Genomic DNA, 53,058 nt, shown 5'->3' with positions numbered 1-53,058 from the left:
GTGCTGTCGGCGATGAGGGTCTGGTCGATGGGGCCGGTGCCGGAGCCGGAGATGCTGCCGGTGAACAGGGTCTGCGCGGCGGACCAGCCGTTGGGGTTGGTCGGGTCGGTGGAGGTGCGGTAGGAGAACGCGGCGCCGCCCCACTGGTACGCAAGGACCCAGATGTTGCGAGGCGCGAAGTAGAACAGGGTCGGCGCGACGGTGCCGCTGTTCATGGTGTTCTGACTGGCCGAGGCCATGTCCGACCAGTTGGTGAACAACCCGAAGTTCATCGAGCCCCACGACGAGCCGAAGTCGTGGGTGGTCGCGTAGACCAACTGCCGCCCGTTGTACGGAGCGACGGTGAAGTCCTTGAGTGACACCCAGCCCGACTTGGGCTGCGCCAATGCGCCGGTCGACGACCACCGGTACGACGACGGCAGATCACACGTGCCGCCCGGCGGCGGCGTGGTGGGCGGCGGCGTGGTCGGGTTGCCCCCGCCGTCGACGCGCACGAGCTGCCACTGCTGGTTGGTGCCGTTCCAGTCGTCGTACTGCACGATGTTGCCACCATCGGCGGTCGACGCGCCCTGCACCTCCATCGCCTTGTTGCTGTTGCGGTTGATCAACCGCACATAACCGCTGTCCGAGTCGGCCAACCGGAACTGCTGGTTGGTGCCGTTGTTGTCGGACCACTGCACGATCGCCCCGCCGTTGGCCGTCGAACGACCGGACACATCCAGCACCTTGCCCGACAACCGCGACTTGACCCGGTAATAACCGCCCCCGGAGTCCACGAACTGCCACTGCTGCTGGTTGCCGTTGTTACGCGTCCACTGCGTGATCCGCGCACCGTCGTTCGTGGCCAGGTTGTACACGTCCACAGCCTTGCCGCTGTTGCGGTTCACCAACACGTACCACGCGCCGGTGTCCACAGTCGCCGCTGACGCGGGTGACGACACCGCCATCGCTGCGGCGCCGGCGACCACCACCGCTGCCGCGCCGGCGGCCACTGCCCGCACCAACCACCCTCGCCGCCGCGAGGGCGGTGCCGTCGACGGAGACCTACCAAAGGCAGACATGATCCTCCTCAATCACCAGGAGCCGAACGGTCACCCGAAGCTGGGCGCACCGCGACACGCGACCGGGTGCATGCGTCGGGAATGTTCGCGCTAACAAGATCCCCTGCATGCTGTGGACGCACGCCTGAACCAAGGTTGGCGGAGCAGGCCCGCCCCGTAAGCCGTAGCCGCCGCCGCCCTTGACCATCGACTGTGAGCGATAACATGCTGTTCGTCAAGTCGTAACATTGGCGCTTCGGTGAGCCGGCGATCCGCGCCCACGCACGGCGCAGCCCATCGACGCTGATCATGCGCGGCCACCACACCCGCCTGCGGTCCTCGAACGGGCAAGGCGCCTCGGAAGATCCGGGATGGTGGCGCTAACATCGACGTCGACTCATGACCTGGTCACGGCCGCCTCGGGCGTCGGCGCTCCGACAGGCGTGCCGCCGAAGCTCGTATCACCGGACGCACGGCCCGCCGCGCGAACGCTGCCCGCCGTGGCGGTGACCGCCGGGTCGAACCCCGACCCGGGGCCCGGAGCTGGTGGCTCCGGACCCCGGGCTCAGGTGGTCAGGGGCTCGTGCAGGTGACGTTGCTGGGCGCGGTGTCACCGTTGCCGGTGGCGGTGAACCCGAAGGTGGTCGAGGCGTTCGGCCCCAGGGCGCCGTTGTAGGCGGCGTTGCGGACAGTGACGTTGCCGGTGGTGCCCGTGTTGGTACCGTTCCAGAGGCTGCTGATGGCCTGGCCGCTGGCCAGAGTCAGGCGTACGGTCCAGCCGCTGATGGAGGTGGCGGTGTTGTTGGCGACGGTGACCTCACCCTGGAAGCCGCCCGGCCAGCTGTTGACGGCCCGGTAGGTGGCGGCGCAGCTGCCCGGCTCCCCGGTCGGCGGCGGCGTCGTCGGCGGCGGCGTGGTGGGAGGCGGCGTGGTCGGCGGGGGCGTGGTGGGCGGAGGCGTGGTGGGCGGGGGCGTGGTCGGCGGCGTGGTGGACTGGAACTGGCTGAAGAATCGCCAGATCTCCGCCGAGGTCCAGGTCCTGGAGTCGTTGGGGCTGGACGACCCGTCGACCGGGCTCGGGGTGTGGTCGCCGTCGAAGGCGGCCCACTGCACGGGGTAACCCGCGCGGCAGCCGGAGTAGGTGGTGGTGATGTGGGTGAGGCTGCCCTGGCTGGGCTCGCGCGGGCTCTGTGCGGTGCAGCCGTTGTTCCGGACGAACGTGTCGCGCAACGCCCGGCCCTGGGAGATGTTCAGCACGCTGTCGTGGATGCCGTGGATGCCGAAGTACGCGACGGGCTGGGTGCCGCCGTTACAGCCGCTGAGGTTGGCGCCGGAGAGCACGGTGACCGCGCGGATGACTGTGGGTCGGGCGCAGGCCACCGCGTAGCTCATGGCCCCGCCGTAACTCCAGCCGAGGGCGAAACGCTGGGTCGTGTCGACGCAGAGGTCGTTCTCGACCTGCCGGGAGATGTCGTCGAACAGGGTCAGGTCCCGACCGTTCGTGTTGGCCCAGCCGGCGTCGATGCCCTGGGGCGCGACGAAGATCGTGCTGTTGTTCGACAACGGCGCCAGCCCGTAGTAGCCGGCCGAGGCGACGTTGTTGGCCGAGCCGTTCAGCCAGTGGAAGCCGAAGATCAGTCGGTACGGACGGTTCCTGTCATAACCGCCCGGGATCTGGAGGATGTAGCTGCGATTCTGGCCGCTGCTGGAAATCGTGCGCGTCCCGCTGGTGAGAGTGGGCGCCTTGCCGCAGCCCGCAGTCGCCGCGAGCGTGCCGTTGGTGGCGGCCACCGCCTCGGTGCCGAATCCGCCGCGCAGCGCACCACCTGTCGCCGCGGCGAAAACCACCGCGGCCGCGACGAACGAGAAGAGTTGTCTCCGTTTGACCATTGCTCGACTCCTTGCCGTTGATCGTCCGTAGGACATGCACCTCGCCGTCGACGAGTCGGTTCGCACCGGTGTGCGGGCCGGCATGCTCCTGGGGCCGGATGGCGCACACGGGTCGCGTACGGGCCGTACCGTCGCTGCCGGGGTTGTCCGTGACGGGGCAAGGAAAGCGGGGAGTGCAGCCGGACCAGGGTCGTCCGACGACCGCCTGCGGTCGCCTGGCAGTGGCGGAGCGGCCCGGACTGGTCACCGACCGGCGAAGCGGCCCGAGGGAGAGCCCTCGGCGTGCCTCTGCCGATTGACTGAGGTGACTGGGAGCGTGCCCTTCGCTCCCGCGCCGAAAGATAGCATGTTATCGATAACATCCTCAACCGGCCGAGTGCCGCGGAACCGGCCACAGCGGACGGAGCGGCCCGGCCCCGGGTTTGCGGACGCCGCTGGCAGTGCCCTTCGATATCGCAGCGAGGTCATCTTTTCGAGTCCTAGACTGCGAACGTGCACGGCGGGGCCGCCCCTGCCAAACGGGGAGGTGCGGGTGCCATGAATTCGCGGCCGACGCAACAGCAGGAACAGGCTCACGGCGGCGCCAATCGCGACATGCCCCCGGAACTGGGCTCGGACTCCATCGGCATCTTTGAAGGCCGGACCTTCATGTTGTCCAATTCGACAGGTGACGTGCCGGGCGACTCCATCGCCGGTCTGGTGCACGACGACACCCGCTACCTCAGCCGTTGGCAGCTGACTCTCGACGGGCTCGCCCCACTCGTGCTCAGCGCCAGCGCTGTCGATGCCTATTCCGCGGCGTTCTTCCTCGCCAATCCGGAGTTGCCGGGTCTGCAGGCGAACAGGATCGGCGTGCGGCGGGAACGGTTCGTCGGAGACGGCATGCACGAGCGGATCGCGGTGCAGTATTTCGGCACGGAACCGGTCCGCGTACGCCTGCGGTTGGATGTTGGTGTGGACTTCGCCGACCTCTTCGAGATCAAGCGGGCGGGGCGGAGCAGACGGGCCGACATCCGGCGAACCCACCTGTCGGACGGCTCGGCCCTGCGCTTCTGCTACCAGAACTCGCACTGGTCGGCCGGCACGACAGTCGAGGCCGACCCACCTGCCGAACAGGTCGAAGGCGACGCGCTGGTCTGGGACGTGCACCTGGGGCGAGGGGACACCTGGAACTGCGAGCTTCGCGTGCTGCTGAACTGCCAGGGCGCGGACTACCGGCCGCGCGGCCGCACCTTCGGCGAGGCACACGACCCCGACGCCGACGACCTGGCATCGCGGTGGGTGGCCAACAAGCCGGACCTCAGCGCGGATTCGGAACTGTTGCGCAACGTCTATCACAAGTCCGCCGCCGACCTGCTGTCGATGCGCATCGTCAAGGAGATCAACGGCGAGAAGGTCGTCCTGCTGGCCGCCGGGATGCCCTGGTTCCTGACCGTGTTCGGGCGGGACACGCTGGTCACCGCCTACCAGAGCATCAGCTGTGGACCGGACGTCGCGCGCGGTGCGCTGGTGACGCTCGCCGCGCACCAGGGCAACACCGTCGACCACTTCAGCGACCAGGAGCCCGGGAAGATCCTGCACGAGTTCCGCTCCGGGGAGCTGACGCAGCTCGGCATCGCGCCGTACGGCCCCTGCTTCGGCTCGGCGGACACCACCCAACTGTGGCTCATCCTGCTCTCGGAGTACTGGCGGTGGACGGGCGACGACGCGTTGGTGCGGCAGTTGCGGCCCAACGCCGACGCCGCTCTGCGGTGGATCGACGAATTCGGAGACCGCGACGGCGACGGTTACGTCGAGTACGCCACGCGCTCCCCCGACGGGATGCGCAACCAGTGTTGGCGCGACTCACCGGACGGTGTGCAGTTCGCCGACAGCAGGCTCCCCGACCTGCCGGTCGCCACCTGCGAGATCCAGGGCTACACCTACGACGCCAAGCTCCGCGCCGCGGAACTCGCCGACGGGCCGTGGGCCGACGCCCCGTTGGCGCGACGCCTGCGGGGCGAGGCCGCCGATCTGCGCGAGCGGTTCAACCGTGACTACTGGCTGCCGACGCGCGGCGGCTACTACGCGATCGGCCTCGACGCCGACAAGCGGCCCATCGACTCGATGACCTCGAACATGGGCCACCTGTTGTGGAGCGGAATCGTCCCGCCCGATCGCGCCGCCGCGGTGGCTCGGCAGTTGATGTCCGACGCGATGTTCTCCGGCTGGGGTGTCCGGACCCTGTCCACCGAGGATGTGGGGTACAACCCCATCGGCTACCACCTCGGCACGGTGTGGCCGCACGACAACTCGATCATCGCGGCCGGGCTCGCCCGGTACGGCCACCGGGATGCGGCCAACCGGATCGCGATGGCGATGCTCGATGCGGCGGCACACTTCGACTACCGCCTGCCCGAGGCGTTCTCCGGGTACGACCGATCGCTCGGACGACGGCCCGTGCCCTACCCCACCGCCTGCAACCCCCAGGCCTGGGCCAGCGGCGCACCCCTGCTGCTCCTGCGGTCGATGCTCGGGCTCGACGTCCGCGACGGCCGTCTCGGCACCGATCCGCGCATCCCGGAGGCGTTGGGGAGCATCCGGCTGACCGGCGTCACCGTGCACGGGACGCGGCAGACCGTCGACGCCTCGGGCTCGCCCCTGCCCTCCTCCGCCTGAGCGGCGCCCGGGGCTGCGCAGATCGAAATCGCGGTACGCGCCGATCGCGTCGGTGAGCGGCTCGTGCTCGGTCACGACGTCCTTCGGGCCGGCCTGACCGGACGCGGCCATGTCCGCCAGCTTGGGGTGGTTGCCGTTGCTCTCGACCGCCCAGGTCTGTGCGTGGCTCGGCGCGTCATCCGGCTTCCATTGCCCGCTTTGGCCCTGGCTGTCGAGATTCGGGAAAAACCACTTCTCGTGGAGGTCGAGCTAGCGTTCCGGCATGCTCCTTTCGACCTCGAGACCCGTGCCGGCCGACGACACGGCGCAGCTGGTCCGGGGCGCCCAGCAGGGCGATCCCCGCAGCTTCGCGCTGCTGTTCGACTGTCACTACGCCGGCATGCTCGCCGTGGCCCACCGCATTCTGGGCGGCGGGCCCGACGCCGAGGACGCCTGCCAGGACGCGGCGATCGCGGCGTTCAGCCGGATCGGTGAGCTGCGCGACCCCGGCGCGGTGCGACAGTGGCTGCACGCCATCGTCCGCAACAACTGCCGGACGATGCTGCGCGCGCGCAGGCCCGTGCCGGTCGGAGTGGCAGGTGAGAACCTGCTCGCCTCGGAGCTCGACGACCCGGTCGCCCGCATCGAGCAGAGCGCCATGCGGGACTGGGTCTGGCACGGGCTGCAGCAGTTGTCGCCGGCCGCCCAGACGGTGGCGTTGCTGCGCTACTTCACCGAGAACAACTCGTACGAGCAGATCGCGGAGCTGTGCGGGACTCCGGTCGGCACCGTCCGCAGCCGCCTCAGCGAGGCACGTCGGCAGCTGGCCGAGGTCCTCCCCCGCGTCCGGGACGCGCGGCACGACGGGGCCGGGACGCTGCGCGCCGAGCGGCGCGAGGAGGCGGCGACGATCCTGTCGGCGGTGGCCGATGGCGCGTCCGTGACCAAGGTGGCCGCGCGTTGGGCCGAGGACATGGTTTTCTGCTGGCCGGACGGCACCCGGACGATCGGGAGGGAACCACTCTTCGCGGTCATTCGGCAGGACAACGACCTCGGTGTCAGCCACAAGATCACCGGAGTGCTGGCCGGCTCCGGCATCACGATCTGGGAGAACGCCTTCATCAACCCGCCGGAGGACCCGTTCCACTGCCCGCCCGGCGCGACCTGGCTGCTGCGGGAGAAAGGGGGCCTGGTACGCGAGGTGCGCCTCCTGCACACCCCGCGGCCGGCCCGGCCGGAGATTTCTTCCGCGGCGAATCGAACTTCTGCCAGCCCAGGGATGTCCTGAGGGTATGACCACGTACTCCATCCACGACCTGGAACCGCAGCTCGCCGCCAACCGCCGGTACTGGTGCGGCTGGGCGGGCACCGACCCCGACACCGACCTGCCCACCTATCGCACCGACATTGCGCACCCGCTGCTCAACGGGGTCCTTCGCGTCCGCGATCTGCCACTCGACGAGGCGATCACGGAGGCGAGGAAGCACCTGACCGGCTCGCACTGGGGCTGGTGGGTGGGGGCGGACAGCGACGAGGGCACCGCCGAGGGCCTGCTCGACCGCGGCGCGGAGCAGATCGCCGACATGCCCGTGATGGCGGTGGACGTGACCACCGTGGCCGAGGTCGATGCGCCGAGCGACCTGCGGATCCGGCACGTCGCCGACCCGTCCGAGATGCGGGAGTACGTCGGTGCGTACGCCGGGCCGCTCGGCCTCCCCGGGGATCCCGGCCTCGCCGTCGACCGGGAGCTGAACTTCGCCTACCCGGACGTGGTCCGCCTCGCGGGCACGATCGACGGCCGCACCGTCGGCACGTGCACCCTGTCGCTCGGCACCGACATCGGCGCTCTGTACTGCATCGCCACCGACCCCGATTTCCGTCGGCGGGGCATCGCCACGGCGCTCACCCGCGAGGCGCTGCGCCTCACCCGTGCGTCGGGACGGCAGATCGTCACGCTCCAGGCGAGCAGCGAGGGCGAGCCGGTGTACCGGCAGATCGGCTTCGAGACCGTCGCCCGCTACCGCCTCTACCAACTCCCGGAGTGACTCCCAGCGCTGCCGCCCGGTCCATGACTGTCGGGCGGCAGCACTGCCACCCGGGACCTCCCGCCCCGGCACGTACTTGCTCGTACGGAAAGTGAGTGTTAGCTTTCCGTACGAGCAAGTACTTGCCCCACCCCGAGGAGCTGCCTGATGAGCACCACTCCGACACCCGAAGAGGCACGACGGGCTCTGCAGGACGTCGACCGGCGGCGGGGTCAGACCGCAGCGGCCGCCAGCCGGTCACGGTGGATCTGGCTCGGGGCCGGTGTTTTCGTCGCGGCCTACGGAGTCCTCGCGGACCGGTATCCGGACTTCGTGCGCACGTACGGCACCACAATCGTCATCCTGCTGCTGCTGCTCTCCATGGCGGGCAACACCCGGTGGGGCGCAACCCTGCTGCGCCGGCCGGTGCGCCCGCGCATCGTCCCCAGCCCGGCCAGCCTGCTGTGGTCGGCACTGGTGCTGGCCCTGCTGATCGGCGGCACCGCGCTCGCCACCGCTCTGGACGTCCCGCACGTCTGGCTGTGGAGCGGCGTGCTCATCGGTGTCCTGCTGGCCGCCGCCGGCCCGTGGTGGCAGCACCGCGTGCTCACCCGCACGGCCTGACCGGTGGCCGACCCGAAGCTGGACCCGGCCCTGCTCGATCCCACCCGGCTGGCCATCCTGGCGCTGCTGGCGGGGACCGAGTGGGCCGAGTTCGCGTTCGTCCGCGACGCCGTGGAGCTCAGCGACTCCGCCCTGTCGAAGCGGATCTCGACGTTGAGCGACGGCGGGTACGTGGAGGTACGCAAGGGCTACGTGGGCAAGCGCCCACGGACCTGGATCAACCTCTCCACGGCCGGTCGGGCCGCCCTGAGCGCCCACATCGCCGCCCTGCGCGAGATCGTCGCCCGCGTGGACGGCGCCGACTGAGAGCCCTTTCGCGGTTGCCGGGGCGCGTACGGTCGGCGGACGTCGTTGTCGCGGCGCGCGGTCGGGCGGACCTGTTCGACGCCCCGGGTCAGGGTCAGCGGAGCGCCGTGATCACGAAGGCGGGGCGCCCTCCGGCCGCGCCTTCTGCGGATAGACGGTCTCGTGGCGGGCCAGCATGGCGACGAACTCGCCGATCTTCCGCTCGCGGGTCTCGGCCCGTTTGACGGCGTTGAGGCGGTAGATGAGCGCGAACCTGTTGGTCTTCGTGAGCACGTCGAACATCGCCTGGGCGGCGGGTTCGGCGGCGATGGCGGCGAGCAGGTCGGCCGGCGCCTCGGCCTCCGACGGCGGGGCGTACGCGGCGGCCCACCGGCCGTCGGCCTTCGCGGCCTCCACCACCGCGCGGCCCGCGGGCATCATCAGTCCCTGCGCCTCCAACCGGGCGACGTTTTCGACGTTGCGTCGGGACCAGACACTGCGGGCCCGGCGAGGGGTGAACCGGATCCAGGAGGACTGCTCGTCCCGCTTGCGGGCCTGCCCGTCGATCCAGCCGAAACACAGCGCCTCGTCGACCGCATGCTGCCAGGTCAGCGTGGTGACCGTGCCGCCCTTCTTGGTCAGGGCGAGCCAGACGCCGGGCGACGTGGCGTGGTTCTCCGACAACCATGCGCGCAGCGCGCCGGCGTCCGTGACGATCAACTCTTCCAGTTCGGCGCTCGCCATCGCAGCAGGCTATCGCCGCCCTGTGACAGCTACGGCTGTCGGTGGACATCCCGACCCGACCGCCGACCGGGGCAGTCGGAACGGCCAAGGGTGTGACACGTCGACCGGGCCACACCCTTGGCACATCCAGCTGTCTCCTGCCAGGTTCCGGAGGGTCAGCAGCCGATCCGGCTGGACCCGACCGCTACGTCGTCGTACCAGAGGGTGTCGGCCCCGTTGCCGTAGCTCTCCCAGCCGAGCTTCAGGTCGGTGAGCTGCGGACGCCAGGTGCGGTTGTACCACTGGCCGTCGATGTCGTGCGTCGGTACGCCGTCCGCGGTCAGCCCCGCGATCGCCGTGCCGTCCAGCCAGGTACGCAGCTGACCGGCCGAGCCGTCCACCATGAACTCCAGGCAGGTCCACCGGTTGGTGGGAAGCGGCACGCTCTGCGCCACCCCGGCCGGGCTCTGCTCGGGCAGGGTCGCGTCGTCGGAGGCGCGGTTCCATTGCAGGGCAGCGTTCTGGCCGCCCATCCGCAGGTCCCTGTTGCCGTCGGCGGCGTCGGCCATCGCCATCATGGTCGTGTGGTCGGTGGGCTGGGCGGTGGTGTGCCGCACCCAGATCCGGCCGTACCGCACACTGCCCACGCTGCTGAGGTTCTTGGTGGACCTGATGAAGACGTGGTTGCAGTAACCGGCCGCGCCGTTGATCCGGACCGCCCGGCTGCCGCTGTGCGCGGTGGTCGTGTCGATGGTGGCCGTGCCGGCGCCGGAACAGTCCGGGTTCACCACCGTCCAGTCACCCGACGGCGTCGAGCCCGTCTGGTTCTCGAAGCCGTCGCAGAGCACCGCACCGGCACATCCGACCGGCGGCGGGGTGGTGGGCGGTGGCGTCGTCGGCGGAGGCGTCGTCGGCGGAGGCGTCGTGGGCGGAGGCGTGGTCGGCGGCGGGGTGGTCGGCGGCGGCGTCGTGGGCGGAGGTGTCGTCGGTGGCGGCGTGGTGGGCACGCCGGTCGTCGGGGTCGGCCCGGTGCCGTTGCACGGCACGCCGTTCAGGCTGAACCCGCTCGGCGACCCGCCGCTGGTGCCGTACGTGCCCTGCACGCCGAACTCGGTGGCGCCGCCGGCCGGGATGCTGCCGTTGTACGACATGTTGCGGGCGGTCACCGTCGATCCGGACTGGCTGACCGTGGCGTTCCAGCCGTTCGTGACGCGCTCGTCCCCGGCGTACGTCCAGGTGACGGTCCAACTGGAGACGGCGCTGTCGCCGGGGGTGACCTTGACGTTGGCGGTGAAGCCGCCGGGCCACTGGTTGGGCGTGTAGTCGACCCGGCAGCCCTGTGCGGCCGCGGCGGGCACCACGAGCACTGCCGTTCCGGTCGCGGTCACGGCGGCGGCCAGCGCGGCGACGACCGCCAGGGTCGGGGCGGGGCGGGCGCGGAGAATCGTCATGAGAAGTCCTTCTGCCATCAAGCTGGGGAATCGGCGCGGCAGCGCGCGTCCGTGACGGACGCGGCGCGACAACGCGCCGGGTGCGGCGCGGCGATGCGCCACAGCGACTGGTCGATGCGTACGACCGACGTGCCCGGCTCGGGGTGGACCTGTCAGTCGCCGACGGCCCGGTTGCCCGGACCTCGGCGGCGCCCGCCCTCAATCTATTGACAGATTCCTATCGAATCAAGGGTGTCCGGCGGCCCGCCGCACCGGTCCCGCACCGAGGGCAACCCGTTCGACCGGCCGGAGTACCTGCGCTTCCTCGCCCAGCCCCGACACCGATCCTGAAACGTCGGGTCCTCGCCGTGCTCTGCCCGCCGCGATGCGGCACACGAGGTCGCGCCTAGCGGAGCAGCCCGCGGTCGGCCATGAACGCCCGCAGCGTCTCGGCATCCTCGGCGGACATCAACCACCGGGGGATCACGGTCGCCGGCATCCGCCCGACGTACACGATCCAGAAGTCCGGGGTGTCCTTCACCTGGGCGACGCCGTCCCACGCGATACCACCGGACTCCGAGCCGCTGCGCATCATGATGTTGTCGTCGGTGATGTCGTAGCCGCCCTCGACGGCGTAACGACCGGAGCGGCGACGTGCGCGCCACCGCACCCACGGCAGGTACAGCATCGACAGCACGCCACCCACGAGCAACGCCATCCACAGCGGTGTCGACCGCTCGCCGGACGCGAACCCGCGCGAGACGATCAGACCGATCACCCCCACCGCCGCCAGCACCGCGCCGACGTAGCTGTACCGGCGCAGCCGAACACCGCCGAGCGTGGCCGCCACGCGACCCGGGTAGTCGGGATCAGCGGGGACGTCGAAACGGATGTGCACCCCAGCACGATAGTTCCCCGACCGCCCCGGGCACCGCCGGACCCGTCGCCCGTGCGGGATACCCGTCCGGTCAGGAGGCGGGCGGCTCCCAGAGCAGGAGCTCACGGTCGTGGACGAACCCGTTGCGCAGGTAGAAGTCGACCGCGCGGCGGCTGGAGTGAACTGTGACGTGCAGCAGCCCCCGCGTCCGGGCCTCGGCCAGGATCGCGGCGATCAGCGCACCACCGACACCGCGACCGCGGTACTCCTCGCGGACCGCGACGGACTGCACGTCGCCGTACCACCGGCCCATCGATTCGTTGCTGGGCACCCGCTGGGCGACGAGGAGCCAGGCGGCTCCGACCACACGCCCGTCCAGTTCGGCGACGAACGGCAGGTGGGTCTCCGCGTGGGCGGCCACCCAGTCCGCGTACGCCCCGAGCTTGTGTCCGTCGACGCCGCGTAGTTCCGCGAGCGCCGCCGCGTCCGCCACGCCGCCCTTGCGCACGTCCACCCGTCGGAGTCTAGGCGAGCACGGCGCCGGCGGGCGCCCGAGCGGCCCGTCGTGCCGGGCAGGCCGGCGGAGTTTCGCCGGCGGGCGCTTGCGGGTAGCGGATGGCGCATGAACCGCGATCTCGTCAGGGCTCTCCAGGTCGCCTGGGAGCTGCCGGAGTTCCGCAGCGGGGTGCGACACCTCATCGACCTCGACGAGGTGTCCGTGCTGCTGGCCACGCTGTCCGTCCCGGATCACGACGGCGAGGTCGAGCGCAGCCTGCTGAGCCTGCTGCGCTCGGGCCTGGAAACGGTCGAGATCCGGGAGGCCGTACTGCTGCTGTTGGAGCAGGACGAGGTGCGCCGGCCGCTCGTCGCCGCGGCGGTGGAGCCGCTTGCGGCCCGTCCGGGCCTGGCCGCCGCCATCGCCGCGGCGGCCGAGGACCCTGCGGTACGTCGTGAGGTACGGGCGGCCCTGGACAGCGCCAAGGTGCGCGAGCTGATCTGGCAGGCGATGGAGAACCAGGTCAGCGACAACCGCTTCGGCCTGATCCGCAGGGCGGCGGCACTGTTCGTGCGGCACCCGAGCGTCCGACGCCTCGCGTGGGCCGTGCGCCGCCACGGCGTGCTGCGCGAACTCCGTCGCAAGCCGTAATCCACTAGCGTGGCGGGGTGGCAGCGTCCGGCACGGCACCGCCGCCCGAGATGGGTCGCTGGCTGACGTTCCTGCTCGCGTTGGCAGCCGGAGCGGCGATCGCCAACCTGTACTGGGCACAGCCGCTGCTCAACGTCATCGCTGGCGACCTGCGTGCCTCCACCGCGACGGCCGGCTGGCTCGTCACCGCGACGCAGACCGGGTACGCCGTCGGCGTACTGCTGCTCGTGCCGCTCGGCGACGCCCTGGACCGCCGCCGGTTCGTCCCGGTGCTGCTGGTGGCCTCGGCCGCCGCACTGCTGCTGTGCGCGCTGGCGCCGTCGTTCGATGTGCTCCTGCTCGCATTGACGGTCCTCGGCGTCACGACGGTCTCCGGGCAGGTCCTCACGCCGCTCGCCGGTGACCTGGCCGGCGACGCCCACCGGGGTCGGATCGTCGGGGTCGTCGGCTCCGGGACCCTCAGCGGCATCCTCGCCTCCCGCACGATCAGCGGGTTCGTCGCCGGTACCGCCGGGTGGCGTACGACCTTCGCCCTCGCCGCGGCCGTCGCCGTTCTGCTCGCGGTCCTGCTGTACCGGGCGATTCCACCGCTGGCACCGCGCACACGCATGCCATACCCGCAGCTCATCGCCTCGGTCGGCGCGGTTGTCCGGCGTGAGCGGGCGGCCCGCTGGACGCTGGCCCTGGCCGCCACCGGGTTCGCCGCGTTCTCGCTGTTCTGGACGGCGCTGACGTTCCTGCTCAGCGGCCCACCATTTCGATACCCGGTAGCGGTGATCGGAATGTTCGGACTGGCCGGCCTCGCCGGCGTCCTCTCCAGCCTGCGCGGCGGTCGTCTGCACGACAGTGGTTGGTCGCTTCCGGCCACCGGGATGGCGTGGACACTGGCCCTCGGCGCCTTCGTCGTCGCGGCTTTCGCCAGCCGGTCCGTCGCGCTGCTCATCGTCGCGATCGTCATGATCGATGTCGCTCTCCAGACGCAGGCCCTCCTCAACCGGGCGCGGCTGTTCGCCCTGTCCGACGAGGCCCGCAGCCGGCTGAACACGGCACTGGCGTCCGGCAACTTCGTCGGCGCTGCCATCGGCTCCGCCGCCGCGACCACGCTCTGGTCCGCGGGTGGCTGGACAGCCGTCATGATCGCGGGCATGGGTCTCTGCTGCTTCGCGCTCGCCGTGTGGGCACTGGGTCGGCGCGGTCCACTGGTGATCCGCCGCGCCGGGTGACACGGGCCGGTCCATCGCCCGTGCCTACGTGGATCGACATCTTCCGCCCTGGGGTGGAACCACCGGCGCTGTCGCGAGCGTGTCGGCGGGCACGGGTGAGCCACCTTGCTCAATCACAGCTACCTGACGACGGGGTCAGGCCAGCGTCGCCGGCAGGACGAGGAGGGCGAAACGGATCACCCGCCCCACGAGGCAGGCGACGGCGAACTCCCAGCGGCGCAGGCCCACGGTGCCGGCGGCGACGCTGACCACGGCCAGCGGTGGGACCCCGACCGCGGCGGAGACCAGAACTGTGGGAACGGCGGTGCGGCGGCGGGAGAGCCAGCGCCGGATCGGCCCGGTCCACCGGGCGGCTCGGGCCGCCGTACGACCTGACCCGCTCTGTCTCCCGAGCCTGCGGGCCAGCCGTCCCGTTCCACGGCGCGCGGATTCGAACAGGAGCAGCTTGCCGGTGGTCTGCCCGAGCGCCAGGGCGAGCACGGCGACGACAACGGGGCCGCCACGGTGGCCGGCGACCACGACGTACGCCTCGGCGTTGACGACCGGAACGAGGGCCGACGCGAGGCCGTAACCGAGCGCCACCACGGCCTCGGCGAGGCTGCTCACGCCCGGCCGTCCCGGTCGAGCAGCCGGGCCACCGCGGCGACCGACCACAGCTTGACCACGACGACGGCGACGGCCACGGCCAGCGCGAGCCGGTACTGGCCGAACGCGATGGTGCCGACGACTCCGGCGGTGTTGGCGGCCTTGGCCACGGGCGACCAGTTCCACGCCCACACCTGGCGGTCGACCAGGTGGAAGTAGTTGGGGCTGAGCACCGGCCAGCACAGGAAGGCCAGCGACAGCATGGTGTCCAGCACCAGGAACGACAGCAGGAACACCAGGGCCACGACCGCGACGTCGGGCACGAGGGAGATCAAGCCCACGCAGAGTACGGCGGTGCACGCGCGATCGCTCACGATGTCGAGGACGGCCCCGGCCCGGGTCTCCTGCCCGAGCCGCCGGGCGGCCCAGCCGTCGAGCATGTCGCCAATCCAGTAGATACCGTACGCTACCGCCAGAAATACCACCGATCCCGCGACGAGGGCGGCGACCCCGACGGTGACCGCGGCGACCGTGCGGACGGCGGTGATGTAGTTGGGAACCGTACGGAGAGGGCCGACACTGATGGCGGCGCGGGAGTCGACGAGAGTCACCCCAGAAGCGTCGTGCGGTACGCGTCTCGGCGGAACGTGCCGTGGTGCCGATCTGCTCGCCGGGGCAGCACCGGGGTGCCGCCCGATCTGGTACCCAGGTACTGGCCGGCCTCCGAGCTGGTCGCGGAGACTGTCCAGGTGATGACCGACATCCGGGAGTGGTTGCGGGACCCCGAGCGGGTGCGCCGGCTGGCGTACGGTGCGGCGGGGTTGATCATCGCTCTCGTGATCACGACCGCCGAGGGTGGCCTGTCCGTGCCGGCGGGCTGGGCGTGGCTGGTGGTGCCCGTAGGCCTCGGTGCGGCGGCGCTGCGGCAGCGCTACCGCGCCCTGGTCTTCGCGGCCTGCGCCGGGTTCGTGGCGATCGTGAGCACCGGCGAGTCGGTGCAGTTGGGCCTCGCAGCCGCCTGCCTGGTGTTCGTCTCGACGTGCGAAGACCCGGCCCGGCGTCCGTGGCTGGGGTGGCTGGCTGGCCTGCTCGGCGCGGCCGGCGCCCTCGCCACCGCGCTGCTCACTGGGCGCGGCATGTACGAGCAGCCGTTCGTCTTCGTGACGGTCGGCTATCTCCTGGCGATCCTGTTGCGGTCGTGGTCCCGCGGCCGCGCGCTCACCCGGGAGGCGGACGACCTGCGCGGCCAGGCGGCCTGGCTCGAACAGCGCACCAACCTGGCCCGCGAGTTGCATGACGTGGTCGGTCACCACGTCACCGCGATGGTGGTCCAGGCCGAGGCGGGCCAGCTCAGCGCCGACCCGGGGGCGGCGCTGCGGGCGATCGCGGGCAGCGGTCGCACCGCGCTGAGTGAACTCGACACGCTCGTCGTGCACCTGCGCGATCCGCAGGCGGCGATCGCGGTGAGCGCGCAGCCCCGCCTGTCCGACATCGACGAGCTGCTCGCGCAGCCGCTGCGCCAGCAGGGCGTGACGGTACGGGTAAGCGTGGACCCCGCGCCGGGTCTGGACGAGGTCGGCGTGTTGACCGCCTACCGCATCGCCCAGGAGGCCCTCACCAACATCGCCCGCCACGCGAAGGCCACGGCCGCCTGGGTCGAACTGGTCCGCGTCGGCGACCACGCCCGTCTGCGGGTCAGCGACGACGGCGTCGGGCCGCCCCGGACGCCCCGGCGTGGTTCGGGCCTGCTGGGCATCGAGGAGCGCGTACGGGCGCGCGGTGGGAGCTGGGAGCTGACGCAGCGCCCCGGCGGCGGCACGATGGTGCAGGTCAACCTGCCGGTGGCGAACCCGTGATCCGGGTAGCGATAGTCGACGACCAGCAGCTGATCCGCGACGGCTTCAGCCTGATCCTGCGGACCCAACCCGACATCCACGTCGCCGTCGAGGCTGCCGACGGCCGGCAGTTCCTCGACGCCGTGCGTCGTGACCCCCGCATCGACGTCGCCCTCGTGGACATCCGCATGCCGGTGCTCGACGGCCTGCAGGCCACCCGCGAGCTGGCCGCGATCCCGCACGCTCCGGCCGTGATCGTCGTGACCACCTTCGACGACGACGCCTACGTCCTGGACGCCATCGCCTCCGGCGCGCGCGGGTTCCTCCTCAAGCGGTGCGGCGCAGCCGACCTGATCGCCGCGGTACGCGCCGTCGCCGCCGGCGAGGCCATCCTCTCCGCCGAGGTCACCGGCGCCGTTCTCGACCGGCTCCGCGCCACCGGACCGGCCGCCCGCGTGGACCTGGCGGTCTACCAGCTGACGCCTCGGGAGACCGACGTGCTCGCCCTGGTCGGTGCCGGACTCAACAACAACGAGATCGCCGAGCGCCTCTACCTCTCGATGAGCACCGTCAAGACCCACGTCACCAACGTGCTGGCCAAGACCGGCAGCCGGGACCGAGTGGGCGCCGCCATCCTGGCGATCCGGGCCGGCCTCACACCGTGACCCGTCGATGGCCCCTCGATCCTCCACAAGGGGCCGTCCGCCGCCTAGGATTGCGCGACGCGAACCGCCGCACCCGAGGAGTCGGACCCGATGCGCTCGACGACCGGCCTGCTGGAGCGCCTGCTCCAACCCAGGATGCCCGACATCGTCGCTGTGGAACCGGTGACGGGCGGCCTCGCGGCGCTCGCGGGCATCGCCACCCGACGGGACGCGCCGCAGGTGTTCGTCAAGGCGTTCGCCGAAGCTCCGGCCGACGACGTCTTCGTCGCGGAGGCCGACGGACTGGCGGCCCTCCGCGAGCTCGGCGGTGTGGCGACACCGGAGGTGCTCCTGGCGGACCGGGAGCTGCTCGTGTTGTCGATGCTGGAGGCGAGGCCACGCAGCGAGGTCTTCTGGGAGCAGTTCGCGCACGTCCTCGCGCACCTGCACACGAGCACGACCCATCCCCGCTTCGGATGGCACCACGACAACTGGCTGGGCCGTCGCCGCCAGATCAACACGTGGAGCGACGACGGGTACGCCTTCTTCGCGCAGCACCGGCTGCTGCGGTGGCTCGGGCAGCCCCGCGTCGAGGCGGCGCTGGACGCCGGTGACCGGGCGGCGCTGGAGCGCTTGTGTCACCGCCTGCCCGACCTGCTGCCGGACCGGCCGGCCTGCCTCACGCACGGCGACCTGTGGGCACAGAACATCCTGGCCACTCCGGACGGGCAGCCCGCGCTGATCGACCCGGCCGTGTCGTACATGTGGGCCGAGGTCGACCTCGCCCACGTGTGGTCGACCTCGCCCCCGCCCGAGGCGCGACGGATGTTCGACGTGTACGCCGACCTGACCTCGCTCGACAGCGGCTGGCAGGCCCGAATGCCGATCGTCCAGCTGCGGCAACACCTCGCCGTGCTGGCCCAGTTCGATGACGACTGGGGCGCGGCCGACCAGATCCGGGCCGTCCTCGCCCCGTTCCGCAAGCGTCCGTGACGACGAAGCGGTGGCGACGATCGTCCCACCCCTGCCGATGCCGCGCCCGGGCAGGCGGGACGCTCGCGACATGAGGACGTCAGACGCCGTCGACCGACGTCGTCTCCCGGCCCGAGCGGTGACCGGTGATGAGGGCGGCAGCGGCGCCGAGCAGCTCCCGCTCACGGCCGGTGAGAGCCGGATCGTTGCGCCGGATCGCCAGGGCGCTGTCCAGCACGGTCAGCAGGCCGACCCCGACGCGGTCGAGGAACGCTGCCAACAGCGTTGCGGCCGGCGGCGCCAGGTGATGGTCCTCCTCGACCGCCACCTGGGCGAGGATGACCGCGGAGAGCGCGACATCGAGCTCCGCCGGCCCCTCGGTGGAGTTGCGCCAGTCGATGACGACAGGCCCTCGTGACGTCAGCATGACGTTGTCCGGGTGCAGGTCGAGGTGCAGGATCCGGGCGTCGTCGCGTTCGCCGAGCCGGGGCGGCAACGCGTGGAGCCGGTGTTGCAGATCCGCCAGACACGTGGCCGCCTCAACGGCATCCACCTCACCGGCCAGGAGCGCCGACAGCATGGTGCGCCCGTCCAGTCGTTCCATGACGAGATCGGCACCGCGCGCCTGATGGACGGTGGGTACCGGGAACCCGAGACCCGCCACGTACGCCATGACGGCGGCCTCGGCGGCCACGTCTCCGCCGTGGCGGTAGCGGCGAAGGACGCGCCGATCGTCGATGGCGAAGACGTCAGCGTCTCGGCCCGATGCCAGAGGGACCGCGTCCGTCACGCTGCGACAGTAACCGACGCAACCAGCCAGCAATGCCCTTGATCGTGGGGAGCGCCGCGTCAGCGGGGAGTCACGACCCGCCCAGGTCATGTCGGAAGGCGTAGGCGACGGCCTGCGCCCGGTCTCGGGCACCGATCTTCGCGAACAGGTGGTTGACGTGGCTTTTCACCGTCGCCTCACTCACCGTCAGGTGAGTGGCGATCTCCGCGTTGGACAGGCCCTGGGCCATCAGTGACAGCACTTCGGCCTCGCGCGGCGTCAGACCGTCGGGAAACCTCGGCGGTGACGTCGACTCGGCCGCGATGGCATCGACGACGTGCCGCTGAACGGCCGGGTCGATGACGGCGTGGTCGTCGACCACCTGCCGCAGCGCCTCGTGGATCTGCTCGCCGCTGGCGTCCTTGGTCAGGTAGCCCCGGGCGCCGGCCCGTAACGCGTCCAGCACCGACCGGTCGTCCGAGTAGGTGGTCAGCACCACCACCCTGACCTCGGGCGCCTCGACGCGTAGGCGGCGGGTGGCCTCGATCCCGTCGCACCGCGGCATCCGTAGGTCCATGAGCACAACATCCGGCCGCGCGGCCTGAACCAGCCTGACCGCCTCGGCGCCGTCGGCGGCCCCACCCACCACCTCGACATCCTTCATCAGAGAGAGCACCATGCCCAGCCCTTCGCGGACGACCCGCTGGTCGTCGGCGATGAGCACCCGGATCACGCCGGCACCGCCAACTCGACCCGGAACCCCTGGGCTGTCGCGCCCGCGCTGAGCGTCCCGCCGAGCAGCTCGGCCCGCTCACGCATCCCGGTCAACCCGTAACCGTCGGTCTCGTCGGGGACCACGGGCGGTCGAGCGGCGAAGTCCTCGACGATCAGGCGGGTGACCGTCGACTCGTAGGTGAGGTGCAGCGAAACCCGCGCCGGAGACGCGTGCCTGGTCACGTTGGTCATCGCCTCCTGCGCCACGCGATAGAGCGCCAGCCGCGCCTCCGACTGCAGCGGGCGCGGCTCCCCCGACACCACGAAGTCGCACGGTACGGCCTGGTCGCGAGTGAACTGCGCGGCCAGCGCGGCCAGCCGGTCCGGTCCGGGCAGGTCGTCGTCGCGCAGCATGCCGATGGCCCGGCGGGCCTCCTGCAGGCCGGTACGGGCGAGGTGGTGGGCACGGTCGACAACCGCCGGCAGGCGCGGGTCGGTCGGATCCTCGGCGATCAGCATGCGAGCGCCCTCCAGTTGCAGCGACAGCCCCGACAATGAGTGGGCGAGCACGTCGTGCATCTCGCGGGCCAGCCGCTGGCGCTCGGCCAGTCCGGCCGCCTCGGCCAGCGCCACCTGACCGGCCTCCAACTCGGCGAGCAGCCGCTTGGTCTCACGCTGCGCCTCGGCCAGGCGGAACGCCAGATACATCAGGCCGAACAGTACGGCGAACCCGGCGAGCACGGCCAGGAAGCCGAAGTCCTGCCCGGTGATCGAGGCCACCATCTCGAGCACCACGAAAGCCGCGATCAACACCGGGACGGCCACCCGGACGGGCATCAGTCCGGTCGCGGCGCACAGCACCGCCACCAGCACCGCGACCGAGGCGGGCCCGCCGGGCTGCACCGCCACCAGCGTCACCGAGCTGACCAGCATCGCCCCGACGAAGACCACGTACGCCGGTCGGATCGGCAGGTCGGCGACCGCGTTGCGGCCGAACACCCCGACCACGAACACGGCGGTGGCCAGCACGACGATCAATCGCCTGCCGGTCAGCCCGAATCCAGGCTCGGCGGTGGCGGCGGCCCACACGAACCACGACAGCATCAGCGGTGTCAGCAGTTGCATCCACCGCACGACCCGCAGGCGGGTCAGCGTCGGCTCCTCGGTCTGCACCGTTAAAACCTAGACCGATGTCGCCACGGCAGCATCGGCGCACGGTTGCAGACCCGTCTGCAACCGTGGGTGGAGACGGAACATCGATCCGCGCGCCGATGCTTCGCCCCGGCCTACGGACGCAGGCTGAACGGCATGAGGAACGACCATCTGAACACCGTTGTCAAACTGCTGGCCGCCTTCCTGGTGATCAGCGTGTCCACCGTCGTAGCCGTGGTGCTCATGCGCCACGACCCCGCGCTCGTCACCACGGCCGTCTGGGTCCGCACACCACTTGTCGCCGCCAGCGCGGCGGTGCTCCTGGTGCTGTCCCGGCGCGCAGCGGCGGGGCACCGCGGCTCCTTCCGCCGGCTCCGCATCATCGCCATGGTGGTGCTGGCCGCGATCGTCGCTGTCGTCGCCTGGCCCGGCGCGTTCCCGGTCTGGCTGCGCATCGAACAGGCCGTGTGCGGCGTGTTCATGGCCAGCGTCGTGGTCCGCACGAACCTTCGCGTGGTCCGGTCGGCCATGGCGGGCGGCTCAGGGGACGCGGTGGCCACTCCCGCCGCCCGCCCCTGGCCGGGACCGTGACTGGGCGGCGCCGCTCATTCGGCGCGTGTCGTGGGCGGTCGTGCGCGTGGCGGCCACCCCCAGCGCGGACCCACGACCCATCCCGGCCCGGTCCGACGCGGAGACGACGGGTCAGGGCGTCCAGCGCACGCTCGGGTTCACCCGCCCGGACCAGTCGAAGACTGCCATGTTGTCCCACTGGTTTCCGGTGCCGTTGATGTTGGCCGGATCCCAGCCGTTGCCCCGCACGGCATACCAGGTCGGCTCCCAGTAGAAGACACCGATGGCCCCCGCGTTGCGGGCGGTGTTCTGGACCCAGTCGAACTCCTGGGCCTGCCCGGACCACGTCGCACCGATGCCGTCACAGGTCGCGTCGCCGATGGCGTTCGGCTCGCTGTCCGCGTTGTTCCGGGTGAAGGGGTACGCGGTCTCCACGATCACCACCGGCTTTCCGTAGCGGCCGCGCAGGTCGACGATGTTGTTGTAGAGGTTCGCCAGGGTCCCGTGCCACATGCAGTAGTACGACAGGGCTGTCATGTCCCACTGCACACCCTGCGCGCGGATGCCGTCGTAGAACCATCGCGCGTTGGCGTTGCTGTCGGCGTCGGCGGTGTGGATCATCACCGGGATGCCGCTGCCACACGCCTTGGTCGCGTTGTAGCCCTGCTTGAGCAGGCCGGCCAGCGGGGCGAAGTCGTTGTTGACGACCTTGCCCTCGTCCCACAGCATCCCGACGTTGATCTCGTTGCCGATCTGCACGCTGTCCGGCGTGGTGCCCTGGCCGCGGAGGCTGGAGCAGACGTCGTAGGTGAACGTGTAGACGTCGGTGCGCAGTTGACTCAGGCTGTGGCCGACCCAGGCGGCCGGCTTGTACTGCTTGCCGGGGTCGGCCCAGGTGTCGGAGTAGTGGAAGTCGATGAGCACTTTGAGGCCCTTCGCCCTGGCCGCCCTCGCCTGGGCCAACACCCTGCTCTTGTTGTTGTAGCCGCTGACCGGGTTGTTCCAGACGCGCAGCCGGACGTAGTTGACGCCCACGGACTTCAGGATGTCCAGCGGGTCGCGGGCGACACCTCCGGCGTCGTAGTACCTGGCGCCCAGATCCAGGCTCCGCTGCAACGAGGAGACGTCGGCGCCCCGCATGCTGAGCGTGTTCGCGGCCGAGGCGGGAGTGGTCGTACCGCCGAGGGTGGTCGAGACGGCGAGAATGCCGGCCGTGACCGCCCCGAGCAGTGCTCTGCGGCGGCGGTGGGGAGTGCGCACGAGGATCCTCCAATGGGGACGCGTTCAGCCCACCGCGCAGGGAGCGCCGTTGAGCGAGAAGGCGGTGGGTGGCGCGTCGCTGACGCCCCACCGTCCCTGGACGCCAAAGCTCGCGGAGCCGTTCGGCGCGAGAACGCGGTTCCAGTCGACGTTGCGGGCGGTCACGCTGGTCCCGGTCTGGCCGACCGTGGCGTTCCAGGCCGAGGTGACCTGCTGGTCTCCCGGGTAGCCGAAGGTGACGATCCAGCCGTCGAGCGGTGCCGCGCCGAGGTTCTGGACCGTCACCGTGGCCACGAAGCCGCCCTGCCACTGCGACTGGTTCCGGTACGTCACCTGGCAGGTCGAGGGCGGCGGGGGCGGCGGAGTGGACGTCGTGGGCAGGGTGACCGTGTTGGACGCGATCGACACGTTGCCCGCCGCGTCCCGGGCGCGTACGTAGATCAGGTTGCGAAGCGGCGTCGACGCGGGCAGCGCCGCCGTGTACGTCGTTCCCGGCACGGTGGCGATCAGTGTCGAGCTGAACCAGCCGTCGAACTGGTAGACGTTGTATCCGAGCACGCCGACGTTGTCCGTCGACGGCGACCAGGACAGCGTGGCGGTCGAGGCGGTCACCTCGCCAAGGGTCAGGTTCTGCGGGGCGCTCGGCGGGGTGGTGTCCGGGCCGGTGTCGATCAACGGGGTGACAACGGTCAGCGCGTCCGTCGAGGCCGAGCGGTGTCCGAGGCTGTCCAGGGCGGCCACCCGGAACGAGTACTGCCTGCCCGGCCGGATGTAGTTGCTGATCGTGGCGGTGGTGACGGCTCCGACGCTGGCGCTGTAGATGACGTCGTCGAACGCCTGGTAGTACGTGATGTCGTAGCCGGTGACGGCGCAGCAGCCCGGCTTGGCGGCAGTCCAGGTGAGGGTGACCGACCCGCTGCGGACCTCGCTGGCGGCCAGGTTCGTCGGCACGCTCGGCGGGAAGGGCGAGGTGTTCGGCGTACTGGGCGCCGTGGTTGGGGCCGGCGGCACGGTGGCGGTCGGCTCCGCGAGGCCGCCGGGGGCCGGGACGACTCCGGGGTACGCCGCTGGCGGCGCGGCCCCGGCGTCGGCTGCCGGAGCGACGCTGAACGCGCTGATGAGCACCGCCGTCGACACCACGACGGCGGCCAGCAGACCCGGCCGCAGGCGGCGGATCAGCGAGGAAGGAAACACGCCTGTCATACGTCGACGATCCCGCCAGACATCGATGATCGCCAACGTATCTCACGCCTCGGTCGGCGACCGCGCTCGGGTCTCACCCGAGTCATTGACGTCTCAACTTTCCCGCAGTAGCTTATCTCCATTCAGGATCATCTATTTAAGAAGGTGAACCATGCTGTTGAAGACCATCGCCGTCGCCGCGTCCGTCGTAGGTGTGCTGGCCACCGCCCCCGCCGCCTCGGCGGCGACCACCCAGGCGGCGGACGGCCCCTGGGCCCCCGGGAACTGCCCACAGGGCATGCTCTGCATCTGGCCAAACTGGAACCACCCGCCGGAGGGGCCGGTCGAGACGCCGTCCGTGCTGACCAACACCGAGTGGTCCGGCTACGCCCCGGCCTTCAACTACTACAACTACACCTCCCGGAACGCCGAGATCACCTGGTCCTACACGTATCTCGGGACGCCGCTCACCGGCACTGTCTGCGCGCGAGCCAACGGCAGTGGTGACCTGTACGTGCCCATGCACGTGACGAAGGTGAGCTGGCAGCCGCGCTCCTGCTGACCGCCCGCACGCAGGCGGGACGGCGCCGCCGGATGACAGTCACGCCGGCTCGGGTACGCCTGGAGGATCGCCGTCGTCGGGCATCGGCTCGGTGGGCGCCTCCGGCAGGTCGCTCGGCGTACCGGGAAGCAGCTCCTCGGCGGTCTCCGGAACGGGCTCGCGAGGATCGAGGGGTGGATAGACGTCCGGATCGAGCTCTGGATTGGTCATCGGGGAAGTATCCAGCACGACAGGTTTCGCCGCCTCTCGAAGCGGTAGCCGCGGCACCCGGGCGCCAGCGCTCTCGGCGACGACCAGGGCACATCTCCACCTGCACGTGGCCCCGACTTCCGCTATCTGTAAACAACCCTTGCTATTAAGGCGCACCGACGTCAATATGTGGAGGTCACGGGTCGCCGAAGCCGGGGAGTGAGCCATGAGAAGCCGTCGAATATTCGCAGTGGTGGCCGGGGCGGCGATGACCGTCACGGCCGCCATCGCCTTCGTCCCCAGCAGCATGGCGGCCGTGTCCTCGGCCAACGCCGTCGCGCTGGTCGCCTGCACCGCACCGGCCTGGGCCGAGGGCACCACCTACCAGGCAGGCGCCCAGGTGACCTACGGCGGCCGGCTCTACCAGGCGCTGGTCACGCACACCGCGTACGCCGGTGCCGGCTGGAACCCCGCCGCGACCCCGTCGCTGTGGCGCGACTTGGGCGCCTGCTCGGGAAGCACGCCGCCGCCCACCACGCCTCCCCCGACGACCGCTCCACCCACCACGCCTCCCCCGACGACCGCGCCGCCCACCACGCCGCCGCCGACCACGGCTCCCCCCACCACGCCGCCGCCCACTGGCGGGACCTGCGCGGTGAAGTCGCGGCCCACCGGCAAGGTGCTGCAGGGCTACTGGGAGAACTGGGACGGCGCCTCCAACGGCGTCCACCCCGGACTTGGCTGGATCCCGATCACCGACAGCCGGCTCACCCAGCACGGCTACAACGTGATCAACGCGGCGTTCCCGGTGATCCGCTCGGACGGCACGGTCCTCTGGGAGAACGGCATGGACGCCGGCGTGAAGGTGGCCACCCCGGCCGAGATGTGCCAGGCCAAGGCCGCCGGCGCCACGATCCTGATGTCGATCGGCGGGGCCGCCGCGGGCATCGACCTGAGCTCCACCGCTGTCGCCGACCGGTTCATCGCGACGATCGTGCCGATCCTGACGGCCTACCACTTCGACGGCATCGACATCGACATCGAGACGGGCCTGACCGGTAGCGGCAACATCAACACCCTGTCGACGTCGCAGGCCAACCTGATCCGGATCATCGACGGAGTGCTGGCCCGGATGCCCTCGAACTTCGGCCTGACCATGGCACCGGAGACCGCCTACGTCACCGGCGGCAGTGTGGTCTACGGCTCGATCTGGGGTTCCTACCTGCCGATCATCAAGAAGTACGTGGACAACGGCCGGCTCTGGTGGCTGAACATGCAGTACTACAACGGCAGCATGTACGGCTGCGCCGGCGACTCGTACCCCGCCGGCACCGTGCAGGGGTTCACGGTGCAGACGCAGTGCCTGAACAACGGCCTCACCATCGGGGGCACCACCATCCGCGTGCCGTACGACAAGCAGGTCCCGGGCCTGCCCGCGCAGAACGGGGCGGGCGGCGGGTACATGTCGACGTCGCTGGTCACGCAGGCGTACAACAGTGTCCCCGGCATCAAGGGCCTGATGACCTGGTCGGCGAACTGGGACGGGTCGAAGGGTTGGACCTTCGGCGACAACGTCAAGCGCCTGCAGGGCCGCTGACGGGTTACTGACGTCGGGCCCACCGCCAGCCGGCATCCCGGCCAGCGGTGGGCCCGGCGATAGGTCGTCGATCGTCTCCAGTGGCCCGTCGACGCCCGGGTGGGCGGTCGCTCGATGAGTGCGCTGGTGAGGGGCCGGCTGGCTGGGAGCGGTACCAGTCGGGGCGGAATTCAACCCTCCCGATCGCTACACTCGCCGCAACCCGGCACCGCCCGCAGACCTCAGCCTGCGCCCGTCCCGATCGAATGGAGACGCCTGTGACCCGCGACAAGGCGGCACCCCCCGGCATCGACCCCAGCATTCCCAGCGTGGCCCGGGTCTATGACTTCTTCCTGGGCGGCAAGGACAACTTCGAGGTCGACCGACAGGTCGCCGAGCACGCCCTGCGGATCACACCCGATGGACCAGCGGCCGGTCAGGCGAACCGGGCCTTTCTGCGTCGCGTGATCCGCTTCCTCGTCGCCGAGGCGGGCATCGATCAGTTCCTCGACATTGGATCCGGGCTGCCCACCCAGGGCAACGTCCACGAGGTCGCCACCGAGCAGAACCCGAAGGCTCAGGTGGTGTACGTGGACAATGACCCGATCGTCCTGACACACGGCCGGGCTCTGCTCGCCGCCGACGGCACCGCGACGGTGATCCAGGCGGACATCCGGGAGCCGCAGGAGATCCTCGACCACCCGGACGTACGTCGGTTCCTCGACTTCGACAGGCCGATCGGCCTGTTGCTCTTCGCGATCCTGCACCACCTCGGCGACGACGAGGATCCGCGTGCGGTGGCGGCGGCGTTGATCGACGCGCTGCCCTCCGGCAGCTATGTGGCGGTCTCGCACTTCCGCGACCCGGGTGAGCGGGACCCCGAAGGCTCCCGCAAGGCCCGCGAGGTCGAGCGGGTCTTCAACGAGTCGCTGGGCACCGGCCGCTGGCGTACCGACGAGGAGATCCTCTCGTTCGTCGACGGGCTGACGGTGCTGGAGCCGGGGCTGGTGCCGCTGGCCGAGTGGCGTCCCGAGCCGGGTACGCCCGCTCCGGCGCAGACCGACACCTATCACACCTTCGTCGGGCTCCTCGCCCGCAAACCGTAGGCCCCGTTCCCGGTGCGGTCCCGGGCGAGAGTTCGCCCGGGACCAGTGCGGGGACGGATCGGTGACGCTCTCGGCCGCCGAGGCGGGCCGCTGCGCTCGTCTGCACGACAGCGGAAAGGCCGCTTCCCGAATTCAGGAAGCGGCCTTTCACGTGGGGAAACTGAGAGCGGGCGACGCCGGTGGGTTGCGGTTCGTCAGGAGGCGGGTTCGAGGGCCCACTGGCTGGTCCACCAGTTGGCGGGCGCGGCACCGTACTGGACGCTGCCGGTCATGTTCTCGGTATGGGCGTAGGTGCCCTTCCAACGGTTCTTCAGGCGCAAGGGGTCGTCGACCGGCTCCTGGGCCCACTGCGCCGACCAGTAGGTGCCGGGCACCGCACCGGTCTGCACGTTGCCGGTCTGGTTCTCCACGTGCAGGTAGTTGCCGGTGGCACGGTTCTTGAACCGGACGTAACCGTCGACGTTCTCGACGGCCCACTGGGCGGACTGGTCGGTGCTGGCAGCGGCGGCGTACCTGGCGGTGCCACTGCCGTCGTCCTTGATGTACTGGCCGGTCTGCCGGTTCTTCAGCCGCTGATAGGCCACCGGGTAGCCGCCGTCCTTCTTGTACACGCGGAGGTAGTCGACACTCCAGGTCTTGGGCCAGACGTCGTTGTGCTGACCGGAGCCGGCGTCGGTGTAGATGCCCATGATCAGCCCCATCGGCATGTTGGGCGCGTCGTTGATCGTCCGGTAGAGCTGGCCGTCGTAGTAGAACTTGATGTCGGTGGGCGTCCACTCCATGCCGTACGTGTGGAACTCGGTGGTCGGCGACCCGCTGGGCACAGGGGCGATCGACGCGTACGAGCTGGACAGGAAGTTCGGGTCGCCCCAGCTGCGGGCGGCGATCCGCCAGTTGTTCGGCTCGGAGAAGAACGTCTCGACCATGTCGACCTCGGGGTTGCGCGATGCGCTGGAGGTGTCCCCGGTGCCGACCAGCCAGAGGGCCTGGTGGCCGCCCCCGCCGACGTTCGACTTCTTGGCCCGCAGCTCGACGTAGCCGTACTGGAACGTGTAGCCGTTGAAGTCGGGCTCGTGGTGGTTCAACGGCATCGAGCCGTTGAACTTGTGCCAGTAGTCCTTGTTGTAGGTCTGGAACGAGGAGATCTTGACCGTGCCGTCGTACTGCGGATTCCACGCCGGGGTGTCGGCGTCGAGCCGCTGGGTGAGCACACCGTCGGCGATGGTGTAGCGCGCCTTGGCACCCAGCTCGCGGTTGGCGGGGGAGGTCCAGTGCGGCAGGTAGTAGGGCAGCCAGCGGTTCGTGTTGAGGGTGCTGACGTCGAACTCTTCGGAGAAGTCGAGTGTGTAGCCCGGTTTGGCGAGCGGGCTGGGCGGGGTGTCGCCGGCCTGCGCCGGCGCGGCGGTGACGATGCCGGCGAGGGTGACTCCGAGGATCATCGAGCTGGCTGCGGCGAGAACTCTTCGAAAGCGATGCGCCATGAGGCACTCCCGGGGGTAACGAAAGAAAAGTTCTTTCGGAATATGCCGGCGAGCCCAGCCGCTGTCAAGAGCCGTCGGTGAACAGCTCCGCGCGGACCGTGTCCCGGGCGGTCTCGACCGCGCCGATCGCCACCGCGTCGTCTCCGAGCGCGGAGATCGTCAGGCCTGGCAACTCGTACAGGATCTCGGCGAGGTGGCGCCGCACCGGCTCCATCACCGTCTCGCCGGCGCGCGCGATGCCACCGCCCACCACGACCACCTGCGGGTCCATGGCGAGAACCATGGCGCCCACCCCCTCGGCGAGCGCCCGGGCGTAGTCGTCGACGGCCCGGACCGCACGCTTGTCCCCCCGCCTGGCCTGCGCGAAGACCCACTCGCGTGAATTCATGCCGGGAGCTACCCCCGCGTCGGAAAGCAGCTTGCGGGGTGCCGCCTCCCAGCCCAGGCCCGGGTGCCGGCCGATCTCTCCCGCAGCCCCCCGGCCGCCGCCGAACGGCCTGCCGTCCACCAGGACGCCGACGCCGAGGCGGTGCCCGGCATGCACGTACAGGACGTGGTCGACGCCCTGCGCGGCACCGACCCGGTGCTCGGCGAGGACCGCGAGGTTGGCGTCCTTGACGGCGCTCACCGGGCAGTCCAGGCGGGCGGCGAGTTCCTTGGCAAGTGCCGTGCCGGTCCAGTCCGGGATGGCCACGCTCAGCCGCACCACACCGTCGGCGATGATGCCCGGGGAGCCGGCACAGGCCGCCCACAGCCGAGGTGAGTTGGCCGGAATCGTCCGTCGCAGCAGGTTGACCGCGGCGTCGATGCGGCCGGTCGGGTCCAGGGCCGGGTCGATCGCGGCCCGGGCGGCCGCCACCTGCGCGCCGGCGAGGTCGGTGATCCGCACCGACACCGCGTGCGCCCCGATGTCGAGGCCGGCCAGGATGCCCGCGTCCGCGGCGAAGCGGTACCGCTGTGCCGGCCGCCCTCCGGTTCGGGCGGTGTCGAAACCGTCCAGCAGCAGCAGTCGGGACTCCACCAGGGAGGTCAGGATGCCCTGCACGGTGGGGCGGGACAACCCGGTCTCGCGGGCGACACCGCTGATGGTCAGCGACGGCCCCTCGTAGAGCAGTCGCAGCACACGACGCGTGTTCAGATGCCGTAGGGCGCTCTGGTCCCCGCCCGGAAGAGCGTCACCTACGGTCATTCGCTGCCCCTTGACGTGGGTTCGTAGACCGCTCATTATAGCGAACGCAAGTTTCCTTCGAAACTACTCCTGCCCAGGGAGATCCCCCATGAAGTCATTGCCATCGGTGAAGAGTGCGCTCAGCGCGGCAGCAGTGCTCCTCGCGCTCGGCGCGTGCGCACCCGGCAGCTCCTCCAGCGATGAACCGGCCGCCGACGCGAACGCGGCCGTCCAGACCGGCGTTCCGTCCGGCCCTGTGGAACTCAACCTGATCGCCACCCCCGAGTCGGGCGCCGCCATGAAGGACATCATCCCGGCGTTCAAGGCGAAGCACCCCAACGTCAAGATCAACTACGTCGACACCACGTACGACGACTACAACAAGTCGCTCAACCTCGCGTTGTCCAGCGACACCTCGCCCGACATCGTGCTGCTCAACGCGGTGGGCACCACGGTCAAGGACCAGTTGATCCTCAACCTTCAGCCGTATGCGAAGGCGTACGGCTGGGAGACGGCATACCCGGCCGGGCAGCTCAACCAGTGGCGGGTCGCCAAGGACGGCACCACCCTCGGCTCAGGCGACCTGTACGCGGCACCCGCTTCCTTCTCGCAGGTCGGCCTCTACTACAACAAGGCCAAGTTGAAGAAGCTCGGCATCGCTGCGGCTCCGGCCTCACTCGAGGACCTGGAGGCCGCCCTGGCCAAGGCCAAGGCCGGCGGTGAGACCCCGCTCCAGCTCGGCAACAAGGAGGGCCACGCCTCCTTCCCGATCCAGCTCATCGGGCAGTCCACGGACGGCCCGGCCGCGTACGCCAAGTGGGTCTTCGGTGAGGGCGGCGCCACCTTCGACACCGCCGGGAACGCGAAGGGCGCCCAGAGCATCACCGACTGGGGTACGAAGGGCTACTACTCCAAGGACGCCAACGGCATCGACCTGCAGGGTGCGGTGGACAAGTTCACCAAGGGCGACGGCGTCTTCTTCGTCGACGGCTCCTGGGACTCGAAGAAGATCGGCGACGCGCTGCGGGGCGACGCCGGCTTCGTGGCCTTCCCCGGCCCCAAGGCCACCGCGATCGGCACCTCGGTGGCGTACGGGATCTCACGGAAGTCGAAGAACGCGCAGGCCGCCGCCGCCTTCCTGGACTTCCTGCGCGGCCCGGAGGCTGCCAAGGCCTCCTTCGCGCAGGGCTTCCTGCCCTCGGACACCTCGACCGTGACCGCCGAGCCCGGCACGATCTCCGCCGACCTGATCGCCGCGTGGAACAAGGTCAACGCCGATGACGGGCTCATCGGGTTCAACAACAACGCCACCGCGACCATGAACGACACGCTGGTCGCCGAGACCCAGAAGCTGATCGCCGGCAAGGTCGACCCCGCCACGTTCATCCGGGCCGTCCAGTCCGACTGGGCCAAGACGCATGGCTGACAGCCTCGCGAACCGCGTGGCCGTCCGGGACCGCACCGTCGTCGCTCCCGCGACGCCGGTGCGGGCCCGGCGGTCGCGGGCACGACTCGTACCGCTGCTCTACACCGCACCGGCGCTGCTCTTCTACGCGGCCTTCGTGATCGCGCCCTGGCTGCACAGCCTCTGGATCTCGTTCTGGGACTGGAACGGGATCGGCGTCGCCACCTGGGCCGGGCTCGACAACTACCGGGAGATCCTCGCCGACCCGGCGCTGCGGCTCTCCCTGGTCCACGCCTTCGGGCTGATCCTCTTCTACTCGGTCATCCCGATCTGCTTCGGCCTGGTGCTGGCGGCGCTCGTCGCGAACGTGCCCTGGAAGGGCATGCCCTTCGTCCGTACCGTGATCTTCCTGCCGCAGATCCTTCCGCTGGTCGCGGTCGGCAGCGTCTGGAAGCTGTTCTTCGACGACGACGGACCGTTCAACGCGCTGCTGCGCGCGGTCGGCCTGTCCGACCTCACCCGGGCCTGGCTGGGTGACTTCACCTGGGCCTACCCGGCGGTCGGAGTCGTCGGGACCTGGGTCTCGACCGGGCTCTGTTTCCTGCTGCTGTACTCCGGAATCGGCAAGATCGATCCGGCCCTGTACGAAGCCGCCCGACTCGACGGCGCCGGCGCGATCCACGAGTTCTGGCACGTCACAATGCCGGGTCTGCGCCGCGAGATGTCGGTGGCCGCGACCGTCACCGTGATCGCAGCCCTGGCCAGCTTCGACGTCGTCTACGTGATGACCGCCGGCGGCCCCGGGGAGTCGACACTGGTGCCCGGTGTCGCCATCTACCGGCTGACCTTCACCGCGGGGCAGGTCGGCACCGCCTGCGCGCTCGCCGTCGTCCTGTCCCTGTTGACCTGCGCGGTCATGTTCGCCCTCAACCGCCTCACCCGGGAGAAGACATGATCCGGTCGATGACCCGGTTGTCGCTGCTGGCTGCCACCGCCTCGGTGCTGGTTCCCTTCTACGCGATCCTCGCCGCGTCGCTGCAACCACAGGACAATCTCAGCCCGGGCCTCGCGTGGCCGTCGGATCCGCAGTGGCACAACTACGTCGACGCCTGGTCGACAGGCGGCTTCGCTGACCTCATGCGGTCCAGCCTGATCATCGCGCTCGGCGTCGTACCCCTCGCTCTGGTGCTCGCGACGCTCGCCGGATACGGGCTGGCGATGATGCGGCTCGCCGTCCGGGGGCCGATCTTCGCGTTGCTCATGCTGGGTCTGGCCCTGCCGTACGAGTCGATCGTCATCCCGCTCTACTACGACCTCAAGTCGATCGGACTCCTCAACACCTACTGGGCGGTCATCCTGCCGCTCATCGGGGCGTTCATGCCGTTCGGGGTGTTCTGGATGCGGAGCCACTTCGAGTCGCTGCCGCCGGAACTCACCGAGGCCGCCGAGATGGACGGCGCGACCAGCAGGCAGATCCTGCGCCAGGTCCTGCTGCCCACCGCCCGGCCGGCGCTCACCACCCTCGGCCTTCTCTACTTCATGTGGGCGTGGAACCAGTTCCTGCTCGCGCTGATCCTCATCCAGGACCCGGCGATGCGGACGGCGCCGTCCGGGCTCGGCAAGTTCATCCAGGCCTACGGCCGCAACATTCCGCTGCTCAGCGCCGGAACGATCATCGTCATCGTCCCCGTGGTCATCCTCTACCTCTTCTTCCAGCGCCACTTCGTCAAAGGCATCCTTTCCGGCGCCATCAAATAGGAGACACCTGATGTCCATCACACTGGCGATCGTCGGTGCCGGAGCGCGAGGCGCGGCCTACGCACGCCTCGCCGCCGCCACCGCAAACGCCACGATCGCAGCTGTCGCCGATCCCGACCCCGCCCGCCGCATCACCCTGGCCGACGAGTTCGACGTACCCGCCGAGCGCCGGTTCGCCTCGTGGGAAGACCTCGCCGCACAGCCCCGGCTCGCCGACGCGGTGATCGTGGCGACCCCCGATCGCGCGCATGTCGAGCCGGTGGTGGCCTTCGCCGAACGCGGCTACGCGATCCTGCTGGAGAAGCCGATGGCCCCGTTGCCCGAGCAGGCGGAACGCATCGTCGCCGCAGCCGTCGACAACGACGTCCTCCTCGCCGTCTGTCACGTACTCCGATACACGCCCTATTCCCAGACACTCAAGCGGCTGATCGACTCCGGGCGGATCGGCGCGATCGTCAGCATCGATCACCTGGAGCCGGTCGGCTGGTGGCACCACGCCCACAGCTACGTGCGCGGCAACTGGGCGGTGGAGGCCGAATCCTCGTCGATGCTGCTCGCCAAGTCCTGCCACGACATCGACTGGCTCGGCCACCTCATCGGCCGACCGGTCCGACGGGTCTCCTCCTTCGGCGGCCTCGCCCACTTCCGGCCGGAGAACCGTCCAGCCGGAGCGACCGAGCGCTGCGTCGACTGCCCGGTCGAACGATCCTGTGCCTACTCCGCGATCCGGATCTACGAACGTTTCCTCGGTGATCCCGTCCACGAGGCATGGCCGCTGGGCGTGCTCACCGACGACGTCAGCGCGGACGGTGTCCACAAAGCGCTCAGGGACGGCCCGTACGGCGTCTGCGTCTACGCGGGCCGCAACGACGTCGTCGACCACCAGGTGGTCAACCTCGAATATGAGGGCGGCACCACGGTCGCCTTCACGATGACGGCCTTCACCGCGCTTGACTTCCGCAAGACGCGGATCTTCGGCACGTTCGGCAGCATCGAGGGAGACGGTCGTACCCTGCACGTCCACGACTTCCTCACCGACACCGTCGAGACCATCAACCTGGATCCCGACGGCGACGCCTCGGCCGCGGACGGGCACGGCGGCGCCGACGGGGCGCTCATCGAGGCGTTCATCGAGGCGGTCGCCACCGGGGACCGCTCACTTGTCACCTCCGGACCCGAGGAGAGCATCTCCTCCCACCGAGTCGTCTGGGCAGCCGAGCGGTCCCGCGCCACCGGCAGCGTCGTCGAGCTGACTCCGGCCACGTCGATCTAGGGAATACGCCGGCCGTCCGCCACGCGGAACCCCGGGGCGATCGCCGTGCGGTCGCCCCGGGAGGACGAGCGCCCATCCCGGCGAAGGTCTGGCCGGACTCCGACCGCACGCTCCGCGACGTGCCGCAGGCCCTGGTCGACCGGGCTGACCGAAACGCTGGCGCACAACGCTGCTCGATCCCGGGCGGCCGATCGTGTCGAGGGGTGCGGGGTCGGCCTGGCCGGCCGGAGCCGGGGCTGTGCTCGAATGCAGCCCGTTTCCTGCTGACACCACACCCGGTGGGCGTGAGGATGGGGGCATGAGTTCATCGCAGCCCGTCGTCGATCCCGGGCCCGAGCCGCACGCGACGACTGGAGAACCGGTGAATACCGCGGGCGCCCGGTCCGGGACCCCGCCACCGCACTCCCCCGAGGCTGCGCCGGATCACCGCTACCTGCTCGACAATGCCCGACGCGAGGCGGGCGAGCGGTTCGGCTGGCTGGCCGAGCTGTTCGACGGTGTCACGCGCGGGCACCTCGACCGGCTCGGGCTGAGGGCGGGCTGGCGCTGCTGGGAAGTCGGTGCCGGAGGGCCCAGCATTCCCGAGGCCCTGGCCGCGGCCGTCGGACCAACCGGTCACGTGCTGGCCACGGACATCAACCCGACCTGGTTGGATCCGCACGGCGGGTACGAGGTGCTTCGGCACGACGTCGTCGGGGACCCGCCTCCGCAGTCCGGCACGTTTGACCTGGTACACGCACGGCTCGTGCTCGTTCACGTGCCCGACCGTGCCCGGGCGTTGGCGACGATGGTGGCGGCGTTGAAGCCCGGCGGCTGGTTGTTGATCGAGGACGCCGACACCGAGTTGCAGCCGCTGGCCTGCCTCGATGAGGTCGGTCCGGCGCAGCGGCGTGCCAACCGACTGCGGCGTGCCGTCCGGGAGTTGCTGACGCGCCGCGGCGCCGATCTGCGCTACGGCCGTACGCTGCCGCAGTCGTTGCGCGCGGCGGGCCTGGTCGATGTGGCGGCGGCCGGTTCCTTCCCGGTCGGCGGGGTGGCCTGCGACCGGCTGGAGACGGCGACGGTGCGCCTGGTCCGCGCCGAGTTGCTCGCCGCCGGGCTGGCCGACGACGCCGAGATCGACGCGCACCTGGCCGCCGTCGATGCCGGCGAACTCGACCTCACCCTCGCGCCGCTGATCTCGGCCTGGGGACGCCGCGCAGCCTGAGCACGCTGCCTGACCTTCCCGCCAGGCTCGCTGAAGTCAACGGGCCAGGTTGGCTGGCGTGGGCGGCATCAACGTCGGATCGTCTCGTCCGATGTACTGGTCGTACAGGGCGCTGAAAGTCTCGGCCGCGTTCGACTCGTCTGGGCGCTCGCCTTCCCAGACCGCGAGGTCGTACGTCATGAACAGCGAGTATGCCCGGCCGGGAACCGGTGATCGGGTTACCCGTCGCCGAGCTGTCTCGTGCGGCTGCAGCAGATGATCGTCGCGTCGTCCGGGGCGACGTCGCCGCGAACCTCGGCCTCCCTGACCCGGCCGATGACCTCGCCGGGTCCGGCGGTTTCCGCCAGCTGCAGCAGTCCCGCCCAACTGGTCAGTCCGAGGGTGTCCACCAGCCGGCTCGCGCCGTTGCTCAGCAGAGCGGCAACTGTCACCTCGTCCGTTGGGCAACTGCCGGTGATCGCCTCGTCCACAACCCGCGGGTTGTCCTTGGCCACCCAGAAACCGCCCGGGCTGTTGCGTCGAGCACGCAACTCCAGCAGGATCCGCCGGTACTCGTCCGTGCCTTCAGGCACGCCCTTCAGCCGGGCCTCCACGGGGCTGGCGATCATCGCCTCGCGCGGGTCGCGGGTGACCAAGGGATCGGCGCCGGTCCGGCCGATGACCGCCACGGCGTCTCCGAGGACCAGGTGCTCGACGAGGCCATCCGAGAACCGGAGCATCGCGACTGCCGCGTAAGGGCTGATCGAGTTGGTGACATCGCAGGTGACGCGATGCTCGTCGGTGATCCGCTCGATGCTCTCGGCCAGCCCGTCACGTAGGGCCCGGTGCTGGGACAACGCGCCCAGGAGAGCACCGCCGAGACGGCTGGCGTACCAGGTCACTCCGTGGTGGCAGACCTTCTCGGCACCGGCGATGCCGCCCGCGCCGTCAACCAGAACCACACCGGACGGCACGGCACCGGCGAAATCCTCATTCGTCCGCCCCGGGTGCCCCGCATCGGTGGCCATCATCACCCGCACCACCCGATCATCGCACCGTCAATGGTGGGAGCGGTCGAAGAGCTCCGTGACGCGCAGCTGCGCGGACGCGGGCTCGGCCGATCTGGTACGCCAGCCGCACCTGGTGGAGTTGGAGTTGTGGGACAACGCCTGGGCCGGATCTGCTGGGTATCGTTCCGCACGTCACCGCCGCCAGGCCGCTCACCGCACAGGAAGGCAGACGTCATGAGGTTCGTCCTGGTCGTCTACGGCGACCCCGGCGCCTGGGTGCACCCGATGTTCCTGCGCGGTGGCCGGTCCGCGGCCGACAGCGGAGAGGACCGGCCGCCACCTGTCGAGTCGTTGCTGCACGAGCTCGCCGAATCGGGTGAACTGATCGACGCCACCGCGCTCGCCGACCCGATCAACACGACGACGCTACAGACGAAGGACGCTGCCGACGGCCCGCAGCTGGTTGAGGGTTCCGTCGAGTCCGGCGGCCGGTACGTGGCCGGATTTTTCGTCGTCGACTGCGAGAGCCACGCCCGCGCTGTCGAGATCGGACGCCGCCTGCCCGTGGCCGGTAGTCAGGCGGTCGAGATCCGGCCCGTCCTGGGCCTGTCCGGCTGGGAGATGTGAGCATGAACGACGTTCTGGCCGGGCTGGCGCCCCGTGTGCTCGGTGCCCTGGTGCGGCGGCACGGCTCGTTCGACGCGTGCGAGGACGCCGTGCAGGAGGCGCTCGTGGCCGCGGCCGTGCAGTGGCCGCAGGAAGGCGTCCCGGACAACCCCGTGGGCTGGCTCATCCGAGTTGCCACCCGGCGGCTGGTGGACGCGCGGCGCAGCGAGACGGCACGTCAGCAGCGTGAGGTGACCGTTGCGGCGCTCACCCCCGCCGATCAGATGCACGCGCCGCCAGCCGACGCCCCGGGCTCTCCCGACGACACGCTGACCCTGCTGTTCCTCTGCTGTCATCCAGCCGTCTCGCCGCTGTCGCAGGCCGCGCTCACCCTGCGCGCGGTGGGCGGGCTGACGACAGCACAGATCGCGCGGGCGTTCCTGGTTCCGGAGGCGACGGTGAGCCGCCGCATCACCCGCGCTAAGCAGCGCATCAAGGCGGCCGGCTCCGAGTTCCGCCTGCCGCCCGAGGGCGAACTGGAGGACCGGCTCGCGGTCGTGCTGCAGGTGCTGTATCTGATCTTCAACGAGGGGTACGCCGCGACGACCGGGGCTGAGTTGAACCGTCCGGAGCTGATCACCGAAGCGGTGCGCCTCACCCGCGAGCTGCACCGGCTGCTGCCCGGCAACGGGGAGGTGACCGGGCTGCTGGCGTTGATGCTGCTCACCGAGGCGCGTCGTCCGGCGCGTTCCGGGCCGGACGGAAGCCTCATCCCGCTGGGCGAGCAGGACCGCTCCCGGTGGAACCGCGACTACATCGACGAGGGCGTCAAATTGATCACTGGAGCGTTGTCGTCGGCGCCGCTGGGGGTCTACCAGTTGCAGGCCGCCATCGCGGCGGTGCACGACGAGGCGGCTCGGGCGGAGGACACCGACTGGCCGCAGATCCTCGTGCTCTATCGACTGCTCGCCCGCATCTGGCCCAATCCCGTCGTGCAACTCAACGAAGCGATCGCGGTGGCCATGGTGCACGGGCCGCACGCCGGGCTCGCCGTGCTCGAGCCGCTGGTCGACGACGCCCGGGTGGCCGACGGTCACCGGCTGCACGCCGTACGCGCGCATCTGCTGGAGATGGCCGGCGAGCACGACGCGGCACGCGACACGTACGAGCTGGCCGCTCGCCGCGCCACAAGTCTGCCGGAGCGCCGTTATCTGGAACGGCGCGTCGCCCGGCTCAGCTGAGGGGTCAGCCGAGCCGGGCGGGCGATCAATCCGCGTGCACCGCGAACTCGAGTGCCGGATCCCGGGGCTGGGGACGTCGCACGCCCCGCAGCAGGGGCACCGTGACCAGCAGCCCGAGGAGGGCGAAGCCGACGCACGCGACGAAGCCGGCTTGGTAACCCGCCATCTCGGCGGCTTGCGGAGTGCCGCCTGTCGAGTACGAGACCAGGACAGTGGAGACGATGGCCACGCCGAAGCCGCCACCGATCTGCTGTGCGGCCGTGTTCATGCCGGAGGCCAGGCCCAGGTCGTTCTCCCGTACGCCGGTCAGGGCGGCAGCCGAGGCGGCGACCGTGCCGAGGCCGAGGCCGGAGCCGAAGAAGAACATGGCCGCGAAGATCAGCAGGAACGGGCCACCGGCGCCCACCGCGAAAATCATCATGCCCGGGCCGACGCCCATGAGCACCAGGCAGACGACCGCCACCGCGCGGGTGCCGTAGCGGGTGACGAACCGCTGGCCGATGAACGAGCCAGCGAACGCCATGAACGGCATGATCGCTTGGCGCAGCCCGAATTCCGTTGCCGACCATCCGAGCAGGTCACCCTGGGCGTACTGGGACACGAGCACCGAGACGCCGACGGCCAACATGCCCATGGTCACCATCGAGAGGTTGCCACCCACCACGAAGTTCGACCGCAGGATCCGCAGGGGCAGCAGGGGCGCCTCCGACCGTGACTCGATCACCACGAACAGGATCAGCAGCGCCACCGCGGCGCCGAACACCGCCAGGGTACGGCCGGCGAACCAGCCCGCGGTCGGCGCGAGCTGCACGCCGTAGATGAGCAGCGCCAGCATCGCGGTGCTGGAGAGCGCGCCGGCCACGTCGTACCGGCGGCGCAGGGTGACATCGGTGCTCTCGCGCAGGAGCAGCGGGCTGACGACGAGCATCACGATGGCCACCGGGATGTTGAGGAAGAAGATCCACTGCCAGCCGAGTACGTCGACGAGAACGCCACCGGCCAGCAGCGCGATGGTGGCGCCGACGCCGGCGATGCCGGCCCACGCGCCGAGTGCCAGGTGCCGGTGCGGGCCCTCCGGGAACTCGCTGGTCAGAATCGACAACGCGGTTGGCGCCATGAGCGCGGCCGAGACCCCGTGCAGCGCCCGGGCGATGATCAGCACCTCACCGTTCCACGCGAGGCCGGAAACCAGCGAGACGATCAGGAACAGCACCGTTCCGGCCATGAAGACCCGACGCCGGCCCAGCAGGTCCGCGGCGCGTCCGCCGAGCAGCAGCATGCCGCCGAAGGTGATCAGGTTCGCGCTCAGCACCCACTGCGCCGCGCCCGGAGTCATCTGCAGTGCCGACTGGATGGACGGCACGGCCAGGATGGTGACCTGCGAATCGAGGATGACCATGAAGTTCGCCAGACACAACACGGCGAGAATGAGCCAGCGGCGGGTGTCCAGCCGGCTCGGTGGCGCGGATGCGGTCTCGGTTATCGCCATCTCAGGGGCCCTTTCGATAGGTGTTCGCGTTTTCGCACGGTGACCCCGGCCGGCGTCGACGCAGGCCAGGGTTCTCAGGGGTGCGGGAACAGGCGACTGACGACGCCGGGCCGCGTCAGCGCCTACGGCGGATCGACCAGCCCGGCGGTGCGCAGAACCGCCTCGGACGACGCCGGATCATCGGCGGCCGCCGCCCGCGGGAGCGGGATGGAGAAGGTGCCCAACCGGGTCTTGACGGGCGTGGGCGAAGACCCGGACCTGGATGTGAGAGTTGCCGTGCCGCGAAAGGGTCCGCGCCGCTGGAGCCCGGGACGACCGCAGGCGATTCGACTCCCCCATGCTGCCTCCACACATTCATGACGGTCGACCAGGTGCAGTCAGAGTAGGCAGCAGCACCGGAGCAGACTTCTCGCAGATTGCGCTCCTTGCGCGCGCCGATCGACCACCGCCAGCGGCCCCCGATAGCATGGCCAGCGCGGGAATGCTTCGCGTGCACCCGCGTTCGCCGGGCTCGCGAAACTGCTGCCTATGCCATTTCCGGACCATCGCCGCGACCTGTTAGGAGCGCGTTGAAGCCTTTGCGAATCAACGCTCCGCAGACCGCCTGGACGGCCGGGGCAGTCGTCTCGTCGCAGCCCGTCGGCGCGCTGCGGGGCGGGACGTCGGCGTACCCGGTCGTGCCGCCGCCCGTACCGCTCGCCCTGGCCGTTCATCAGCGTGAGCCGGCACGGCCCACCGGGCGCTACGCCGACAGCGACTTTCCGTCGATCGTCCACTGACGGGAGTACGAGCGCGGTGGGCCACTTCCCCGCACTGGAAACCCCCAACCTCTTCATGGCCGGCCTGCGGGAGTACGCCAGGCGCCGACCGACCAGCGACCAAACATCGGCAGCGGGTCGCCGTCGGCGGCCCGCAAGGAGAAGGGAACGCGATGGGACAGGGATTCGTGGTGCGGTACGAGATGCGGCCGGACTCGGCCGAGGAGAATCAGCGCCTGATCGAGGAGGTGTTCGCCGAGCTGACCGCCGAGCGGCCCGACGGCCTGAGCTATGCGGCCTTCCGCCTCGCCGACGGAGTCACGTTCGTTCACGTAGGCGTCTCCGACGGCTCCAACGCCCTCGGCGGCGTGGAGGCGTTCGCGGCGTTCCAGCGAGACTTCAAGGCCCGGGTGGCCGGCGGCCCGGAGGCCGCCGAGGCCGAGCTGATCGGCAGCTACGGCTTCGATGCGCAGCACCTGACGCAGTGAGGCGGTGGCAGGGACGGGCGGGGCAAGGGGAAAGCACCCACACCGTCCCTGCCCCCGGCTCAGGCGGCCGCCTCCCGGTCGGTGGCGGCGCCGGCCTGTCCCATGACGCGGCTGTTCAGCACGATCGCCGCCATCAATGGGAGCAGCCCGGCGAACGTCCAGGTGAGACCGAAGACCGCAGCGAACCAACCGACCATCGCCGGCCCGAGCAGGATGCCGCCGTACGCGAAGGTCGTGGCCCGCGCGACGAACGTTGTCGCGCCCGGTCCGTCGCCACCGGCGTGGCCGACCGCACTGAAGATCAGCGGCAGCAGCACGGCGGTGCCGGCGCCGAGGATGGCGAACCCGGCGATCGCCACGTAGGGCGAGGGTACGAGGACGACCACCGCGATGCCGGCGATGCCGACCAGCCCGCTCACCCGGAACAGAACCGCACCGCCGAAGCGCTCGGTGAGGCGGTCACCGAACAGCCGGATCAACGTCTGGAAGGCGGTGTACGCGGTGAAGGCCAGCGACGCCACGGCCAGCTCGGCACCGCGGATCTCGTGCAGGTAGATGCCACTCCAGCTGGTCACGGCCGCCTCGCACACCATGAGCGTCGCGCCCATCGCGCCGTACATCAGCACCCGGCGGCTCCAACCGGTACGCCAGCTCGCCCGGGGCTTGGCGTCGGCGGAGGCCTGCACCGGGTTGCGGTCGACCGACGCGGGCAGCAACATCGCGGTCAGCGGCAGGGCGGCCGCGAGCATCACTATCGCAACGCCGGCCAGATGCCACGACGGGGCGATGCCGGCCTTGATCAGACCGACGCCGACGAGCGACGCCAGCACGGCACTGATGCTCCATGCCGCGTGGCAGCCGTTCATGATGGGTCGCCGACCGACGCGCTCGACCACTACGGCATGGCCGTTCATCGCCACGTCGGTCGCGCCGTGCACGATGCCGAGCAGGATCACCGCGACGGCGAGCTGCAGGGCAGTGCGCGCGAAACCGACAGCGGCCAGGGCCAGTGGCATGCACAGCAACATCGTGCGGATCACCCGGGAACTGCCGAACCGTGCCACCATGCCGCCGACGAACTGCATGGTCAGCAACGCCGCGACGCCGAGCAGCGTGAGGATCATGCCGAACTGCGCGTCACCGAACTGGTGAACAGCCTTGATCGACGGGATCCGCGTGATGTACGTCGACAGCAGCAGGCCGTTGACGAAGAAGACCCCGGTCACGGCCCACCGCGCACGAACGGCCGCCGCGACACCTACCGGCTCGCTGACTGCCTCCGGTCGATCCGGCGTCTCCAGCAGCACCGGCACCCCGTCGGGCGCACGCGGCCCACGCTCCTCGTGGTCAGTCATCTGCTCACTCCCCTGTCGGTTGCGGACGGTCTCTATCTGCTCGTCGGACCCCTGGGACACGAACGAGACATCCACAGCCGCATCCGGAACGTGACCCGCGTCACATCCGTAGCTCCCCTGTCGGCCGGGTCGTGCCGGATCCGACGCCTCAGAAGGGGGTGAGCGGCTCCGGCCGCATCCCGCCGCCGTCAGCACCGAAAGGAGCAGACCGATGTCCCACGACACCCCGCCGGCCTCGCTGATCATCCCGACCTACAACCGGGCGGACCTGTTACGCCGCAATCTGGCCCAACTGGCCGGGCAGAGCCTGGACACCGATCGTTTCGAAGTGATCGTCGCGGATGACGGATCCAGCGACGACACCGAAGCGGCCGTCGGAGAGTTCCGCGACCGGTTGCGCCTGAAGTATCACCGCCAGGAGGACCGCGGCAACCGGGTAGGCACGGCGCGCAACGCCGGCGCCCGGCTGGCCACCGCACCTCTGCTGATCTTCCTTGACACGGGCACGTTCGTGGGCCGCGATTTCGTCGACGCCCACCTGCGCGCCCACCGCGAAGTCCCCGGCCGCTGGGCGATTGTCGGGTACACGTACGGCTACGACCCGGAAGGAGTCGACGCCGGTCTCATGCGGCAACTTGACGAATCGACACCTGACGAACTCGTGGAACGTGCCGGCGCGACGTTGCGGGACGTCCGGCACGCACATCTCGCGGCCCACGAGTTCGACCTGTCCCGGCTGCTGGTGCCGTACCAGAACTTCTTCACCCTCAACTGCTCGGTCGCGGCCGCCGACTTCGCGGCCGTCGGCGGCTTCGATGAGGATTTCGTCGGGTGGGGCTTCGAGGACCTCGAGCTGGCGTACCGCCTGCTGCGCGACGGCGTCGGCCTGCGCATGAGCCGGACGGCGTGGGCGATCGAGTCGCCGCACCCGCGGGACCCGGCACGCTTCGACGAGCTGCTGCGCAACATGGACCGCTTCTTCGCCAAGCATCCGTCGCCGCCGCTCGAGGTGGGCTGGGTCCTGCTGATGCGCTACCGCGACGATTACTGGACGTGGGAGGACGAGCTGCGCCAGGTCCTGGAGCAGACTGCGGCCGCTCAGGGCCGCGACGTCACCGGCGAGATCGCCGGAGTCCTGGCCGGTCTGCCCACCGGCGGGAGCCTGGCGGTGCTCGGCGCCGGCGATCAGGTGCCCCCCGGCCTGCCGGCCGCCGTGTTGTACGACCTCGACGTGAACGCCGTCGCCCGACTCGCCGCAGCGGAACCGGGACGGCACGATGTCCGGCACGGCATCGGGCTACGCACCACACTGGAGGACGGGGCGGTCGACGACGTCATCGTGACCTCCCGGCTCGACGGCCTGTGGAAACGGTGGGGAGCCGACCTGCTCGCCGAGGCGCGACGGATCGGCAAGCGGGTCCACGTGACCGCCACGGCGGCACGCTGACACCCCGGCGCCGGCCGGGACAGTCCCGGCCTGCCCCGTCCACTCGGCGCGGAACACGCTCGGCATACCGCCGAAAATGCCCTCCATTATCGGAGCCCAACGGGAATCGCCCACCACCTCTTACAGCTCCCCCGTCGGAGGTTGGCGTCGCCGGAATGGCTGGCAACTTCGAGTGTGCGCCGCTTCCTGAGCATGATTGAAAGAGGTCCGACGCGGACGGTAGCCTGCGGCAGTCACCAGCCCAGCACGTCCGACGTTCGGCAGCGGACGACAAACGTGAAGGATTGCCCGTGAGGTACGTGGTATTGATCTACACCAACTCCTCGACCTGGAAGCACCCGCTTTTCCTCCACGACGGCGAGACGCTCTCTGAGCAGGAACGCGCCGATCGGGTCGCTCAGCACGTCAACCTGGTCGAGGAGATCCGTGCCTCCGGCGAACTGCTGACCGCTGCGGCACTGACCGCCCCCGCCGAGGGCACCCGGCTGTCCGCTCGCGACGGAGTGCCGAGCCCGACCGACGGGCCGTTCCCGGACGCGAAGGAGTACCTCGCCGGCGTCTTCTTCCTCGAATGCGGCAGCCCGGAGCGCGCCGCCGAGATCGCCTCCCGCTTCCCCGACGCCAAGGTCGGGGCCGTCGAGGTTCGCCCGGTCGAAGAGGTCTCCGAAAAGGACTTCTGACCGCACCACCCGCCCGGAGCGGCCCGCCGAGGTGTGGCGGCCGGCCGTTCCGGTAGCGAGGATGTGGGCTCCAGCCCGCAGAGGTCGAGGTGAACCGCCGTACGCGCCCCTCGGCTTCATCGCCGCCACGTCGAACGCGGCCGTCCCGTCGCCGCCGCCCAGCCCGATGCCACCGCCGGGCAGGTTGTGTGCGCGGCGGCCCCGTAGCCGCCGAAGCGCGCCAGCGCGCGCATCCGGAAGTAGGCGAGCGCGCGCCCAGCTTCGTCCGTGTGCTGAGGAATTGCCGGAGTACGACCCTGCCCGGCAGTCGCCCGAACGACGGCAAAAAGGAGCCCGGTCCCGACCGCGCAATTTCAAAGACGCATGCCACCGGGAGCTTGCCTAAATTTATTGCGCCGATCGGCTTTGCAGGAATTGGTGGGTGGCATGGACGCGGAGTTCGGGCAGGCCGTCCCAATGGTCGGTGCGGCGGACGACGCATACCTGCTGACCGGCCAAGGCCTGCAACCCCTCCCGCACCGGCGCCCCCTTCACCGAACGGAGCACAGATGGACGGCATGCCCGAGGAACCGCAATCAACTACCGTTCTGGTCATCGGCGCGACCGGCTACGCCGGTTCCCACGTGGCCAGGGCCTTTGCCGCAGCCGGATACCAGGTCGCGGCGCTGCAGCGCCCCGACGGCAGGCCGGTGCCGCCGGCTTACCGGGCGGTGCCGGGCGACATCACCGACCCTTCGTCGCTGAAAGCCGCCGCGGATGGCTTCGACCTCGTCATCCAGATCGCCTGGGTCCCGGGGGACGTCGAGAGTCGAAGCGCCGAGGCCATCATGGCAGCCGGGGCACGGTTGATCCACACCTCGGGCACCGACGTCCTCGGTCCCGGCACCACCTACGAGGACACCGTGCCACGACCGCCCGCGGTGGTGGCCTGGCGTGCCGACATGGAGAGAAGGGTTGTCGCCGGCGGCGGCATCATCGTGCGGCCGGCGCTCATCTACGGCAACCGGGGCGGCGTCATCCGGGGAACGATGGTGCCTGTGCAGGAGCGTCTCGGCACCGGCGTCTATCTGGGTCATGCCGGCATCCAATGGCCCGTGGTGCACGTCGAGGACCTGGCGCGGCTCTATCTCGCAGTCGCCCAGCGGGCGGGCGGTGGCACCCGCTGGAACGGTGTGGCCGAGAATCTGCCGGTGGCCGACATCGTGGCTGCGGCGGCCGGCGGTCGGGCGATCTGCTGGCCCGCCGACCAGGAACCGCCCGAGGAGATCGCTCCCATCGCGGAGCTCTACCTCATGGACCACGTCGTGAGCGCGGACCGGACCCGGCGCGAGATGGGCTGGGAGCCGGTGCACACGTCGCTGGTGGAGTATTACCGCCGGCACCCGCACGGCTGACCGCAGCGGTGGCGGGCCTCCGGACGGATGCCCGCCACCAGCACGCTCAGTACCTGTCGTGGTGTCGCAACCACGGCCGGCCGGGCTCGAGCGGGCGGCCGTTCGGCGTCAGGTCGAGGTAGTTGAACGTCGTGTGGAACACGTCGATCCCGTCGCCGTACGCGGAGTAGGTGTAGTAGACCTTCTCGCCGTCGCGGGCGAACACACTCATGCCACCCGCCTCGCCCTCGGTGAACCACTCACCCGATGCCGCCAGGGTGGCCTTGTCCATGTAGTCGTACTCGACCGGGGCCACGGTCTCGTCGAGCGTCACGTGGAAGTCGTAGTTGAACGTGCCGCCGTGCGATGAGTACCACGGCACGTTCCACCCCATGCGCTGCCGAAACGCCTCAATCTTGTCGATCGGCGCCCGGGAGACCACCGCGAACGTCGTGTCCAGTGCGTGTAGGTGCGCCAGGTCGCCGATGCCGTCGGTCAGCAGGGAACAGTGCTTGCAGCCCTCGTCCCACGCGGGATCGAACATGAAGTGCTGGATGATCAGTTGCGACCGGCCCTGGAACATGTCGATCAGCCGTGCCTTGCCGTGCCGGCCGTCGAAGACGTACTCGTCCTCGATGGCCATCCAGGGCAGTTGCCGGCGGGCGGCGTTGACCGCGTCGCGCGCCTCCATCGCCCCACGCTCCTGCTCGCGCAGCTCCTTGCGCGCCGCCAGCCACTGCTCGGGCGTCACCACATGTGCCGTCATGGTCGAGCTTCCTCTCGTTCTCGGCGGTGTCCTCATGAAGTAGTCGTAGCCCGCCGGCCGTATCGAACACAGCGGCGACGGGCAACTCCCGCCCGGACACCTCACCGACCTGGCCGACGTCCCCGCGCCGATGACGATCGCCGAGGTTGCCGACCTGCTCGACATCACGCCTCATACACGCTGCGCTACTACGAGCGGGCCGGGCTGGTCGAGGTGGCCCGCGACCACTACGGTCACCGCGTCTACGACGCCAGAGCGGTGCGACGCCTGGTGTTCCTCACCAGGATGCCGATGCGCGACCTGCAGCACTTCATTTCGCTCGTGGACGCCGGGCAGGACACGGTGCCCGAGCGGCTCGACATGCTGCGTGACGCTCCAGCTCGGACGTTCTATCCGGCGGTCGCCTCACGCTGGATCCGCTCGAATTGAGCGGCCATCGCGGCAGCCACGGCCTGCGCGGCAGACAGGGGACGAACCATGACCGTCAACTCATCGATCAAACCGCTCTCATCCAGGTGCAGGAAGTCGCAGCCCTCGATGGCGACGTCGCCGATTCGCGCCTCGAACACCAGCGCGTGATCGCGACCGCCCTCGCCGCTCAGCTCACGGACGTACCGGAAGTCCTCGAACACCCGCAGCACACCCCGCAGGATCGCGGCGGTGATGGCCTTGCCCGGATAGGGCTTGAACGCCACCGGGCTGCGAAACAGCACGTCGTCGGCCAGGGCCGCCTCAAGGGCATCGGCGTCGCGTGCTTCAACGGCCGCGCGAAAGTCGATCATCACGCCAGCGTACGGGCCTTTCCGCTGTAGGGATCCGCCACGGGGCCGGCTACGGCCGGAAGGCCTACAGATCCATCGCATAGACCCGGACCCGGCGGCCGGTGTCCGGCTGCACGGTCTCGCGGTCCAGCGTCATGCCCAGCTTGACCATCACTCGCGCCGACGCCTCGTTGCCGACAATGTGGATGCTGACCAGCCGCCGCAGTCCGAGCCCGGCGCGAGCGTGGGCGACCACAGACCGGGCAGCCTCGGTGGCCAGGCCCCGGCCCCAGTACGCGCGGCCGAGCCGCCAGCCGATCTCCACGGCCGGCATGATCTCGGGTAGGAAGGTCGGCACCGCCAGCCCGGTGAATCCGGCCAGATCGCCGGTTTCCTTGACCTCCACCGCGTACAGGCCGAAGCCGTGCTCATCCCAGTGTCGCTGATAGTTGGCCAGGCGCTCCGCGGTCCCCGCCCGGTCCAGGGTGCGACCGTCATGGATGTAGCGCATGACCTCAGGCTGTGCGTTCACCGCGGCGAAGCCGTCCAGATCGGTGCTCTGCCAGCGACGCAACAGCAGCCGCGGAGTTTCCAGGGACGTGGCATCAGGGGAACTCGTCATGTCGGGCACGTCCCTTCGTAGCATTCCGGCCCTCGCAGCTGGCCGCCGACCTGGTGCTCGCTGGTGTCGGGCCCGGCGCGCGAGGCCGGTCACCGGCGTTGCTGGCGAGGCGTGGGTGGTCACCGGACGCGAAGGTGGTCCGCACTCTGGGCGACGGCTATGGTTTGGGCATGCACGATCGACGCGGCCTCCGGCGCGTCGGCGAGCGAGCGCCGCTGCCGACGATGCTGCTGCTTGCCGTGCTCGTGCTGGTGCTCTCCGCCACCCGGTCGATCGGGCTGTGCATCGTGTTCCGTTCCGCGCGGCGGGCGATCCCCGGTTGTGTGCCCGCCTGGTCGGCGGATCGTGCTCCCCCGCGCTATGCGCGGGGCCTCGCCTGATCCACTCGCCCCGCTCGCGCCGATCCTCATCGTTGCGCCCGGCTGGCCTCCGTGACCGGCCGGCAGCGCTGTCGCCGCGCCCGCCGCACGTGGCCTCGCCACACTCCGTCGGCCTGCGCCGCTGCGCGAATCCGCACCCTGCCCGCTGGAGTCCCCATGATTGTCGAACTGACCCCGCTGCCCGGTATCGGGATATGCCGCATGTTCACCACCGCTGACGGCCGCCGCGTGGGCGTGGTCACGCACCGTCCAGGTGGCCGGCGAGATCTCGTCTACGAGTCCCCCGACGACCCCGACGCCACCTGCTCTCTGACCCTGACCCGCGACGAGGCGGTGACCCTTGCCAGACTCCTGGGAATCCTTGATGTCCTGGACATCGTCACCGTGGCGGAGTCATCTCCTGGGTGACGGTCTGCGGCTGCCGTGCCCACCGGGGCACGGCAGCCACACCGCGAGTCAGCCGTTGTGCTTCGCCTGGCAGGACACGCAGAACTGCGCGTGCGGAAGGATTTCGAGCCGCTCGGCCGGAATGTTCTGGCGACACTTCTTGCAGGCACCGTAGGTGCCGTCGCTGATGCGGCTCAACGCACCGGTGATCTGCTCGATGTTGCGGCGGGTGGCCACCAGCAGTGCGGCCCGGTTGTGGGCCTCGCTCGGGTCGCCGGTGTCCGCGTTGAGCTCGGTCAGTTCCCGCAGCCGAGCCGTCTGCGTGGCGAAGTCTTCCGCCAGGGACGCTCGCAGATCAGCCAGCCAGCCCTGGTCGACGGTTCGATGATCGACGCTCATGGTCTACCTCTACCTTTCAAGGGAAAAAGAAAAGGGCCGAAGCTTGAAAGCTTCGCCCTGGCGGTCGTTTCGTGATGCAACGATTCCGCGGGGGGCCTCGGCCGGTTCGCGCCGGGCTCGACAGCCGGAACGTGGACGCGATGTGCAACTCGCGCACAACCGGCACCCGCATCCCGACCATCCGGCACGCCGCCGTCGCCACGTGGGCAGCCCCGATTGCCGCCACACCGGTGACGGCAGAAGAGCGGAACGTCACCGGGGACATGTCTCCACCATAGGCGGCGTCCGCAGTAATGCCAACGCCTGCGTCGAGGCCCGGCTCCTGCCATGATCAGCCTTCGCGGCCCCGTCTTGGTCGGGCACGCCACCCGCATCCTGCGATCTGGATAAACAGCACAAATCCAGCCATGGCTTCGCCGATCTTCGCGCCCGACGGGGCGGTCGGAACGGTCGTCGCGACCCCCGGATGGGTCATTCCTCGGGCGCGATCAGCCGGTCGTCGGTGGCATCGCGGACCGTGATCGCTTCCACCGGACACGAGTCGGCGGCGTCGAGGACGACGTCGGCCGGGGCGACGACGTCGGCCAGCGGCTCGGACAGGCCGCCCACCAGGCGGAAATGCTCGGGCGCGGTGCCGGCGCAGATGCTCGTGCCGATGCAGCGACGCGAGTCCACCCCGAGCCGCCACGCCGTACTCACCAGGCCACCGGCATGCCGAGCAGGCCCCGCACCAACATGCCGCGCTTCCACTCCAGCTCGACTTCCGGTACGGCGAGCCGCAACCCGGGCAGGCGGGTCACGATTGTGGCGACGGCGACCTGCAACTCCATGCGGGCCAGTTGCGCGCCGACACAGTGGTGTACGCCGTGCCCGAAGCCCAGGTGCGGGTTCTGCCCGCGGTCGAAGTCCAGCCGGTCCGGGTCGGCGAAGACGGTGCCGTCACGATTCGCCGACGACAGCGAGCCGAGAACCGGCTCACCTGCCCGGACGAGAACCCCGCCGACCTCGACGTCCTCCTTGGCGTACCTGGCGAAGGAGGAGCCGACGCCGAGCGGCACGTACCGCAACAGTTCCTCGACCGCGGCCGGCACCAGCGACGGGTCGGCCCGCAGCCGAGCGAGCTGGTCCGGATTGTGCAGCAGGACGTAGACGAAGTTGGGGATCTGGGTCACCGTGGTCTCGTGGCCGGCCGCGAGCAGCCCTCCGGCCAGCTCCACCAGCTCGGTCTCGCTGAGCCGATCCTCATTCTCGTCACGGGCCCGCACCAGCGCGCCGAGCAGGTCGTCGATCTCCGGCTCGCGGCGGCGCTCGGCGACCAGACCACCGATGTAGCCCCAGAGATTGTTCAGGTACTCCTGGATCGTCTCCAGGGGCAGCGAGGTGGTCGAGACGATCGCCTCGGACCAGACGTGGAAGCGGTCGCGGTCGGCGTACGGGACTCCGAGCAGCTCGCAGATCACCTGGATCGGCAGCGGCGTGGCGACGTGCTCCACCAGGTCGGCCGGAGGACCGAGCCGGACCATGTCGTCGACCAGCGCTTCGGCGATTTCCTGGGTACGGGGTCGCAGCGCCTCGACCCGACGTGCCGTGAACGCCTTCGCCACCAGCCGGCGCAGCCGCGTGTGATCGGGCGGGTCCATGGTCAGCATGCCGCTGTACTGCTGGCGCGGGGTGAGCCTGGGCTCGTCGCGCTGAACGGCCGGCGCGCGGCCGAACCGCACGTCGCCGAGGACCGTACGGACGTCCTCGTACCGGGTGGCGAGCCATGCCTCCTCGCCGTACGGAAGCTGCACCCGGGTCATCGGCTCGTTCTCGCGCAGCTCGCCATAGGTCGGATCGACGACGAGGCGGTCGGGAACACCGAACGGGTACTGTCGCGCGGGCGGAACGGTCCGGCTCTCGGTGGTCTGCGCGCTCTCCGTCATCCGGATTCCCTTCGTCGGAACGGCGTGATCCTCAGGCCGGGCACCACGTTCGTAGCGGCGCCGATTGCCAGCGTCCAGGCTCACGAACAGCCACGCATTGACGCTCGGTGATGGTTCGATATCGGATCGTAGCGGCAGATGTCGATGATCGCCATGAAGTCCGCGTCCGGGACGAGCAAAGTGCAGGCGAGGTGCGTGGCACCGGGTCCGGGTCGTCGTACCGGAGAGGCTGTTGACGGTTGGACGGCCGTCAGCGGATGATCCAGCGATGTGTGTCGCTCGGGTTAGCGACCCGAGACGCCGACCCTGATGGACGACCTCATCGCCGTGATGCGGCGGCGCCAGGAGAGTGATTCATGAAGTTCCTTCTCACGTCGTCGGGCATCTGCAATCCGAGCATCGCCGACGCGCTCGAAGACCTGCTGGGCAAGCCGATCGCCGAGTCCACGGCCCTGTTCATCCCCACCGCTGTCTACCCCTTCCCCGGCGGAGCCGAGCGGGCGTGGAAGGCGATTCACGGCCCGGCCACGATCCCGCTGTCGCAGCTCGGTTGGAAATCCCTGGGAATATTGGAGCTCACCGCACTGCCGACCATCCGAGAAGAGAACTGGGTCCCGGCCGTCCGGCAGGCCGATGCCCTCCTCGTCTGGGGCGGCGATGTGCTCTACCTGACCTACTGGCTGCGCCAGTCGGGCCTGGCCGACCTCCTACCGTCGCTGAATGACACGGTCTACGTCGGGGTCAGCGCGGGGAGCATCGCGGTCACCCCGTACAACTGCGACGCCGAATTTGACCTTGACTTCGTCCCGGACGGCAGCGACATGGCCCACGGCGCCGACCGGGCGCTGGGGCTTGTGGATTTCACGCTGTACCCCCACCTCAATCATCCGGAGATGGAGGACACCGAGCTGTCCAGCATCGAGAAATGGGCGTCCGGAATCCCGGTCCCCACGTACGCCATCGACGACAACACCGCCATCAAGGTGGTCAATGGCACAGTTGACGTCATCTCCGAAGGCGACTGGAAACTGATCAACCCCTGACCGACAAAGCGGAATTCGAGCCGGCCGACCGAACTGACCTGCCGGCTATCGGAGCGACTGTCGGGCGCCCTCGCCCATGGGGTCGTCACGCGTGGGCAACTGCTCGATGGTCGGCAGCACTTCCTCCCGGAAGACGCCGTGCAGCCGGCGCAGCTCCAACGCGGGATGCTCAGCGTCGTCGACGCGCACGTCCCAGAGCGGGTACGGCTGATCGCCGACCACCGTCACTGTTGCCGACCGTGCGCCGTGCCGGTCACCGCCGGCCTCCTCGCCGGCCTCGACGGCGAGCACGAGCCGTTCGGCCAGGTCGAGTTCTCGGCTGTCCTCGAACGATCGAACGATCGCCGCGAGGGCTTCCCGCCCCACCAGGCGGTTGCCCTGTACCGCGTAACCCGGCCCGGTGTGATGCCCGGCCCAGTCCCTGGCACGGGCGCCGGTGAACGCGTACGAGCGACCCTCGAAGTCGACCATCCCGACCTGCCGCACCTCCCGACCGGGGTCACGGGCCAGCAGCTCGGTCAGGACGTCCTCCGGCGAACGGCTCTCGCTGAGCAGGGGCAGACCGTCGTACGCCAGGAACGGGTTGGGGGTGGCCTGGGTCGCCACCGCACCAGCACCGGCGTGGACGTGTGCGACGAGCTTGCCGACCGCGGGCCTGGCCGTCAACGCTCCCACCCCGAGCTGGCCGGTACGCGGACACCGCGCAACGATCGAGAAGGTCACGGTCGGCGCGTACCCGCACTGACGCCCGGCATGCCGACCTTTGCCCCCTCATGATCTGGGGGCAGGCAGAAGAAGAGGGGCGGGCGGCGACGCTACTCCCATGTAAGCAGCCAGACAGCAGTCACCGTTACCGGCTTCCCCGGCAACGGGCTTCTGGCCCCTGGAGACTGGGTCGGACGATGCTGGGATCGAACCAGCGACCTCTTCGACATGAAGCAGGACGCTGCACCGACTCTGACCCTTTTCGATCGGCGACGACTTCGACGTCCTCGACGAGCACGGCACCAAGGTCTTCCACGTCGACGGCAAGGTGCTCAG

General features: G+C 70.1%; 57 protein-coding genes. 30 read left to right on the top strand and 27 right to left on the bottom strand.

The features are described 5' to 3' along the window. Positions 1 to 1,061 (bottom strand): non-reducing end alpha-L-arabinofuranosidase family hydrolase (locus B0E54_RS21610; RefSeq protein ID WP_234587625.1); only part of this gene is annotated, 1,061 nt, incomplete at its 3' end. Between the two features lie 552 nt (positions 1,062 to 1,613). Further along, complete coding sequence (locus B0E54_RS21605; protein WP_234587624.1) at positions 1,614 to 2,930, bottom strand: cellulose binding domain-containing protein; 1,317 nt, start codon at positions 2,928 to 2,930, stop codon at positions 1,614 to 1,616. A 594-nt stretch (positions 2,931 to 3,524) separates the two neighbouring features. On the opposite strand from B0E54_RS21605, the gene B0E54_RS21600 reads away from it, so the two are divergent. The 5 genes from B0E54_RS21600 to B0E54_RS21580 all read left to right on the top strand — a co-directional run bounded on the left by B0E54_RS21600 (position 3,525) and on the right by B0E54_RS21580 (position 8,521). Beyond that, positions 3,525 to 5,588, top strand: coding sequence for a glycogen debranching N-terminal domain-containing protein (locus B0E54_RS21600; protein ID WP_234587623.1), 2,064 nt, complete (start codon positions 3,525 to 3,527; stop codon positions 5,586 to 5,588). 262 nt (positions 5,589 to 5,850) lie between these two features. Continuing rightward, positions 5,851 to 6,855: an RNA polymerase sigma factor gene (locus B0E54_RS21595; protein ID WP_234587622.1), complete on the top strand. Its 1,005-nt coding sequence runs from the start codon at positions 5,851 to 5,853 to the stop codon at positions 6,853 to 6,855. Positions 6,856 to 6,859: 4 nt separating this feature from the next. After that, positions 6,860 to 7,612: a GNAT family N-acetyltransferase gene (locus B0E54_RS21590; RefSeq protein WP_234587621.1), complete on the top strand. Its 753-nt coding sequence runs from the start codon at positions 6,860 to 6,862 to the stop codon at positions 7,610 to 7,612. Between the two features lie 147 nt (positions 7,613 to 7,759). Beyond that, a complete protein-coding gene (locus tag B0E54_RS21585) occupies positions 7,760 to 8,215 on the top strand; it encodes a hypothetical protein (protein WP_234587620.1) in 456 nt (151 codons plus the stop codon). 3 nt (positions 8,216 to 8,218) lie between these two features. Then, positions 8,219 to 8,521, top strand: a complete 303-nt coding sequence (locus tag B0E54_RS21580; protein WP_234587619.1) for a transcriptional regulator — start codon at positions 8,219 to 8,221, stop codon at positions 8,519 to 8,521. Between the two features lie 111 nt (positions 8,522 to 8,632). Here B0E54_RS21580 and B0E54_RS21575 read toward each other — a convergent pair whose 3' ends face one another. The 4 genes from B0E54_RS21575 to B0E54_RS21560 form a co-directional block, all read right to left on the bottom strand. After that, a complete protein-coding gene (locus tag B0E54_RS21575; protein WP_234587618.1) occupies positions 8,633 to 9,244 on the bottom strand; it encodes a YdeI family protein in 612 nt (203 codons plus the stop codon). A gap of 155 nt (positions 9,245 to 9,399) precedes the next feature. Next, positions 9,400 to 10,674, bottom strand: a complete 1,275-nt coding sequence (locus B0E54_RS21570) for a cellulose-binding domain-containing protein (protein ID WP_234587617.1) — start codon at positions 10,672 to 10,674, stop codon at positions 9,400 to 9,402. A gap of 385 nt (positions 10,675 to 11,059) precedes the next feature. Beyond that, positions 11,060 to 11,551, bottom strand: a complete 492-nt coding sequence (locus B0E54_RS21565; protein ID WP_234587616.1) for a YcxB family protein — start codon at positions 11,549 to 11,551, stop codon at positions 11,060 to 11,062. A gap of 70 nt (positions 11,552 to 11,621) precedes the next feature. Next, positions 11,622 to 12,044, bottom strand: coding sequence for a GNAT family N-acetyltransferase (locus B0E54_RS21560; protein WP_234587615.1), 423 nt, complete (start codon positions 12,042 to 12,044; stop codon positions 11,622 to 11,624). Between the two features lie 108 nt (positions 12,045 to 12,152). Here B0E54_RS21560 and B0E54_RS21555 point away from each other — a divergent pair, with 108 nt between their 5' ends. Together B0E54_RS21555 and B0E54_RS21550 are read left to right on the top strand one after the other, a co-directional pair. Further along, complete coding sequence (locus B0E54_RS21555) at positions 12,153 to 12,677, top strand: hypothetical protein (protein WP_234587614.1); 525 nt, start codon at positions 12,153 to 12,155, stop codon at positions 12,675 to 12,677. Between the two features lie 17 nt (positions 12,678 to 12,694). After that, positions 12,695 to 13,900, top strand: coding sequence for an MFS transporter (locus B0E54_RS21550; protein ID WP_234587613.1), 1,206 nt, complete (start codon positions 12,695 to 12,697; stop codon positions 13,898 to 13,900). A gap of 135 nt (positions 13,901 to 14,035) precedes the next feature. Here B0E54_RS21550 and B0E54_RS21545 read toward each other — a convergent pair whose 3' ends face one another. Both B0E54_RS21545 and B0E54_RS32810 read right to left on the bottom strand, forming a co-directional pair. Further along, positions 14,036 to 14,506, bottom strand: a complete 471-nt coding sequence (locus B0E54_RS21545; protein ID WP_234587612.1) for a VTT domain-containing protein — start codon at positions 14,504 to 14,506, stop codon at positions 14,036 to 14,038. Then, on the bottom strand, positions 14,503 to 15,096 hold the full coding sequence (locus tag B0E54_RS32810) for a CDP-alcohol phosphatidyltransferase family protein (RefSeq protein WP_234587611.1): 594 nt from the start codon (positions 15,094 to 15,096) through the stop codon (positions 14,503 to 14,505). Before B0E54_RS32810 ends, B0E54_RS21545 begins: the two co-directional genes overlap by 4 nt. 75 nt (positions 15,097 to 15,171) lie before the next feature. Here B0E54_RS32810 and B0E54_RS32805 point away from each other — a divergent pair, with 75 nt between their 5' ends. From B0E54_RS32805 to B0E54_RS21525, 3 genes are all read left to right on the top strand, one after another. Then, positions 15,172 to 16,341 (top strand): sensor histidine kinase, encoded by a 1,170-nt coding sequence (locus B0E54_RS32805; RefSeq protein ID WP_234587610.1) that lies wholly within the window; start codon positions 15,172 to 15,174, stop codon positions 16,339 to 16,341. Continuing rightward, complete coding sequence (locus B0E54_RS21530; RefSeq protein WP_234587609.1) at positions 16,338 to 16,985, top strand: response regulator transcription factor; 648 nt, start codon at positions 16,338 to 16,340, stop codon at positions 16,983 to 16,985. The genes B0E54_RS32805 and B0E54_RS21530 overlap by 4 nt, the downstream gene beginning before the upstream one ends. A gap of 90 nt (positions 16,986 to 17,075) precedes the next feature. Continuing rightward, complete coding sequence (locus tag B0E54_RS21525) at positions 17,076 to 17,957, top strand: fructosamine kinase family protein (protein ID WP_234587608.1); 882 nt, start codon at positions 17,076 to 17,078, stop codon at positions 17,955 to 17,957. Positions 17,958 to 18,036: 79 nt separating this feature from the next. Here the strand turns inward: B0E54_RS21525 and B0E54_RS21520 are convergent, their stop codons facing one another. The 3 genes from B0E54_RS21520 to B0E54_RS21510 all read right to left on the bottom strand — a co-directional run bounded on the left by B0E54_RS21520 (position 18,037) and on the right by B0E54_RS21510 (position 20,592). Further along, entirely contained in the window at positions 18,037 to 18,726 is a 690-nt protein-coding gene (locus B0E54_RS21520; protein WP_234587607.1) for a phosphotransferase, read from the bottom strand. 70 nt (positions 18,727 to 18,796) lie between these two features. Next, positions 18,797 to 19,438: a response regulator transcription factor gene (locus B0E54_RS21515; protein WP_234587606.1), complete on the bottom strand. Its 642-nt coding sequence runs from the start codon at positions 19,436 to 19,438 to the stop codon at positions 18,797 to 18,799. Continuing rightward, positions 19,435 to 20,592 carry a sensor histidine kinase gene (locus B0E54_RS21510; protein ID WP_234587605.1) on the bottom strand — a complete coding sequence of 386 codons (1,158 nt, stop codon included), beginning with the start codon at positions 20,590 to 20,592 and terminating at the stop codon, positions 19,435 to 19,437. The genes B0E54_RS21515 and B0E54_RS21510 overlap by 4 nt, the downstream gene beginning before the upstream one ends. A gap of 135 nt (positions 20,593 to 20,727) precedes the next feature. Between B0E54_RS21510 and B0E54_RS21505 the strand changes: the two genes are divergently transcribed. After that, positions 20,728 to 21,162 carry a hypothetical protein gene (locus tag B0E54_RS21505; RefSeq protein ID WP_234587604.1) on the top strand — a complete coding sequence of 145 codons (435 nt, stop codon included), beginning with the start codon at positions 20,728 to 20,730 and terminating at the stop codon, positions 21,160 to 21,162. 111 nt (positions 21,163 to 21,273) lie between these two features. Here the strand turns inward: B0E54_RS21505 and B0E54_RS21500 are convergent, their stop codons facing one another. Continuing rightward, a complete protein-coding gene (locus B0E54_RS21500) occupies positions 21,274 to 22,401 on the bottom strand; it encodes a glycosyl hydrolase 53 family protein (protein WP_234587603.1) in 1,128 nt (375 codons plus the stop codon). Positions 22,402 to 22,425: 24 nt separating this feature from the next. After that, positions 22,426 to 23,604 (bottom strand): cellulose binding domain-containing protein, encoded by a 1,179-nt coding sequence (locus B0E54_RS21495; protein WP_234587602.1) that lies wholly within the window; start codon positions 23,602 to 23,604, stop codon positions 22,426 to 22,428. Between the two features lie 151 nt (positions 23,605 to 23,755). Between B0E54_RS21495 and B0E54_RS21490 the strand changes: the two genes are divergently transcribed. Further along, positions 23,756 to 24,145 (top strand): hypothetical protein, encoded by a 390-nt coding sequence (locus tag B0E54_RS21490; RefSeq protein ID WP_234587601.1) that lies wholly within the window; start codon positions 23,756 to 23,758, stop codon positions 24,143 to 24,145. Between the two features lie 39 nt (positions 24,146 to 24,184). Here the strand turns inward: B0E54_RS21490 and B0E54_RS21485 are convergent, their stop codons facing one another. Continuing rightward, positions 24,185 to 24,355 (bottom strand): hypothetical protein, encoded by a 171-nt coding sequence (locus B0E54_RS21485; RefSeq protein ID WP_234587599.1) that lies wholly within the window; start codon positions 24,353 to 24,355, stop codon positions 24,185 to 24,187. Between the two features lie 205 nt (positions 24,356 to 24,560). Here B0E54_RS21485 and B0E54_RS21480 point away from each other — a divergent pair, with 205 nt between their 5' ends. Together B0E54_RS21480 and B0E54_RS21475 are read left to right on the top strand one after the other, a co-directional pair. After that, a complete protein-coding gene (locus B0E54_RS21480) occupies positions 24,561 to 25,931 on the top strand; it encodes a carbohydrate-binding protein (RefSeq protein WP_234587597.1) in 1,371 nt (456 codons plus the stop codon). Positions 25,932 to 26,188: 257 nt separating this feature from the next. Beyond that, positions 26,189 to 27,016, top strand: a complete 828-nt coding sequence (locus B0E54_RS21475; protein ID WP_234587595.1) for an SAM-dependent methyltransferase — start codon at positions 26,189 to 26,191, stop codon at positions 27,014 to 27,016. 194 nt (positions 27,017 to 27,210) lie between these two features. On the opposite strand, the gene B0E54_RS21470 is transcribed toward B0E54_RS21475, so the two are convergent. Continuing rightward, on the bottom strand, positions 27,211 to 28,497 hold the full coding sequence (locus B0E54_RS21470; protein ID WP_234587593.1) for a family 16 glycosylhydrolase: 1,287 nt from the start codon (positions 28,495 to 28,497) through the stop codon (positions 27,211 to 27,213). A gap of 64 nt (positions 28,498 to 28,561) precedes the next feature. Next, entirely contained in the window at positions 28,562 to 29,686 is a 1,125-nt protein-coding gene (locus B0E54_RS21465) for an ROK family transcriptional regulator (RefSeq protein ID WP_234587591.1), read from the bottom strand. An 88-nt stretch (positions 29,687 to 29,774) separates the two neighbouring features. On the opposite strand from B0E54_RS21465, the gene B0E54_RS21460 reads away from it, so the two are divergent. From B0E54_RS21460 to B0E54_RS21440, 5 genes are all read left to right on the top strand, one after another. Beyond that, positions 29,775 to 31,091, top strand: a complete 1,317-nt coding sequence (locus B0E54_RS21460) for an ABC transporter substrate-binding protein (RefSeq protein ID WP_234587589.1) — start codon at positions 29,775 to 29,777, stop codon at positions 31,089 to 31,091. Continuing rightward, positions 31,084 to 32,025, top strand: coding sequence for a carbohydrate ABC transporter permease (locus B0E54_RS21455; protein WP_234587587.1), 942 nt, complete (start codon positions 31,084 to 31,086; stop codon positions 32,023 to 32,025). Before B0E54_RS21460 ends, B0E54_RS21455 begins: the two co-directional genes overlap by 8 nt. Next, positions 32,022 to 32,828 carry a carbohydrate ABC transporter permease gene (locus B0E54_RS21450; RefSeq protein ID WP_210865260.1) on the top strand — a complete coding sequence of 269 codons (807 nt, stop codon included), beginning with the start codon at positions 32,022 to 32,024 and terminating at the stop codon, positions 32,826 to 32,828. Before B0E54_RS21455 ends, B0E54_RS21450 begins: the two co-directional genes overlap by 4 nt. A 10-nt stretch (positions 32,829 to 32,838) precedes the next feature. Further along, positions 32,839 to 34,101 (top strand): Gfo/Idh/MocA family protein, encoded by a 1,263-nt coding sequence (locus B0E54_RS21445; protein ID WP_234587585.1) that lies wholly within the window; start codon positions 32,839 to 32,841, stop codon positions 34,099 to 34,101. 361 nt (positions 34,102 to 34,462) lie between these two features. Further along, on the top strand, positions 34,463 to 35,308 hold the full coding sequence (locus B0E54_RS21440) for a methyltransferase domain-containing protein (protein ID WP_234587582.1): 846 nt from the start codon (positions 34,463 to 34,465) through the stop codon (positions 35,306 to 35,308). 36 nt (positions 35,309 to 35,344) lie between these two features. Here B0E54_RS21440 and B0E54_RS21435 read toward each other — a convergent pair whose 3' ends face one another. Together B0E54_RS21435 and B0E54_RS21430 are read right to left on the bottom strand one after the other, a co-directional pair. Next, a complete protein-coding gene (locus tag B0E54_RS21435) occupies positions 35,345 to 35,488 on the bottom strand; it encodes a hypothetical protein (RefSeq protein WP_234587580.1) in 144 nt (47 codons plus the stop codon). 38 nt (positions 35,489 to 35,526) lie between these two features. Then, complete coding sequence (locus B0E54_RS21430; protein WP_234587578.1) at positions 35,527 to 36,318, bottom strand: hypothetical protein; 792 nt, start codon at positions 36,316 to 36,318, stop codon at positions 35,527 to 35,529. A gap of 213 nt (positions 36,319 to 36,531) precedes the next feature. Here B0E54_RS21430 and B0E54_RS21425 point away from each other — a divergent pair, with 213 nt between their 5' ends. Next, positions 36,532 to 36,924, top strand: coding sequence for a YciI family protein (locus B0E54_RS21425; RefSeq protein WP_234587576.1), 393 nt, complete (start codon positions 36,532 to 36,534; stop codon positions 36,922 to 36,924). Positions 36,925 to 36,926: 2 nt separating this feature from the next. Further along, entirely contained in the window at positions 36,927 to 38,144 is a 1,218-nt protein-coding gene (locus B0E54_RS21420; RefSeq protein WP_234587574.1) for an RNA polymerase sigma factor, read from the top strand. Between the two features lie 25 nt (positions 38,145 to 38,169). Here the strand turns inward: B0E54_RS21420 and B0E54_RS21415 are convergent, their stop codons facing one another. Further along, positions 38,170 to 39,633 carry an MFS transporter gene (locus B0E54_RS21415; RefSeq protein WP_234587572.1) on the bottom strand — a complete coding sequence of 488 codons (1,464 nt, stop codon included), beginning with the start codon at positions 39,631 to 39,633 and terminating at the stop codon, positions 38,170 to 38,172. A gap of 569 nt (positions 39,634 to 40,202) precedes the next feature. Between B0E54_RS21415 and B0E54_RS21410 the strand changes: the two genes are divergently transcribed. Together B0E54_RS21410 and B0E54_RS21405 are read left to right on the top strand one after the other, a co-directional pair. Further along, positions 40,203 to 40,412, top strand: coding sequence for a hypothetical protein (locus B0E54_RS21410; protein ID WP_234587569.1), 210 nt, complete (start codon positions 40,203 to 40,205; stop codon positions 40,410 to 40,412). Positions 40,413 to 40,564: 152 nt separating this feature from the next. Continuing rightward, positions 40,565 to 40,879, top strand: coding sequence for a hypothetical protein (locus tag B0E54_RS21405; protein WP_234587566.1), 315 nt, complete (start codon positions 40,565 to 40,567; stop codon positions 40,877 to 40,879). Positions 40,880 to 40,938: 59 nt separating this feature from the next. Here the strand turns inward: B0E54_RS21405 and B0E54_RS21400 are convergent, their stop codons facing one another. Beyond that, positions 40,939 to 42,234, bottom strand: coding sequence for an MFS transporter (locus B0E54_RS21400; protein WP_234587564.1), 1,296 nt, complete (start codon positions 42,232 to 42,234; stop codon positions 40,939 to 40,941). A gap of 211 nt (positions 42,235 to 42,445) precedes the next feature. Between B0E54_RS21400 and B0E54_RS21395 the strand changes: the two genes are divergently transcribed. The 3 genes from B0E54_RS21395 (at position 42,446) to B0E54_RS21385 (ending at position 45,755) form a co-directional block, all read left to right on the top strand. Further along, the gene (locus tag B0E54_RS21395) at positions 42,446 to 43,681 is read left to right on the top strand and encodes a glycosyltransferase (protein ID WP_234587561.1); all 1,236 of its coding nucleotides are present in this window, start codon (positions 42,446 to 42,448) and stop codon (positions 43,679 to 43,681) included. 290 nt (positions 43,682 to 43,971) lie between these two features. Further along, positions 43,972 to 44,361, top strand: a complete 390-nt coding sequence (locus tag B0E54_RS21390; RefSeq protein WP_234587559.1) for a YciI family protein — start codon at positions 43,972 to 43,974, stop codon at positions 44,359 to 44,361. Between the two features lie 548 nt (positions 44,362 to 44,909). Further along, positions 44,910 to 45,755, top strand: coding sequence for an NAD-dependent epimerase/dehydratase family protein (locus B0E54_RS21385; protein WP_234587557.1), 846 nt, complete (start codon positions 44,910 to 44,912; stop codon positions 45,753 to 45,755). Between the two features lie 46 nt (positions 45,756 to 45,801). Here the strand turns inward: B0E54_RS21385 and B0E54_RS21380 are convergent, their stop codons facing one another. Further along, positions 45,802 to 46,500, bottom strand: coding sequence for a DUF899 domain-containing protein (locus tag B0E54_RS21380; RefSeq protein WP_234587555.1), 699 nt, complete (start codon positions 46,498 to 46,500; stop codon positions 45,802 to 45,804). A gap of 213 nt (positions 46,501 to 46,713) precedes the next feature. Between B0E54_RS21380 and B0E54_RS21375 the strand changes: the two genes are divergently transcribed. Continuing rightward, positions 46,714 to 46,929 carry a hypothetical protein gene (locus tag B0E54_RS21375; RefSeq protein WP_234587553.1) on the top strand — a complete coding sequence of 72 codons (216 nt, stop codon included), beginning with the start codon at positions 46,714 to 46,716 and terminating at the stop codon, positions 46,927 to 46,929. On the opposite strand, the gene B0E54_RS21370 is transcribed toward B0E54_RS21375, so the two are convergent. Then, positions 46,890 to 47,282 carry a nuclear transport factor 2 family protein gene (locus tag B0E54_RS21370; protein WP_234587551.1) on the bottom strand — a complete coding sequence of 131 codons (393 nt, stop codon included), beginning with the start codon at positions 47,280 to 47,282 and terminating at the stop codon, positions 46,890 to 46,892. The two genes, B0E54_RS21375 and B0E54_RS21370, sit on opposite strands and share 40 nt — an antisense overlap. A gap of 64 nt (positions 47,283 to 47,346) precedes the next feature. Next, entirely contained in the window at positions 47,347 to 47,883 is a 537-nt protein-coding gene (locus B0E54_RS21365) for a GNAT family N-acetyltransferase (protein WP_234587626.1), read from the bottom strand. A 170-nt stretch (positions 47,884 to 48,053) separates the two neighbouring features. On the opposite strand from B0E54_RS21365, the gene B0E54_RS21360 reads away from it, so the two are divergent. Together B0E54_RS21360 and B0E54_RS21355 are read left to right on the top strand one after the other, a co-directional pair. Next, on the top strand, positions 48,054 to 48,263 hold the full coding sequence (locus B0E54_RS21360; RefSeq protein WP_234587548.1) for a hypothetical protein: 210 nt from the start codon (positions 48,054 to 48,056) through the stop codon (positions 48,261 to 48,263). Positions 48,264 to 48,419: 156 nt separating this feature from the next. Then, complete coding sequence (locus tag B0E54_RS21355; protein ID WP_234587545.1) at positions 48,420 to 48,671, top strand: potassium transporter TrkA; 252 nt, start codon at positions 48,420 to 48,422, stop codon at positions 48,669 to 48,671. Positions 48,672 to 48,719: 48 nt separating this feature from the next. Here the strand turns inward: B0E54_RS21355 and B0E54_RS21350 are convergent, their stop codons facing one another. The 3 genes from B0E54_RS21350 to B0E54_RS21340 all read right to left on the bottom strand — a co-directional run bounded on the left by B0E54_RS21350 (position 48,720) and on the right by B0E54_RS21340 (position 50,974). Beyond that, positions 48,720 to 49,049 (bottom strand): TraR/DksA C4-type zinc finger protein, encoded by a 330-nt coding sequence (locus B0E54_RS21350; protein ID WP_234587543.1) that lies wholly within the window; start codon positions 49,047 to 49,049, stop codon positions 48,720 to 48,722. A gap of 471 nt (positions 49,050 to 49,520) precedes the next feature. Then, a complete protein-coding gene (locus B0E54_RS21345) occupies positions 49,521 to 49,748 on the bottom strand; it encodes a ferredoxin (protein ID WP_234587540.1) in 228 nt (75 codons plus the stop codon). Beyond that, positions 49,745 to 50,974 carry a cytochrome P450 gene (locus tag B0E54_RS21340; protein ID WP_234587538.1) on the bottom strand — a complete coding sequence of 410 codons (1,230 nt, stop codon included), beginning with the start codon at positions 50,972 to 50,974 and terminating at the stop codon, positions 49,745 to 49,747. Before B0E54_RS21340 ends, B0E54_RS21345 begins: the two co-directional genes overlap by 4 nt. Positions 50,975 to 51,330: 356 nt before the next feature. Between B0E54_RS21340 and B0E54_RS21335 the strand changes: the two genes are divergently transcribed. Continuing rightward, the gene (locus tag B0E54_RS21335) at positions 51,331 to 52,017 is read left to right on the top strand and encodes a Type 1 glutamine amidotransferase-like domain-containing protein (protein WP_234587536.1); all 687 of its coding nucleotides are present in this window, start codon (positions 51,331 to 51,333) and stop codon (positions 52,015 to 52,017) included. A gap of 45 nt (positions 52,018 to 52,062) precedes the next feature. Here the strand turns inward: B0E54_RS21335 and B0E54_RS21330 are convergent, their stop codons facing one another. Next, on the bottom strand, positions 52,063 to 52,740 hold the full coding sequence (locus B0E54_RS21330; RefSeq protein ID WP_308195386.1) for a DUF1028 domain-containing protein: 678 nt from the start codon (positions 52,738 to 52,740) through the stop codon (positions 52,063 to 52,065). Positions 52,741 to 53,058: the final 318 nt, after the last annotated feature.

It is taken from the genome of Micromonospora sp. MH99 (assembly GCF_021442385.1).
Classification (GTDB): Bacteria; Actinomycetota; Actinomycetes; order Mycobacteriales; family Micromonosporaceae; genus Micromonospora.
This window is presented reverse-complemented; position numbering and strand designations above follow the sequence as displayed.

Excerpts from the sequence above, each read along its gene's own strand:
- B0E54_RS21460 (WP_234587589.1), top strand. The coding sequence starts at position 29,775 with ATGAAGTCATTGCCATCGGTGAAGAGTGCGCTCAGCGCGGCAGCAGTG.
- B0E54_RS21335 (WP_234587536.1), top strand. The coding sequence starts at position 51,331 with ATGAAGTTCCTTCTCACGTCGTCGGGCATCTGCAATCCGAGCATCGCC.
- B0E54_RS21420 (WP_234587574.1), top strand. The coding sequence starts at position 36,927 with ATGAACGACGTTCTGGCCGGGCTGGCGCCCCGTGTGCTCGGTGCCCTG.
- B0E54_RS21595 (WP_234587622.1), top strand. The coding sequence starts at position 5,851 with ATGCTCCTTTCGACCTCGAGACCCGTGCCGGCCGACGACACGGCGCAG.
- B0E54_RS21585 (WP_234587620.1), top strand. The coding sequence starts at position 7,760 with ATGAGCACCACTCCGACACCCGAAGAGGCACGACGGGCTCTGCAGGAC.
- B0E54_RS21385 (WP_234587557.1), top strand. The coding sequence starts at position 44,910 with ATGGACGGCATGCCCGAGGAACCGCAATCAACTACCGTTCTGGTCATC.
- B0E54_RS21445 (WP_234587585.1), top strand. The coding sequence starts at position 32,839 with ATGTCCATCACACTGGCGATCGTCGGTGCCGGAGCGCGAGGCGCGGCC.
- B0E54_RS21495 (WP_234587602.1), bottom strand. The coding sequence starts at position 23,604 with ATGACAGGCGTGTTTCCTTCCTCGCTGATCCGCCGCCTGCGGCCGGGT.
- B0E54_RS21380 (WP_234587555.1), bottom strand. The coding sequence starts at position 46,500 with ATGACGGCACATGTGGTGACGCCCGAGCAGTGGCTGGCGGCGCGCAAG.
- B0E54_RS21575 (WP_234587618.1), bottom strand. The coding sequence starts at position 9,244 with ATGGCGAGCGCCGAACTGGAAGAGTTGATCGTCACGGACGCCGGCGCG.
- B0E54_RS21525 (WP_234587608.1), top strand. The coding sequence starts at position 17,076 with ATGCGCTCGACGACCGGCCTGCTGGAGCGCCTGCTCCAACCCAGGATG.
- B0E54_RS21365 (WP_234587626.1), bottom strand. The coding sequence starts at position 47,883 with ATGACGAGTTCCCCTGATGCCACGTCCCTGGAAACTCCGCGGCTGCTG.
- B0E54_RS21485 (WP_234587599.1), bottom strand. The coding sequence starts at position 24,355 with ATGACCAATCCAGAGCTCGATCCGGACGTCTATCCACCCCTCGATCCT.
- B0E54_RS21470 (WP_234587593.1), bottom strand. The coding sequence starts at position 28,497 with ATGGCGCATCGCTTTCGAAGAGTTCTCGCCGCAGCCAGCTCGATGATC.
- B0E54_RS21400 (WP_234587564.1), bottom strand. The coding sequence starts at position 42,234 with ATGACTGACCACGAGGAGCGTGGGCCGCGTGCGCCCGACGGGGTGCCG.
- B0E54_RS21360 (WP_234587548.1), top strand. The coding sequence starts at position 48,054 with ATGCACGATCGACGCGGCCTCCGGCGCGTCGGCGAGCGAGCGCCGCTG.
- B0E54_RS21455 (WP_234587587.1), top strand. The coding sequence starts at position 31,084 with ATGGCTGACAGCCTCGCGAACCGCGTGGCCGTCCGGGACCGCACCGTC.
- B0E54_RS21465 (WP_234587591.1), bottom strand. The coding sequence starts at position 29,686 with ATGACCGTAGGTGACGCTCTTCCGGGCGGGGACCAGAGCGCCCTACGG.
- B0E54_RS21425 (WP_234587576.1), top strand. The coding sequence starts at position 36,532 with ATGAGGTTCGTCCTGGTCGTCTACGGCGACCCCGGCGCCTGGGTGCAC.
- B0E54_RS21490 (WP_234587601.1), top strand. The coding sequence starts at position 23,756 with ATGCTGTTGAAGACCATCGCCGTCGCCGCGTCCGTCGTAGGTGTGCTG.
- B0E54_RS21480 (WP_234587597.1), top strand. The coding sequence starts at position 24,561 with ATGAGAAGCCGTCGAATATTCGCAGTGGTGGCCGGGGCGGCGATGACC.
- B0E54_RS21555 (WP_234587614.1), top strand. The coding sequence starts at position 12,153 with ATGAACCGCGATCTCGTCAGGGCTCTCCAGGTCGCCTGGGAGCTGCCG.
- B0E54_RS21405 (WP_234587566.1), top strand. The coding sequence starts at position 40,565 with ATGGGACAGGGATTCGTGGTGCGGTACGAGATGCGGCCGGACTCGGCC.
- B0E54_RS21435 (WP_234587580.1), bottom strand. The coding sequence starts at position 35,488 with ATGACGTACGACCTCGCGGTCTGGGAAGGCGAGCGCCCAGACGAGTCG.
- B0E54_RS21505 (WP_234587604.1), top strand. The coding sequence starts at position 20,728 with ATGAGGAACGACCATCTGAACACCGTTGTCAAACTGCTGGCCGCCTTC.
- B0E54_RS21355 (WP_234587545.1), top strand. The coding sequence starts at position 48,420 with ATGATTGTCGAACTGACCCCGCTGCCCGGTATCGGGATATGCCGCATG.
- B0E54_RS21340 (WP_234587538.1), bottom strand. The coding sequence starts at position 50,974 with ATGACGGAGAGCGCGCAGACCACCGAGAGCCGGACCGTTCCGCCCGCG.
- B0E54_RS21395 (WP_234587561.1), top strand. The coding sequence starts at position 42,446 with ATGTCCCACGACACCCCGCCGGCCTCGCTGATCATCCCGACCTACAAC.
- B0E54_RS21350 (WP_234587543.1), bottom strand. The coding sequence starts at position 49,049 with ATGAGCGTCGATCATCGAACCGTCGACCAGGGCTGGCTGGCTGATCTG.
- B0E54_RS21415 (WP_234587572.1), bottom strand. The coding sequence starts at position 39,633 with ATGGCGATAACCGAGACCGCATCCGCGCCACCGAGCCGGCTGGACACC.
- B0E54_RS21570 (WP_234587617.1), bottom strand. The coding sequence starts at position 10,674 with ATGACGATTCTCCGCGCCCGCCCCGCCCCGACCCTGGCGGTCGTCGCC.
- B0E54_RS21450 (WP_210865260.1), top strand. The coding sequence starts at position 32,022 with ATGATCCGGTCGATGACCCGGTTGTCGCTGCTGGCTGCCACCGCCTCG.
- B0E54_RS21430 (WP_234587578.1), bottom strand. The coding sequence starts at position 36,318 with ATGATGGCCACCGATGCGGGGCACCCGGGGCGGACGAATGAGGATTTC.
- B0E54_RS21590 (WP_234587621.1), top strand. The coding sequence starts at position 6,860 with ATGACCACGTACTCCATCCACGACCTGGAACCGCAGCTCGCCGCCAAC.
- B0E54_RS21370 (WP_234587551.1), bottom strand. The coding sequence starts at position 47,282 with ATGATCGACTTTCGCGCGGCCGTTGAAGCACGCGACGCCGATGCCCTT.
- B0E54_RS21600 (WP_234587623.1), top strand. The coding sequence starts at position 3,525 with ATGCCCCCGGAACTGGGCTCGGACTCCATCGGCATCTTTGAAGGCCGG.
- B0E54_RS21605 (WP_234587624.1), bottom strand. The coding sequence starts at position 2,930 with ATGGTCAAACGGAGACAACTCTTCTCGTTCGTCGCGGCCGCGGTGGTT.